The 56856-nt window shown below is 73.6% G+C and carries 52 protein-coding genes and 1 pseudogene (1 of these 53 only partly in view); 34 read left to right on the forward strand and 19 right to left on the reverse strand.

Annotated elements, in window-relative coordinates:
- Nucleotides 1-69 precede the first annotated feature (69 nt).
- Nucleotides 70-1560 carry a serine hydrolase domain-containing protein gene (locus ACFT5B_RS09280; protein WP_386797713.1) on the reverse strand — a complete coding sequence of 497 codons (1491 nt, stop codon included), beginning with the start codon at nt 1558-1560 and terminating at the stop codon, nt 70-72.
- 32 nt (nt 1561-1592) lie between these two features.
- Between ACFT5B_RS09280 and ACFT5B_RS09285 the strand changes: the two genes are divergently transcribed.
- The 9 genes from ACFT5B_RS09285 to ACFT5B_RS09325 all read left to right on the forward strand — a co-directional run bounded on the left by ACFT5B_RS09285 (nt 1593) and on the right by ACFT5B_RS09325 (nt 10000).
- Nucleotides 1593-2345, forward strand: coding sequence for a DUF4129 domain-containing protein (locus ACFT5B_RS09285; protein WP_386797714.1), 753 nt, complete (start codon nt 1593-1595; stop codon nt 2343-2345).
- On the forward strand, nt 2342-2905 hold the full coding sequence (locus ACFT5B_RS09290; protein ID WP_386797715.1) for a hypothetical protein: 564 nt from the start codon (nt 2342-2344) through the stop codon (nt 2903-2905). The genes ACFT5B_RS09285 and ACFT5B_RS09290 overlap by 4 nt, the downstream gene beginning before the upstream one ends.
- On the forward strand, nt 2902-3906 hold the full coding sequence (locus ACFT5B_RS09295; RefSeq protein ID WP_386797716.1) for an AAA family ATPase: 1005 nt from the start codon (nt 2902-2904) through the stop codon (nt 3904-3906). Before ACFT5B_RS09290 ends, ACFT5B_RS09295 begins: the two co-directional genes overlap by 4 nt.
- A 4-nt stretch (nt 3907-3910) precedes the next feature.
- Nucleotides 3911-5260, forward strand: coding sequence for a DUF58 domain-containing protein (locus ACFT5B_RS09300; RefSeq protein WP_386797717.1), 1350 nt, complete (start codon nt 3911-3913; stop codon nt 5258-5260).
- Nucleotides 5257-5814, forward strand: coding sequence for a hypothetical protein (locus ACFT5B_RS09305; RefSeq protein WP_386797718.1), 558 nt, complete (start codon nt 5257-5259; stop codon nt 5812-5814). Before ACFT5B_RS09300 ends, ACFT5B_RS09305 begins: the two co-directional genes overlap by 4 nt.
- Before the next feature lie 92 nt (nt 5815-5906).
- Nucleotides 5907-6974: an iron-siderophore ABC transporter substrate-binding protein gene (locus ACFT5B_RS09310; RefSeq protein ID WP_386797719.1), complete on the forward strand. Its 1068-nt coding sequence runs from the start codon at nt 5907-5909 to the stop codon at nt 6972-6974.
- Between the two features lie 23 nt (nt 6975-6997).
- Nucleotides 6998-8080, forward strand: coding sequence for a FecCD family ABC transporter permease (locus ACFT5B_RS09315; protein WP_386797720.1), 1083 nt, complete (start codon nt 6998-7000; stop codon nt 8078-8080).
- Nucleotides 8077-9138: a FecCD family ABC transporter permease gene (locus ACFT5B_RS09320; RefSeq protein ID WP_386797721.1), complete on the forward strand. Its 1062-nt coding sequence runs from the start codon at nt 8077-8079 to the stop codon at nt 9136-9138. The genes ACFT5B_RS09315 and ACFT5B_RS09320 overlap by 4 nt, the downstream gene beginning before the upstream one ends.
- 7 nt (nt 9139-9145) lie before the next feature.
- Nucleotides 9146-10000 carry an ABC transporter ATP-binding protein gene (locus ACFT5B_RS09325; RefSeq protein WP_386797779.1) on the forward strand — a complete coding sequence of 285 codons (855 nt, stop codon included), beginning with the start codon at nt 9146-9148 and terminating at the stop codon, nt 9998-10000.
- A 35-nt stretch (nt 10001-10035) separates the two neighbouring features.
- Here the strand turns inward: ACFT5B_RS09325 and ACFT5B_RS09330 are convergent, their stop codons facing one another.
- Nucleotides 10036-10209 carry a CsbD family protein gene (locus ACFT5B_RS09330; protein WP_386797722.1) on the reverse strand — a complete coding sequence of 58 codons (174 nt, stop codon included), beginning with the start codon at nt 10207-10209 and terminating at the stop codon, nt 10036-10038.
- Between the two features lie 209 nt (nt 10210-10418).
- Between ACFT5B_RS09330 and ACFT5B_RS09335 the strand changes: the two genes are divergently transcribed.
- Entirely contained in the window at nt 10419-11276 is an 858-nt protein-coding gene (locus ACFT5B_RS09335; RefSeq protein ID WP_386797723.1) for an HAD hydrolase family protein, read from the forward strand.
- A gap of 4 nt (nt 11277-11280) precedes the next feature.
- Here ACFT5B_RS09335 and ACFT5B_RS09340 read toward each other — a convergent pair whose 3' ends face one another.
- Nucleotides 11281-11667, reverse strand: a complete 387-nt coding sequence (locus tag ACFT5B_RS09340) for a VOC family protein (protein WP_386797780.1) — start codon at nt 11665-11667, stop codon at nt 11281-11283.
- Nucleotides 11668-11848: 181 nt separating this feature from the next.
- On the opposite strand from ACFT5B_RS09340, the gene ACFT5B_RS09345 reads away from it, so the two are divergent.
- A complete protein-coding gene (locus tag ACFT5B_RS09345) occupies nt 11849-12889 on the forward strand; it encodes a sigma-70 family RNA polymerase sigma factor (RefSeq protein WP_386797724.1) in 1041 nt (346 codons plus the stop codon).
- A 488-nt stretch (nt 12890-13377) separates the two neighbouring features.
- Here the strand turns inward: ACFT5B_RS09345 and ACFT5B_RS09350 are convergent, their stop codons facing one another.
- Genes ACFT5B_RS09350 through ACFT5B_RS09360 form a run of 3 tightly spaced genes read right to left on the reverse strand, consistent with a single transcriptional unit; the run spans nt 13378 to nt 18181 of the window.
- Nucleotides 13378-14355, reverse strand: a complete 978-nt coding sequence (locus ACFT5B_RS09350) for an NAD-dependent epimerase/dehydratase family protein (protein WP_386797725.1) — start codon at nt 14353-14355, stop codon at nt 13378-13380.
- Nucleotides 14352-17162: an alpha/beta fold hydrolase gene (locus tag ACFT5B_RS09355; protein ID WP_386797726.1), complete on the reverse strand. Its 2811-nt coding sequence runs from the start codon at nt 17160-17162 to the stop codon at nt 14352-14354. The genes ACFT5B_RS09350 and ACFT5B_RS09355 overlap by 4 nt, the downstream gene beginning before the upstream one ends.
- Entirely contained in the window at nt 17159-18181 is a 1023-nt protein-coding gene (locus ACFT5B_RS09360; protein ID WP_386797727.1) for a 3-oxoacyl-ACP synthase III, read from the reverse strand. Before ACFT5B_RS09360 ends, ACFT5B_RS09355 begins: the two co-directional genes overlap by 4 nt.
- A 221-nt stretch (nt 18182-18402) precedes the next feature.
- Here ACFT5B_RS09360 and ACFT5B_RS09365 point away from each other — a divergent pair, with 221 nt between their 5' ends.
- From ACFT5B_RS09365 to ACFT5B_RS09375, 3 genes are read left to right on the forward strand one after another with little or no spacing between them, the layout of a single operon-like run.
- Entirely contained in the window at nt 18403-21750 is a 3348-nt protein-coding gene (locus tag ACFT5B_RS09365) for an SNF2-related protein (RefSeq protein WP_386797728.1), read from the forward strand.
- Between the two features lie 56 nt (nt 21751-21806).
- A complete protein-coding gene (locus tag ACFT5B_RS09370) occupies nt 21807-22067 on the forward strand; it encodes a hypothetical protein (RefSeq protein WP_386797729.1) in 261 nt (86 codons plus the stop codon).
- Nucleotides 22064-22477, forward strand: coding sequence for a type II toxin-antitoxin system VapC family toxin (locus tag ACFT5B_RS09375; protein ID WP_386797730.1), 414 nt, complete (start codon nt 22064-22066; stop codon nt 22475-22477). The genes ACFT5B_RS09370 and ACFT5B_RS09375 overlap by 4 nt, the downstream gene beginning before the upstream one ends.
- Nucleotides 22478-22581: 104 nt before the next feature.
- On the opposite strand, the gene ACFT5B_RS09380 is transcribed toward ACFT5B_RS09375, so the two are convergent.
- Together ACFT5B_RS09380 and ACFT5B_RS09385 are read right to left on the reverse strand one after the other, a co-directional pair.
- A complete protein-coding gene (locus ACFT5B_RS09380; RefSeq protein WP_386797781.1) occupies nt 22582-22884 on the reverse strand; it encodes an ArsR/SmtB family transcription factor in 303 nt (100 codons plus the stop codon).
- A 34-nt stretch (nt 22885-22918) separates the two neighbouring features.
- Nucleotides 22919-23734: pseudogene (locus ACFT5B_RS09385) on the reverse strand (DUF5937 family protein); the annotation flags it as partial.
- Between the two features lie 110 nt (nt 23735-23844).
- Between ACFT5B_RS09385 and ACFT5B_RS09390 the strand changes: the two are divergent.
- Nucleotides 23845-24384, forward strand: coding sequence for a DinB family protein (locus ACFT5B_RS09390; protein WP_386797731.1), 540 nt, complete (start codon nt 23845-23847; stop codon nt 24382-24384).
- Nucleotides 24385-24522: 138 nt separating this feature from the next.
- Here the strand turns inward: ACFT5B_RS09390 and ACFT5B_RS09395 are convergent, their stop codons facing one another.
- Nucleotides 24523-25398: a Ku protein gene (locus ACFT5B_RS09395; RefSeq protein WP_386797732.1), complete on the reverse strand. Its 876-nt coding sequence runs from the start codon at nt 25396-25398 to the stop codon at nt 24523-24525.
- 109 nt (nt 25399-25507) lie between these two features.
- On the opposite strand from ACFT5B_RS09395, the gene ACFT5B_RS09400 reads away from it, so the two are divergent.
- On the forward strand, nt 25508-28165 hold the full coding sequence (locus ACFT5B_RS09400) for an ATP-dependent DNA ligase (protein ID WP_386797733.1): 2658 nt from the start codon (nt 25508-25510) through the stop codon (nt 28163-28165).
- A 2-nt stretch (nt 28166-28167) separates the two neighbouring features.
- Nucleotides 28168-29184: a DNA topoisomerase IB gene (locus tag ACFT5B_RS09405; protein ID WP_386797734.1), complete on the forward strand. Its 1017-nt coding sequence runs from the start codon at nt 28168-28170 to the stop codon at nt 29182-29184.
- A gap of 5 nt (nt 29185-29189) precedes the next feature.
- On the opposite strand, the gene ACFT5B_RS09410 is transcribed toward ACFT5B_RS09405, so the two are convergent.
- The 4 genes from ACFT5B_RS09410 to ACFT5B_RS09425 form a co-directional block, all read right to left on the reverse strand.
- Nucleotides 29190-29891: a helix-turn-helix transcriptional regulator gene (locus tag ACFT5B_RS09410; RefSeq protein WP_386797735.1), complete on the reverse strand. Its 702-nt coding sequence runs from the start codon at nt 29889-29891 to the stop codon at nt 29190-29192.
- On the reverse strand, nt 29888-30307 hold the full coding sequence (locus tag ACFT5B_RS09415) for a hypothetical protein (RefSeq protein WP_386797736.1): 420 nt from the start codon (nt 30305-30307) through the stop codon (nt 29888-29890). Before ACFT5B_RS09415 ends, ACFT5B_RS09410 begins: the two co-directional genes overlap by 4 nt.
- 56 nt (nt 30308-30363) lie before the next feature.
- Nucleotides 30364-31239 (reverse strand): NAD(P)-dependent oxidoreductase, encoded by an 876-nt coding sequence (locus tag ACFT5B_RS09420; protein ID WP_386797737.1) that lies wholly within the window; start codon nt 31237-31239, stop codon nt 30364-30366.
- 97 nt (nt 31240-31336) lie between these two features.
- Entirely contained in the window at nt 31337-32236 is a 900-nt protein-coding gene (locus tag ACFT5B_RS09425; RefSeq protein WP_386797738.1) for an SDR family oxidoreductase, read from the reverse strand.
- An 85-nt stretch (nt 32237-32321) separates the two neighbouring features.
- Here ACFT5B_RS09425 and ACFT5B_RS09430 point away from each other — a divergent pair, with 85 nt between their 5' ends.
- The 3 genes from ACFT5B_RS09430 (at nt 32322) to lpdA (ending at nt 34933) form a co-directional block, all read left to right on the forward strand.
- A complete protein-coding gene (locus tag ACFT5B_RS09430; RefSeq protein ID WP_386797739.1) occupies nt 32322-32897 on the forward strand; it encodes a TetR/AcrR family transcriptional regulator in 576 nt (191 codons plus the stop codon).
- A gap of 93 nt (nt 32898-32990) precedes the next feature.
- Nucleotides 32991-33428 (forward strand): ribonuclease HI, encoded by a 438-nt coding sequence (gene rnhA / locus ACFT5B_RS09435; protein ID WP_386797782.1) that lies wholly within the window; start codon nt 32991-32993, stop codon nt 33426-33428.
- Nucleotides 33429-33520: 92 nt separating this feature from the next.
- Nucleotides 33521-34933: a dihydrolipoyl dehydrogenase gene (gene lpdA / locus ACFT5B_RS09440; RefSeq protein ID WP_386797740.1), complete on the forward strand. Its 1413-nt coding sequence runs from the start codon at nt 33521-33523 to the stop codon at nt 34931-34933.
- 159 nt (nt 34934-35092) lie between these two features.
- Here the strand turns inward: lpdA and ACFT5B_RS09445 are convergent, their stop codons facing one another.
- Complete coding sequence (locus ACFT5B_RS09445; protein ID WP_386797741.1) at nt 35093-35812, reverse strand: hypothetical protein; 720 nt, start codon at nt 35810-35812, stop codon at nt 35093-35095.
- 157 nt (nt 35813-35969) lie between these two features.
- Between ACFT5B_RS09445 and ACFT5B_RS09450 the strand changes: the two genes are divergently transcribed.
- The 5 genes from ACFT5B_RS09450 (at nt 35970) to hpaD (ending at nt 42034) form a co-directional block, all read left to right on the forward strand.
- Nucleotides 35970-37841, forward strand: coding sequence for a sensor histidine kinase (locus tag ACFT5B_RS09450; RefSeq protein ID WP_386797742.1), 1872 nt, complete (start codon nt 35970-35972; stop codon nt 37839-37841).
- On the forward strand, nt 37841-38482 hold the full coding sequence (locus tag ACFT5B_RS09455; protein ID WP_386797743.1) for a response regulator: 642 nt from the start codon (nt 37841-37843) through the stop codon (nt 38480-38482). The genes ACFT5B_RS09450 and ACFT5B_RS09455 overlap by 1 nt, the downstream gene beginning before the upstream one ends.
- A 108-nt stretch (nt 38483-38590) precedes the next feature.
- On the forward strand, nt 38591-39304 hold the full coding sequence (locus ACFT5B_RS09460) for a GntR family transcriptional regulator (protein WP_386797744.1): 714 nt from the start codon (nt 38591-38593) through the stop codon (nt 39302-39304).
- Nucleotides 39301-40851, forward strand: coding sequence for a 5-carboxymethyl-2-hydroxymuconate semialdehyde dehydrogenase (gene hpaE / locus ACFT5B_RS09465; RefSeq protein WP_386797745.1), 1551 nt, complete (start codon nt 39301-39303; stop codon nt 40849-40851). Before ACFT5B_RS09460 ends, hpaE begins: the two co-directional genes overlap by 4 nt.
- Before the next feature lie 28 nt (nt 40852-40879).
- Nucleotides 40880-42034 carry a 3,4-dihydroxyphenylacetate 2,3-dioxygenase gene (gene hpaD, locus ACFT5B_RS09470; RefSeq protein ID WP_386797746.1) on the forward strand — a complete coding sequence of 385 codons (1155 nt, stop codon included), beginning with the start codon at nt 40880-40882 and terminating at the stop codon, nt 42032-42034.
- Between the two features lie 156 nt (nt 42035-42190).
- Here hpaD and ACFT5B_RS09475 read toward each other — a convergent pair whose 3' ends face one another.
- Nucleotides 42191-42949 (reverse strand): ABC transporter permease, encoded by a 759-nt coding sequence (locus ACFT5B_RS09475; RefSeq protein WP_386797747.1) that lies wholly within the window; start codon nt 42947-42949, stop codon nt 42191-42193.
- 59 nt (nt 42950-43008) lie between these two features.
- Nucleotides 43009-44292, reverse strand: a complete 1284-nt coding sequence (locus tag ACFT5B_RS09480; RefSeq protein WP_386797748.1) for a glycoside hydrolase family 3 N-terminal domain-containing protein — start codon at nt 44290-44292, stop codon at nt 43009-43011.
- A 68-nt stretch (nt 44293-44360) separates the two neighbouring features.
- On the opposite strand from ACFT5B_RS09480, the gene ACFT5B_RS09485 reads away from it, so the two are divergent.
- The 4 genes from ACFT5B_RS09485 (at nt 44361) to ACFT5B_RS09500 (ending at nt 49793) form a co-directional block, all read left to right on the forward strand.
- Nucleotides 44361-45008: a GntR family transcriptional regulator gene (locus ACFT5B_RS09485; RefSeq protein WP_386797749.1), complete on the forward strand. Its 648-nt coding sequence runs from the start codon at nt 44361-44363 to the stop codon at nt 45006-45008.
- The gene (locus ACFT5B_RS09490; protein ID WP_386797750.1) at nt 45005-46228 is read left to right on the forward strand and encodes an MFS transporter; all 1224 of its coding nucleotides are present in this window, start codon (nt 45005-45007) and stop codon (nt 46226-46228) included. The genes ACFT5B_RS09485 and ACFT5B_RS09490 overlap by 4 nt, the downstream gene beginning before the upstream one ends.
- A gap of 177 nt (nt 46229-46405) precedes the next feature.
- A complete protein-coding gene (locus ACFT5B_RS09495) occupies nt 46406-48706 on the forward strand; it encodes an ABC transporter ATP-binding protein (protein ID WP_386797751.1) in 2301 nt (766 codons plus the stop codon).
- A gap of 154 nt (nt 48707-48860) precedes the next feature.
- Nucleotides 48861-49793 carry an aldo/keto reductase gene (locus tag ACFT5B_RS09500; protein ID WP_386797752.1) on the forward strand — a complete coding sequence of 311 codons (933 nt, stop codon included), beginning with the start codon at nt 48861-48863 and terminating at the stop codon, nt 49791-49793.
- A gap of 34 nt (nt 49794-49827) precedes the next feature.
- Here ACFT5B_RS09500 and ACFT5B_RS09505 read toward each other — a convergent pair whose 3' ends face one another.
- Entirely contained in the window at nt 49828-50178 is a 351-nt protein-coding gene (locus ACFT5B_RS09505; RefSeq protein WP_386797753.1) for a cupin domain-containing protein, read from the reverse strand.
- Nucleotides 50179-50376: 198 nt separating this feature from the next.
- On the opposite strand from ACFT5B_RS09505, the gene ACFT5B_RS09510 reads away from it, so the two are divergent.
- Together ACFT5B_RS09510 and ACFT5B_RS09515 are read left to right on the forward strand one after the other, a co-directional pair.
- Nucleotides 50377-52116 carry a polymorphic toxin-type HINT domain-containing protein gene (locus ACFT5B_RS09510; RefSeq protein ID WP_386797783.1) on the forward strand — a complete coding sequence of 580 codons (1740 nt, stop codon included), beginning with the start codon at nt 50377-50379 and terminating at the stop codon, nt 52114-52116.
- On the forward strand, nt 52116-52394 hold the full coding sequence (locus tag ACFT5B_RS09515) for a contact-dependent growth inhibition system immunity protein (RefSeq protein ID WP_386797754.1): 279 nt from the start codon (nt 52116-52118) through the stop codon (nt 52392-52394). The genes ACFT5B_RS09510 and ACFT5B_RS09515 overlap by 1 nt, the downstream gene beginning before the upstream one ends.
- Here ACFT5B_RS09515 and ACFT5B_RS09520 read toward each other — a convergent pair.
- Both ACFT5B_RS09520 and mqo read right to left on the reverse strand, forming a co-directional pair.
- Nucleotides 52378-52860 carry a luciferase family protein gene (locus ACFT5B_RS09520; RefSeq protein WP_386797755.1) on the reverse strand — a complete coding sequence of 161 codons (483 nt, stop codon included), beginning with the start codon at nt 52858-52860 and terminating at the stop codon, nt 52378-52380. The two genes, ACFT5B_RS09515 and ACFT5B_RS09520, sit on opposite strands and share 17 nt — an antisense overlap.
- Entirely contained in the window at nt 52857-54335 is a 1479-nt protein-coding gene (gene mqo, locus ACFT5B_RS09525) for a malate dehydrogenase (quinone) (protein WP_386797756.1), read from the reverse strand. Before mqo ends, ACFT5B_RS09520 begins: the two co-directional genes overlap by 4 nt.
- 52 nt (nt 54336-54387) lie before the next feature.
- Here mqo and ACFT5B_RS09530 point away from each other — a divergent pair, with 52 nt between their 5' ends.
- From ACFT5B_RS09530 to ACFT5B_RS09540, 3 genes are all read left to right on the forward strand, one after another.
- Nucleotides 54388-55104 (forward strand): metal-dependent transcriptional regulator, encoded by a 717-nt coding sequence (locus tag ACFT5B_RS09530; protein ID WP_386797757.1) that lies wholly within the window; start codon nt 54388-54390, stop codon nt 55102-55104.
- A 105-nt stretch (nt 55105-55209) separates the two neighbouring features.
- A complete protein-coding gene (locus tag ACFT5B_RS09535; protein ID WP_386797758.1) occupies nt 55210-56433 on the forward strand; it encodes an MFS transporter in 1224 nt (407 codons plus the stop codon).
- A gap of 90 nt (nt 56434-56523) precedes the next feature.
- Nucleotides 56524-56856: the 5' end (the start) of a vitamin K epoxide reductase family protein gene (locus ACFT5B_RS09540; RefSeq protein WP_386797759.1), read on the forward strand. The gene runs 393 nt beyond the window's last position; only the first 333 of its 726 coding nucleotides appear in the window; it begins with the start codon at nt 56524-56526; its stop codon lies beyond the right edge, outside the window.

The following is a 56856-nucleotide window of genomic DNA, read 5'->3' on the forward strand; positions in this document are numbered from 1 at the left end:
GGGGCCGCCGTGGGGCGGCCACCCGCCCGGCCGGGCGCCCCAAATGTGCGCACTCAGCGTCTCGGTGGGTCAGGTGAGCGTGGCCGGCGTGGCGAGGGCGCGCAGCGGCGTCGTCACGAACCGCAGGGGCTCGGTGGCCCAGTGCGCCTCGAACGTCCCGGCCGTGCCGTCCAGGACGAGCTCGAGCCGGTGCGGCGCCTCGAGGAACGCGAGCCGCACGCGGACCCGGCCGTCGGGCTCCACCCCGCCCGACGTCGCGACCGGCACCTCGGTGCCCGCGTCCGTGAGCGTCCAGCCCGCGCTTCCCGGGTCGAACGCCGCCGTGACGTCGCCGCCGCGGTCCACGAGCGTGAGCGCCCAACCCGGGCCGACCCGGACCTCCGCGAGGCTCGGCTGCGCGGCGCAGCTGCCGCCGTCAGGCCCGAACACCCGGCCGGACCAGTCGGCTCCGGACCCCGGCAGCGCGAGGGCGGGGACCGACGCCGCCGCGAGGTGTGCCGCCAGCTCCTCGTCCGCCTCGGGCGAGCCCGGCCCGGCGAACGCCGGGAGCAGGTGCTGCCACGCGAGGTCGAGCGTCTCCTGCATGTCGGGCGTCTGGGCCGTGACCGCGACGACGACGTCGTGCTCGGGCAGCACCACGCAGAACTGGCCGTAGGCGCCGTCGCCCCGGAAGCCGTGACGGGACATCCAGTGCTGGAAGCCGTAGCCCTGCTGCCAATCGGATGCAGGCGGGTCCGCCACCGTGTCCACAGTCTCGCCGGGGCCCCCGAACGGGCGGGGCGTCCCCACCTGCACGGACGTCGCGGCGTCGACCCACTCTGCGGGCAGGAGCTGCCGGTCGCCCCAGCGTCCCCGCTGGAGGAGGAGCTGGCCGAGCCGAGCGACGGCGTCCGTCGGCGCGAAGAGCCCGGTGAACGCGATCTGCCGCCCCGCGGGCCGCTCCTGCCAACCGAGCGGACCGATGCCCAGCGGGTCCAGCAGCCGGGGGCGCAGGTAGTCGAGCAGCGAGCCACCGGTCACGCGCTGCACGATCGCGCCGAGCGTGTAGGTCGCCGGTTGGTTGTACGCGAAGACGCTGCCCGGCTCCTCGTCCGGGGGGATCCGCAGGAACGCGTGGACCGGATCGACGTCCGGGTCGGCGAACGCCTCGTCGAACGTGTCGCGCGTGTGGCCGCTCGCCATCGACGCGACGTGCCGCACGAGCATCCGGCGCGTGCGCGGGTCGACGGTCTCGGGGTCCACCTCGGGGAAGTACGCGAGGACCGGGTCGTCGAGGCGCAGCAGACCCTCGGCGACCGCGAGCCCCGCGGCCGCGGACGTGAAGCTCTTGCTCAGCGAGTACAGCAGGTGCCGGCGGCCGTGGGCGTACGGCGCCCACCAGCCCTGCGCGACGACACGACCGTGGCGCAGGACCATCAGCCCGTGCGGTTCCTGCGTCGGCGACGCCTCGAGCGCGCGGACGAAGCGGAGGATCCCGGCGGCGTCGGTGCCGGTCGCGGAGGGGGCGGTGGAGGGGAGCGCGGACGCCCCGGACGGTCGGACAGCGATGTCGGAGTGCACCGCACGAGCCTACGACCCGCTAGGTTGTGGCGGTGAGCCCGAGCCCGCCCCCGGAGCAGCGGCGCAGCGTGCGCGCCGTGGTCGGCGTCGTCGCGGGGCTGGGCGCGCTCGCCGTCCTCGCGGTCGCGCTCCAGGGACCGCCCGCGGAGGAGGGCGTCCGGTGGTTCCCCCGATGGCACCTCGGCGACGGCGACCTCGAGGCGACCGACCAGGCCGACCCGCCCGCGCGTGAGCTGACCCTGCCAGCGGCGCCGGGACGGTGGCACGTGAGCCCGTGGGTATGGGCAGGTCTGCTCGCGGTCGTGATCGCGGCGATCGCCGTGGCGATCGCGCTCTGGTGGAGGCGTCACCACGACGGCAGCGGGCCCGACGACGAACCGGCAGAGCCACCGGGCGTCCACGACGCCGTCGTCACGGAGTCGGAGACCTTGCCGGAGGAGCCGGACCTCCCCGTGCTGCGGCGCGGGTTCGAGCACGCGTTCCACGTCCTCGACTCCGACCGCGAGCCGCACGACGCGATCGTGACCGCCTGGCTCGGCCTGGAAGAGGCCGCTCAGGACGCGGGCGTCGCGCGCCGCCCGGCCGAGACCGCGTCCGAGCTCACGACCCGGATCCTCGGCCGCATCACGTCCGACGACGCCGCCGCGCACGCGCTCCTCGACCTGTACCTGCGGGTGCGGTACGGCGGCTACGCTGCCACGCCCGACGACGTCGCCACAGCACGGTCGGCGCTCGAGGCCCTGACGCAGGGCTGGGACGGCGCGACCCGGCGGTGGTCGCGATGACCGTGCCCACGACCGATCCCAGCCCGGCACCGCCCGGCCGGCCGGGGCGCGCGGACGTCCGCCGCGTCGTCGGCGGGCCGCCGGAGCGTCGCAGGTTCGCGGTCGTCGTCCTGCCGGTGCTCGCGGTCGTCGTGCCGTGGTACCTGGGCGTCGACCCGTGGCACGCGCTCGCGTTCGGCGCCGTGGCCCTGACGATCGCCGTGCTGTGGCGTGGAGCGCCCGACTGGGACGAGGCCGCCTGGCGACCCGGCTCCCGCCCGCCTGCCAGCGGGGTCCGCGACGACGTGTCGCGGCTCTCGATGGTGGTGGGCCGGGGACACCTGCCGGTGGGACCGGCCGCCGTCCGGCGGCTGCGAGCCGTCGCCGCCGTCCGGCTCGCGCGGCACGGCGTCGACCTCGACGACCCGGCCGACGCGCCGCGCGTCGCCGCCCTCCTCGGCCCGCACGCGCCCGCCGTGCTGCGCGGCGACGTCACCCGGGTGAAGCGACCCGCGTTCGTCGCGTGCGTCGACGGGCTGGAACGACTCGACCGCGCCCCCTCGAACCAGGAGCAGCCATGACCGACGCCGCACCGCCCGCCCTGTACGTCGAGGAGGTCGCCCGCCTGGCCGCGCTCGTCCGCGAACGCGTGGCGACGGTCGTCGTCGGCATGGACGACGCCGTCGGGCTGGCGCTCGGCGCGATCCTCGCGGGCGGGCACGTCCTGTTCGAGGACGTGCCCGGCCTCGGCAAGACCCTGGCCGCGCGGTCGCTCGCGTCGGCGCTCGGCCTCGACTTCCGCCGCCTGCAGTGCACGCCCGACCTGCTGCCGTCCGACATCACCGGCTCGTTCGTGTGGGACCCGGCGCGCGCCGACTTCGACTTCCGCCCGGGCCCCGTGTTCACGGGCCTGTTCCTCGCGGACGAGATCAACCGCACCGCCCCCAAGACGCAGTCCGCGCTGCTCGAGGCGATGGCCGAGGGGCAGGTGACCGTCGAGGGGCGCCGGTTCGAGCTCCCGAGCCCGTTCCACGTCGTCGCGACGTCCAACCCGATCGAGTTCGAGGGCACCTACGCGCTCCCGGAGGCCCAGCTCGACCGGTTCATGGTGCGGCTCGCCGTCGGCTACCCGACCGCGGAGGGCGAGGAGCAGGTCCTCCTCAACCGCGTCGCGCGGCGTACCGAGGTCGCGAACGTCGAGCCCGTCATCGACGCCGCGACCCTCCGGGCGATGCAGGCCGGGGTCGAGACCGTCCACGTCGACGCGGACGTCGCCCGCTACTGCGTGGACCTGGCCGCCGGGACGCGGCGGCACGACTCCGTCCAGGTCGGGGCCTCGCCCCGCGGGTCCCAGGGGCTCCTGCTCGTCGCGCGGTCGCGAGCGGTCATGGCGGGGCGCGGCTTCGTGACGCCCGAGGACGTCAAGGCTGTCGCGGTCCCCGTGCTCGCGCACCGGCTGTCCCTGACGACCCAGGCGTGGGCCACGGGCGTCCAGCCCGTCGCCGTCGTCGAGTCCGTCGTGGGCCGCGTCCCCGTCCCCCCGACCGTCGGGCGCGCACCCGACGCGGCGGCCCGGGCGTGACGCCGTGACCGAGGTCGTCCCCGACCGCGCGTCGGAACAGGCCTCCGAGCGGACCCGCGTCGTGCCGCTGACCGGCGCGGGATCTCTCGCGGCCGGTGTGGTGGCGGTCGTGCTGGCAGCGGCGGGCGTCCTGTTCGCGCGCGCCGACCTCGTGCTGCTCGCCCTGCCGCTCGCCGTCTCCGCCGCGTGGGCGTGGGCCTCCCGGCCCGTCGCTGGGCCCGAGGGTCCCGTCACCGGACTGACCGTCCGCGTCGCGCCCGACGCCGACCGGCGGCTCGTCCGCTACCGGGTGGGGGTGGCGCCGTCGGCGGGGACCGACGCGGTCCACGTGCGCGTGAGCGTCCTGGGCACGACGCCCCACGACCTCGTCGTCACGCCCGCCCGCGCGGCCGACCTCACCGGCGAGGCGCCGATCCTGCACTCCGGCCCGCAGCTCCTGCTCCGGCTCCAGCACCGGCTGCTCGGCCAGGACGTCGCCTGGTTCACCGCGCCCGCGCGCGAGCTCGACGCCTGGCAGGTCGTCACGCCCCAGGCCGTCCCTGTCGCGTCCCTCCCGCTCCCGCGCCGTCTCCAGGGCATGACCGGCACCCACCAGTCCGCCCGCCCCGGCGACGGCGGCGACTTCCGTGACGTCCACCCCTTCGCCCCCGGCGACCGCCTCCGCCGCATCGACTGGCGGGCCACCGCACGACGCTCCCGCCAGGCCGACGAGCTGTTCGTGCGCCGCACGTCGGCGCTCGCGGACGCCACCGTCGTGCTCGTGCTCGACTCCCGCGACGACGTCGGCGAGAACGTCGACGACTGGACCGGTCACACTCCCGACGGGCAGGGCGTGACCTCGCTCGACCTCGCGCGCGAGGCCGCTGCGTCGCTCGCGACCGCGTACGCGGCCGCGGGCGACCGGGTGGGGGTGCAGGACCTCGCCACGCAGGTGCGCGTCGTCCAGCCGGGCGGGGGAGCGCGGCACCGGGACCGCGTCGTCCGCGCGATCACGCTCAGCCGGCCCTCGGGCAGCCGGTTCACGCGCCTGCGCGCGCCGGTCGTGCCTGCGGGGGCGCTCGTCTACGTCTTCTCGACCTTCCTCGACGACGAGGCGCCCCGGATGGCGACCCTGTGGCGCGCGGGCGGTCACCGCGTCGTCGCGGTCGACGTCCTGCCGGCGCCCCGCACCGCGGGGCTGCAGGCGCACGAGCGCATCGCGTTCCGGCTCGTCGCGCTCGAGCGCGAGGAGCGGATGCGGACGTTGCAGGCGTCGGGCGTCGAGCTGCTGCGCTGGGAGGAACGGCACGGGCGCACGGGGGAGCGCGCCGCCGCGCTGCGCACGCTCGCCCGCGCCGGCAGGAGCCCGCGGTGAGCGCCGGCGCGCGCGCTGTCGACGGCGAGCCCGAGCGGCCCCGCATCGTCCCACCCGACATCGGCGCCGCGTTCCCGGGCTGGTGGGCGCGTGCCGGCGTGCTGCTCGTGGGCGTCGGGCTCGCCGCCGCGACCGTGCAGGGGTTTTGGCTGGTCGCCGCGATCGCCCTCGCCGGCGTCGCGGCGATCTCGCCGCACACCCTCGTCGCCTGGGCCCTGGCGCTCTACTTCGGTGCGGTCGCGCTCGTGCTGCCGCACGACGGGTGGACCTGGCGGTTCGCGCTCCTGCTGCTCGGGCTCCACCTCCTGCACGTGCTCGCGTCGTTCTCGCTCGCCCTGCCGCCCGGCGGGAGGGTGGCGCTCGGCGTCGTCGCCGCACCGCTGCGGCGGCTGCTCGTCGTGCAGGTGCCCGTCCAGGCGTTCGCGGTCCTCGTGCTCGCCACCCTCGCGCCCGGCGGCGACGGTCCGCACCTGCGGCCGGTCGCCGTCGTCGCCGGCGGCGCGCTCGTCGTCGGGGTGGTGCTGCTCGTGTGGCGTTGGCGCACGCCGCGCTAAGGGTAGGCTTACCTCCGTCGCGACGATGCGGCCGGCCCCGTGAGATCGTCCCGAGGAGCACCACCTCTATGTCTGCCCAGTCCGTCCTGGCTGTGTCTTCAGCGCCCCGGCGCGCGCGCCGGCGGTTCGCCGTCGTCGCGGCCGGTCTCGTCGCGGGCGCGCTCGCGCTCGCCGGGTGCTCGTCGTCCGACGACGGCGGCTCGCCCGGCCCGACGGGCGGCTCCGCGTCCTCCGCGGGCGCGACCGACTCCTTCCCCGTCACGGTGCAGTCGGCGCTCGGCACGGCCACCATCAAGTCCGAGCCCCAGCGCGTCGTGACCTGGGGCTGGTCGTCGCAGGACGCCGTCCTCGCGCTCGGCGTCGTACCCGTCGCGATGCCCAAGAACACGTACGGCGGCAACGCGGACGGCGTCTTCCCGTGGGACGCCGACGCGATCAAGGCGCTCGGCGGCACCACGCCCCAGCTCCTCTCGGGCGGCGACACCGGCCAGGTGCCGTTCGAGGAGATCGTCAAGGCCAAGCCGGACGTGATCCTCGCGCCGTACTCCGGCCTCACCCAGGACGACTTCGACAAGCTGAGCAAGATCGCGCCCGTCGTCGCCTACCCGGACAAGCCGTGGGCCACGAGCTGGCAGGACCAGACCACGATCATCGGCAAGGCCCTCGGGCGTTCGGCCCAGGCCGGCGAGCTCGTCGGCTCGACCAACGAGGCCATCGCCGCGCTCGGCGCGAAGTACCCCGTCCTGAAGGGCAAGACGTTCGTCTACGCGGCCGCGAACGAGGCCGACAAGCTCAGCGTCTACCGCGCCACCGACCCGCGCGTCCAGCTCCTCACCCAGCTCGGCATGGTCGTCAGCCCGAGCGTCGAGGCGCTCGACACCAAGCCCGACGACAGCTACTTCTTCCAGGTGAGCTACGAGAACCTGTCGAAGATCGACACGGACGTCCTCGTCGCGTACTTCGGCGACCAGAAGGCGGCGGACGCGTTCGTCAAGGACCCGCTGGTCGCGGCGATGCCGTCGGTGAAGTCCGGCGCGTTCGCACCCATCGTCGGCGAGTCGTTCGTCATGGCGTCCAGCGCGCCCACCGTGCTGTCCATCCCGTGGATGCTCAACCAGTACGTCCCCAAGCTCGCGGCCGCCGCCGAGAAGGTCAAGTAGCCGTCGCGTAGTAGCGTCGCGCTGTGCCCGCCGTCCCGTCCACGACCGTCCCCTCGGGCTCCGCGCCCGGCGGGGCGCCGTCGTCGACCTCCGCGACGCTGGGGAGGAAGCGACGGCGGCTCGTGCTCGGCCTCGTGGTCTGCGCGGTCGTCCTGCTCGCAGCGGCGCTCCTCAGCCTCATGGTCGGCTCGAACGCGCTGTCGCCGTCCGCGGTGCTCGGCGCGCTGCACCACTACGACCCGCACGACGAGGCGTCCCTCATCGTCGTGGACAAGCGCCTGCCCCGGACGCTCGTCGGCGTCCTCGCGGGGCTCGCGCTCGGCCTCGCCGGGACCGTCATGCAGGGCCTCACGCGCAACCCGCTCGCCGACCCCGGCCTGCTCGGCGTGAACGCGGGCGCCTCGCTCGCCGTCGTGCTCGCGATCGCGGTCGCGGGGGTCTCGAGCACCGCCGCGTACGTGCCGTTCGCGTTCGTCGGCGCCGCGGTCGCGTCCGTCGTCGTGTACACCGTGGGGTCGCTCGGGCGGGAGGGGGCGACGCCGGTCAAGCTGGCGCTCGCCGGCGCCGCCGTGAGCGCCGCGCTGACGTCGCTCGTGACCGCCGTGGTGCTGACCAGCAACGAGGCGCTCGACCAGCTCCGGTTCTGGCAGGTGGGGGCGCTCGCGGGCCGCGGGTTCGACGTCGTCCGGGAGGTGCTGCCCCCCATCGCGGTCGGGGCGGTGGTCGCGCTGGCGCTGGGGCGCTCGCTCAACGGGCTCGCGCTCGGCGACGACGTCGCCCGCGCGCTGGGGCAGCGGGTCGGGCTCGTGCGGGCCGCCAGCGCGGTCGCGGTGGTGCTGCTGTGCGGCGCCGCGACCGCCGCCGCCGGGCCGATCGCGTTCGTCGGCCTCATCGTCCCGCACGCCGCGCGGCGCCTCGTCGGCCACGACTACCGGTGGATCCTCGCGTTCTCCGCGCTCCTCGCCCCGACCCTCCTGCTGCTGTGCGACGTCATCGGCCGTGTCGTCGCGTACCCGGGCGAGCTCGAGGTCGGCATCGTCACCGCCGTCGTCGGCGCGCCCCTGTTCATCGCGCTCGTGCGGCGCGGCGGGGCGGCGGGCCTGTGAGCGCGGCCCCCGCGACCACCGCGGCTCCGGCGGCCCCGGTCCCGACGGCGCACGTGCGCCGGGCTCGGCGGTCCCGCCAGGTGCGCGTCGGCGTCGTGCTCGGCGTGCTGGTCCTCGTGGCGTGCGGGATCTCGCTGTGCCTCGGCGAGGCCGCGGTCGCGCCCGTCGACGTCCTGCGTGCGCTCGTCGGGCGGGCGGACGTCCTGACGCACTTCGTGATCTTCGACCTGCGCCTCCCGCGGCTCGAGACCGCCGTGCTGGTCGGCGCGTGCCTCGGGGTGTCGGGCGGCCTGCTCCAGTCCGTGGTCCGGAACCCGCTCGCCAGCCCCGACGTCGTCGGCATCACCGAGGCGGCGAGCGCGGCCGGGGTGATCGGGATCGTGTGGTTCTCGCTCAGCGGCGTCGCGCTGTCCGGGCTGGTGCTCGTGGGCGCGCTCGCCGCCGCGCTCCTCGTGTACGCGCTGGCATGGCGGTCCGGGCTGTCCGGCTACCGGTTCGTGCTCGTCGGGATCGGGGTCGCGGCCGTGGCGTCGGCCGCCGTCTCGTACGTGCTCACGCGCAGCGCCGTCACCGACGTGCGCGAGGCGATGGTCTGGCTCACCGGGAGCCTCAACGGCGCCGGGGGAGACCGGCTCTCGGTCCTGGCCGTCGCCTCGCTCGTCCTGCTCCCGCTCGCCTGGCTCCAGGGCCCGCGGCTCGCGCAGCTCGAGCTCGGCGACGACACCGCCGCCGCGCTCGGGGTCGGCGTCGAGCGGACCCGTGGGCTCGCCGTCCTGACCTCGGTGGCGCTCGCGGCGGTCGCGGTCGCGGCGGCGGGGCCCGTGACGTTCGTCGCGCTCGTCTCGGCGCCCATCGCCCGGCGTCTCGTCGCCAGCGGCGCCCCCGCGCTCGTCTGCTCCGCGCTCGTCGGGGCGCTCGTCGTCGTCGTCTCCGACGGCGTCGCACAGTTCGCCGTCCCCGGGACGACCTACCCGGTGGGTGTGGTCACCGGCATCGTGGGCGCCCCCTACCTGCTCTGGCTGCTGACCCGGACCAACCGCGCCGGGCGAGGAGGCTGACGTGACCCTGCCCGACCGTCCCGAGCGCCGAGCGCCCGCCACGGCCTCGCACACCCTCGCGGCCGAGGACCTCACCCTCGGCTACGAGGGGCGCGTCGTCGTGCGCGACCTCGGGCTCGCCGTGCCGCCGGGGCAGGTGACGGCGATCGTCGGGCCCAACGCGTGCGGCAAGTCGACGCTGCTGCGCGGCCTCGCGCGCCTGCTCAGCCCCGCCTCGGGCCGCGTCCTGCTCGACGGCGAGGACGTGCGCGCGCTCGGCACCCGCCGCGTCGCGCAGGTGCTCGGGCTGCTCCCGCAGAGCCCGGTCGCCCCCGAGGGCATCACCGTCGCGGACCTCGTGGGCCGCGGACGCTACCCGCACCAGGGCTGGTTGCGGCGGTGGACGTCCGCCGACGACCTCGCCGTCGCCGAGGCGATGGAGGCGACCGGCGTCGCCGACCTCGCGCCCCGGCCGCTCTCGGAGCTGTCGGGCGGCCAGCGGCAACGTGTGTGGATCGCGATGGCGCTCGCCCAGCGCACCGACCTGCTGCTCCTCGACGAGCCCACGACGTTCCTCGACATCGCCCACCAGATGGAGGTCCTCGACCTCCTCGCCGAGCTCAACGCGGACCGCGGCACGACCGTCGTCATGGTCCTGCACGACCTCAACCAGGCCGTCCGGTACGCCGACCACCTCGTCGCGATGCGCGACGGGGAGATCGTGGCCGCGGGCGCACCCGGCGACGTCGTCACCGCGGACCTCGTCGAGCGAGTGTTCGGTCTGCGCAGCGTCGTCGTGGACGACCCCGTCACGGGCGACCCGATGGTCGTGCCCGTGGGGCGGCACCGGGCCCCCGGAGACGACGACGGCCCGCGCCCCTGACGGAGCGCGGGCCGCGGTCGCGGGTACGGCCGGTGTCAGTGGTCGAACGCGTCCTTGACCTTCTCGCCGGCGTCCTTGATGTCGGCCTTCGCCTGGTCGGACTTGCCCTCGGCCTCCTTCTGACGGTCGCCCGTCACCTTGCCGGTGGCCTCCTTGGCCTTGCCCTTGAGGTCCTCGGCCTGGTTCTTCATCTTGTCATCGAGTCCCATGAGCGTCCTTCCGTCGGCTGCGGCGGTCGTCCCGCCCTGACCTCTCCGACGCTAGGGCCGGTCCGGGAGCTACGCAGGAGGAGCGGTGGCGCTGGGGGTGCGGACGCGTTTTGACTGCCGTGCGGCGGGCCCGGAGGATGATCGGGGCGCCGGCGCGGCGCCGCCCACCGATGGTCCTTCCTCTCACGCCTGGAGCGACGAGCATGCCGATGTCCGCCGAGGTCCCGCGCGCACCCGAGCGCCGGGTGGTCTTCCTGGACGTCGACGGCACCTACCTGACGCACACGGGCGTCGCGCCCGACAGCGCGCGCCACGCCGTCGCGGAGGCGCGGGCCGCCGGGCACCTCGTGCTCCTGTGCACCGGGCGCTCGCCGACGGAGCTCTCGGAGCTCGACGACGGCTCGTTCGACGGCGTCGTCGCCGGCGCGGGCGCGTACGCGGCGCTCGCGGACGGGACCGTGCTGCGGCACGAGACGATCCCTCTCGACGCCCTGGGCCGCTTGCTCGACCTGCTCGACGGCGCGGGGGCCGCCTACCTGCTGGAGACCAACGGCGGCCTGTACGGCACGCCGCACGGTCCCGCGACCTTCGAGCGGCTGTTGCGCAGCGAGGAGCCCGACGTCGAGCTCGGGCCCGCGCTCACCCAGCTCGTCGCGCGCGTCCGCACCGGTGTCGGCATCCGCCGCGACGACGTCAACAAGGTCATGCTGCTCGACTCGCCCCTCCCGCTCGACGAGGTCCGCGCCGAGGTCGGGGACGTGCTCCGCGTGCTGCCGTCGTCGACGGCGCGGCTGGGGGAGCGCAGCGCCGAGATCCAGGGGCCGGGCGTGCACAAGGGCGTCGGGGTGGAGGCCGTGCTCTCGCACCTGGGCGTGCCGCGCGCCGCCTCGGTCGGCCTGGGCGACGGCGTCAACGACGTCGAGATGCTCCGCTACGTCGGGGTGGGCGTCGCGATGGGCGGCGCGCACCCCGACGCGATCGCCGCGGCGGACTGGACGACGGGACGGCCCGAGGACGGCGGGCTCGCGGCGGCCTTCGAACGGCTGGGCCTGACGAAGCCCATGTGACCGGTCAGGCGGCCAGGTCCATGTGGAGGACCTCCCAGGCATGGCCGTCGACGTCCGTGAACGACCGCCCGTACATCGCCCCCTCCTCCTGGGCCGGCCGGTACTCGGCGCCCCCCGCGGCGACGGCCCTGAGGACGAGATCGTCGACCTCCTCGCGCGTGGCCGCCGACAGGCAGTTGACGACCTGCGTCGAGCGCTGCGGGTCGCCCACGGGCGCCGGGGCGAACTGCGAGAAGAACGCGGGGACGAGCAGCATGACGCAGATCGTGTCGGAGACCACGACGCACGCCGCGTTCTCGTCGCTGAACCGCTGGTCGAGCCGGAAGCCGAGGCCCGTGTAGAAGCGGGTGGCCGCACCGAGGTCGGAGACGGGAAGGTTGACGAAGATCATGCGGTCCACGGGTCCTCCGGGGTTCGGGGTTCGGCACCGGCGTGCGTGGTGCGGCGGGGGCGCGTGCGCGCTCCTGGTCGGACCGACCGTCCCGCGGGACGGAACTCATCGCTCCGCGGCGAATCTGTTGCTCGGCTCGACCGTCGTCGACCGTGTCGGCGCTGCCGCGTACCGTCGAAGGATGACGACGACGCCAGCACGGCCCGCAGCGACCGCGATCGACGACGCCGCGTTCGAGGAGCTCGTCGCGCCGCTGCGACGCGAGATCTTCGCCCACTGCTACCGCATGACGGGGTCGGTCCAGGACGCGGAGGACCTCGTCCAGGAGACCTACCTGCGGGCGTGGCGCGCGATGCACAGCTTTGAGCACCGCTCCTCGCTGCGGACCTGGCTGTACCGGATCGCGACCAACACGTGCCTGACCCACCTCGAGTCCCGCAAGCGGCGGCCTCTGCCGACGGGGCTCGGCCAGCCAGCGGCGGACCCGGCCCGCGAGCCCCAGGCCGACCACGACCGCACGTGGCTCGAGCCGCTGCCCGACGCCCTCGTCTGGGGCACCGAGCCGTCGGACCCGGCCACCGAGACGGTGACCCGCGACACGGTGCGGCTCGCCTTCATCACCGCGCTGCAGCACCTCACGGCGCAGCAGCGTGCCGTCCTCCTCCTGCGCGAGGTGCTGCAGTGCAGCGCCGCGGAGACGGCCGAGGCGCTCGGGCTCACGGTCGCGGGCGTGAACTCCACGCTGCAGCGGGCACGCGCCCAGGTCGCGCGCCTCCAGGAGGCCGCGGACGCCGAGGACGGGGTGGGCGTGGATGCGCCGGACCTCGACGACCCGCGCACGCGCGAGCGCCTCGCGGCGTACGTGAGCGCGTTCGAGAGCTACGACATCCCGGCGATCGTGCGGCTGCTGGCGGACGACGTGGTGTGGGAGATGCCGCCGTTCCCCGAGTGGTACCGCGGGCCAGCGCAGATCGGCCAGCTCATCGGCACCTGGTGCCCGGCGAGCCGCGCCGGCGACATGCGGCTGGTCCCGGCCGGCACCGCGAACGGGCTGCCGGTCTACGGGCTCTACATGCGCGACGACGACGGGGTCCACCGGGCCTTCCACGTCCAGCAGGTCGAGGTCGCCGACGACGGCGTCACGCACGTCGTGGCGTACTTCGACACCGCGCTGTTCGCGGCGTTCGGGCTCCCGGAGGTCTGGTCGGAGCAGCGTCGCTGAACCTCCGCGTGCTGCCGTCCCCCGACGGTGACGTGGGGTTCGCCGAGGGTGACGTGGGGTTCGCCGAGGGTGACGTGGGGTTCGCCGAGGGTGACGTTGTTCGGTCGGGTCCGCGGGTGGGCACGGCCATTCGCTGTCGAGATGCCTCGCCCAGGTTGAGTGCCGACCATGCGAACGGCCACGTCTGCTCGTGCCGAGCATGCTGCTGTGCGCATGCTCGGCGTCGTGAGGGTGGGCACGCGCATGGTCGGCGCGGGAGGCGGTGGCCGATCGCATGCTCGGGGTTCGTGGTACTCGTCGAACTGCCGGAATTCCTGACCGTAAACGGGAAACGCAACGCCATCCTGCGGCGAACGTCACCGTCGGCGAACCGAGCGTCACCGTCGGCGGACCGAGCGTCACCGTCGGCGGACCGAGCGTCACCGTCGGCGGACCGAGCGTCACCCTCGGCGAACCCAGCGTCACCCTCGGCGAACCCAGCGTCGCCGTCAGCGGTAGGAGGCCGCCAGGCGCGCGAAGCCCTCGTCGAGCGTGACGCCCGGGGTCCAGCGCAGGTCCGCCCGCGTGCGGCGCTGGTCGAACCAGTGCGCGGTGGAGAGCTGCTCGGCGAGGAACCGCGTCATGGGCGGCTCGTCGGCGCCGGGTCGCACGGCCCAGACGCGCTCCACCAGGCCACCGGCGGCCCGGGCGAGCCCGGGCGGGACGGACCAGGCGGGCGGCCGCACGCCCGCGGCCCGGCAGATCCCCGCCAGCAGCTCGGCGACCGTGCGCGGCTCGCCGTTGGTGACGACGTACGCGTTTCCGTGCACGTCGGGCGCGCGCTCGAGCGCGGCGACGATCGCCGACGCGGCGTTGTCGACGTAGGTGCTGTCGATGAGCGCCTGCCCGGCGCCGAGCAGGGGGAGACGGCCGGCGCGGGCCCGCGCGACGACCCGCTCGGTGAGCTGCGCGTCGCCGGGTCCCCATACGAGGTGGGGCCGCACGACGACGAGCGGCATCGCGTCCGAGTCGGCAGCGAGCGCGAGCCGCTCGCCGAGCGCCTTGGTGCGCGCGTACTCGCCGCGCGCCCGCGCGGGGTCGGCGGGCTCGGCGTCGTCCCCGACGATCGAGCTGCCCGCGTGAGCGACCGACGGGGACGAGACGTGCACGAACCGCGTCACGCCGGCGTCGCGCGCGGCGTCCAGCAGGTCGCGGGTCCCCGCGACGTTGACGCGTTCGAAGTCGGCGGGGTCGCCCGCGAGCGAGACCTTCGCGGCGAGGTGCACGACGACCTCCGTGCCGTCGAGCGCGCCCCGCACTGCCGCCGGGTCGGTGATCGAACCGAGCGCGTCCTCGGTGCCCTCCACCCCGGACGGACGACGCTGGAAGGTCCGGACCGCGTACCCGGTGTCCTGCAGGTCGCGGACGACGGCCCGTCCGAGGAACCCGGACGCGCCGGTGACGAGGGCGGTCCCGCGCCCGGTCACGGCGCCACCATCCGTCCGCCGGACAGGACCCGCTCGGCCCAGGCGGCGAGCGCGCCGCGGTCGACCTTGGAGTTGTGCCGGATGTCGGTGGGGAGCGTCGGCACCACCAGCACGGCGGCGACCGGGCTGCCGACGGCCGTGCGCACCCGTGACGCGAGGTCGGCGTCGGCGAGGCGGGCGCGCGCGAGCGGGCCGCGGCGGCGCAGGCGGGGTGCCGGGGCCTCGGGCTCGACGACGACGACGACCTGCTGGGTGCCGCGCGGACCGACGCCCACGACGCCCGAGCGCCGGACGCCGTCGAGCGCGTCGACCCGCTGCTCGGGTCCGACGGGGGTGACGACGCCGTCGGCGGTCACGACCACGTGCGACAGCCGCCCCTCGATCCAGAGGCGGCCGGTGTCGTCGAGGTGCCCGACGTCGCCCGTCCGGTGCCAGCGCTCGCCGAGCCCGCGGGCCGCGGGGGTGTCGGCGTCGGTAGCGCGGACGGCGGCCCGGTCGGTGAGCCACAGCCGGTCGTAGTGGTCCTTGAGGTGCGGCGCCGAGACGACGACCTCGCCCGTGACGCCGCGGGCGTCGGCGGGCTCGCCGGTGGCGGCGCCGACGTCGTCGAGCGCGCTGATGCGGACGGTCACGGACTCGACCGGCTCGCCCACGAGGACGCCGCCGGGGCCCGCGGCGGGCGAGCCGCCCCGCTCGCCGTCGATCTGCTCGAGGGTCACGTCCGTCATGAGCAGCCCCTCGGTCATGCCGTAGGGCGTGTGCGCGGAGGCGTGCGGCATGAGGCGCTGCGCCGCAGCGAGGAGCGACGGCGCGACGGGCGCGCCCGCCGAGAGGAACAGGCGGACCCCGTCGAGGGCTTCATGGTCGGCGGGCGTGAGCTGGTCCTGCGTCGCGACGACGTTCGCGAGCGCGGCGGGAGACAGGAAGACGACGGTCGCGTCGACCTCGGCGGCCGCCGCGGCGACGGCGCGCGCGGTGAGGGTCCGCGGCGCGGAGACGTCCATGTCGGGGGTCACGGAGCGGGAACCCAGCGCGGGCCCGAGCAGCGCGAACGGCGCGAAGCCGGCGACGAGCCCGGTCCCCGGGCCGACGTCGTACCGGCGTCCGAGGGTCCGGACGACGGCCTCGAGCTGCGCGTGCGTGTACACGACGCCCTTGGCGGGCCCGGTGGAGCCGGACGTGAAGAGGACGGCCGCCTCGTCGTCCGGGGCGGGCGCGGGCGGCAGCGCGTCGCCGTCGTCGAGCGCGCGGCGCCCGGTCGCGGCGAGGTCGGCGAGGCTCGCCTCGACGTGGAGCGCCCGCGCCACGGCGGGGGACAGGTCCGTCACGGACACGCGACGTCCGGGCCAGCCGAGCGCGCGTGCGGCGACGAGCCCGGGCACGGCCCCGACGACGACGTCCGCCTGCGCCCCGCGCACGGCCCGGGTCATCCCGGCGACTCCGAGCCCGGCGTCCGCCACGACGACGACGGCACCGATGCGCACGCACGCGTACAGCACCGCGGTCAGATCGGCGCTGGGGGGCACCAGCAGCGACACCCGGTCCCCGGCCCCCACGCCGAACTGCCCGAGCCCCGCGGCGATTTCCTCGACCCGCTTGCTCAGCAGCCGCCACGACACGGACCGGGGCCCCCCGTCAGCGCCAGCGGTCATCTCGACGAGCGCGACCTCGGGATCCTCGCGCCTCTCCTGAAGCTGCCCCCACAACGGCGAACGCTCCACAGAGCCCGCGGGTCGGTCGGAGGGTGACCCGGACGTCGGCGAGGAGACAGCAGCGGTGGCGGCTGGGGATGACGCGGCGTCATCCCCCGCCCCCACCGCCCCGGACCCCAGGACGAACAAGTCCAGCCACCCGAGGAGCGGCGTCACATAGTCCACGTCCTCCGCGACGAGATGCCCCGCTCCTTCGTAGCGGTGCACCTGCGCCCCCGGCAGCCGGCGGGCGAGGTCGTCGAGGTAGCGGTCGCGGAAGACGGGGTCGCGCGGCCCCCACTGGAGGAGCGCGGGGACGTCGCCCGCGGCGCCGAGGTCGCGGACGCCGTCGGCGATGCGTTCGAGCTCGGCGTGCGAGGGGTGCGCGGGGTCGAGGGGGATGTCGGCGACGAAGCCGCCGATGCCGCCGCGTCGCTCGGCGGTGCGGTACGGGGCGCGGTAGACGTCCTTGACGTCGCGCGGGAGGGCGGGGTGCCCGAGCGCGAGCGTGGTCTCGAGGAAGGCGGGCGTGGTGACGGTCCCGCGCCCGAGGACACCGGACGTGAGCGCGAGGCGCAGCGGCGCGGGCACGGGGGCGTCGTCGGGCTGGTGGATCGCGGTGTTGAGGAGCGTGATCCCGGCGAGCTGGTCGGGGTGGTCGACGGCCCAGCCGAGCGAGACGACGCCGCCCCAGTCGTGCCCGAGGGTGACGACGGGCCCGTCGAGGCCGAGCGCGTCGGTGAGGTTCCCGAGGTCGCGGACGCGCTGCGGGAGCGTGCGGGCGGCGCCGGTGCGCTCGGACCAGCCCATGTCGAGCTGGTCGACGGCGACGACCCGCCAGCCCGCGTCGGCGGCGGGGACGAGGAGGCGCCGCCACAGGTACGACCAGGTGGGGTTGCCGTGGACGGCGAGGACGGTCCCGCGCGGCTCGGTGCCGCGGGCGGCGAGCTCCGGGGCGTTGTCGAGCACGTGCCAGGTGCGGGTGTCGCCGCCCGAGTCGGGCGCGGTGACGAGGCGTGACCACGACGGGTCGAGGCCGGGCAGACCGGCGGGCGGGAGGCTGGCGGGCGCGGTGGACGCGGCCGCCGCGGGCAGCCGCCGGGCCGGGGCGGTCACCAGGCGAGCTCGAGCATCGCCGTGTTGATGCCCGAACCCACTCCCATGAGGAGCACCCGGTCGCCGGGGCGCAGCGTCTTCTGCTCCCGGTCGAGCGTGATGGGGATGGACGCGGGGCCGATGTTGCCGAGCGTGGGGAACGTCGCGGGGACGCGGGTCGGGTCGAGCCCGACGGACTTCACGAACGAGTCGGAGTGGACCTTGGAGACCTGGTGCGTGATGTACCGGTCCATGTCCTTCCAGCTCCAGTCGGGCAGCGCGTCGCGCCAGGCGGCCTGGACGAGCTCGAGCCCGTTCTTGAGGAGCGCCTTGGCGTCGGTGAACATGCCTTCGACGCTCCCGACGCACAGGTCGTGGAACTGGGTGGCGGCCCGCGTGATGCCGCCGACGAGCCGGTGGCCCTTGGGGTGCGCGTCCGCGGGGCCGAGGACGGCCGCGGCGGCGCCGGAGCCGAGCGTGAGGCTCGCGAACTCCGCCATGAAGTCCTTGCGCTTGACGCCCTCGCCGAGGAGTCGGTTGATCGTCGTGACCTGGACGTCGTCCGCGTCCTCGCCGTCGATGATGAGCGCGTACTTGATCTGGCCGGAGTCGATCATCGTGCCCGCGAGGCTCATGGCGTTGACGAACCCGAGGCAGGCGTTCGCGATGTCGAAGTTGATCGCCGACGACGGCAGCCCGAGCCCGTGGTGCAGGCGCACCGCGACGGACGGCTCGAGGTGCGGGCGCGTGACGGACGTGTTGATGAGGAGCCCGATCTCGCTGGGGTCGACGCCGGCCTCGGCGAGCGCGCGGCGCCCGGCGTCGATGGCCGCGGTGTCGAAGGCCTCACCGGGGCCCCAGTTGCGACGTTCGAACACGCCGGCGACGCGCTGCAGGAGGCCTCGCGGGAGCCGCAGGCGCTTGAGCGCGGGGGCGAGGCGGTCGTCGAGCTCCTCCGAGGTGGTGACTCGCGACGCCATGGTGCTGGCGACCGAGAGGAGGGCGACGTTGCGGTGCGTGGTCGTGGCGTTGCCGTCCAACGAGTCTCCCTGAAAGACGTGGGGGTGGGGCCGTGGGGGGTCACGTGCGCGATCGACCGGCCGGCGATGGTTCACGACCGGGTAACCGGTCAAGACTACGCCCGCGTAGGTTCGCGAGCCGTGCAGGATCCAGCGGGGCGGGGTGGAGATCGGGCGTCGCCGACATTTCACCCCGCGCCATGGCACCGGGGGCCGTCAGGGCGTGGTGGTTGGATGGTCCGGTGTTCAGCTCCGCAGACGTCGCCGCGCTCGTCGGCGCGCCCGCGATGGGCCGCGCGGAGGACTACGTGGAGCGCGGCCGGGTCGTGAGCGTGGCCCGCAACGCGGACGGCTCGCGGATCGTCGGGCACGTCCAGGGCACGGCCGGCACCCCGTACGTCGCGGTCGTCGAGATGTCGCCGTCGGGCAAGGTGCCCCGCGAAGGTCGCTGCTCGTGCCCGGTCGGGCTGAACTGCAAGCACGTCGCCGCGACGCTTCTCGCGTACCGGGCGCAGCACGTCGGCGGGGTCCCGGCCCCCGCGCCGCGTCCGGAGGGCCCGGAGCTGCCCGAGTGGGAGCGTGCGCTCGCGCCGCTCCTGGGAGGGGACGACGACGCCGTCCCGCCCCGGGACGGTGGCGGCGCGCGCGGCTTCGACACGTGGGGCAGGCCCGCTCAGCCGGTCGCGCTCCAGGCCGACCTCGTGGACGGCGGCACGTCCCGCGACGGACGGGTGCGCTTCGGTGCGCCACGCCTCGGGCTGCGGCCCGTCGTCCTCGGCACCCGGGACCGCTGGGTCCGCACGGGCGTGTCGTGGCGTGAGCTGCGGTACGTCCGCGAACCGTCCGACGAGCGCCACCTGCCCGTGCTGCGCGCGCTGTCGGGCCTGGCATCGGCCGCGCGGACCACGGGCTTCGCGTTCGACGACCCCACCTGGATCCACCCCGACGAGCTGCCCGCGTCGGCGTTCTGGGCGCTGTGGGCGGACGCGCGGCGGGTCGGCCTGCCGATCGTCGCGGCGGACCGCGCGCAGACGCCGGTGCGCGACGGCCGGGCGCGGTCGGTGCTCCACGTCGAGCGGGTCGGCGAAGGGCTCGCGGTCGACGGCCGGCTCGAGGTCGAGTTCCCCGACGACGTGCCGACCCTGCTCGACCCCGGGGCGCGTGAGGTGCTGCCGCTCGGGTCGCCCGCGGGCGGCGTCGTCGTCGTGCCGACGGAGGGGCCGCCCTCGAGCGGCTCCGCGCAGGGCAACGGGGTCGCGCCGCTCGTGCTCGCGCGCCTCGCGAAGCCGCTCGACGAGACGGGGCTCGACCTCGTCGCGCGCCGCGACCCGCTCGTCGTCCCCGCCGCCGACGAGCCGCGGTTCCTGCGGCGCGCGCTCCCGGCGCTCGCGGCCCTGTTCGACGACGTCGAGCTGGGCGAGGACGTCCACCTGCCCGACCCGCCGCGCCCCGTCCTCGCGCTCCACGTGACCCGGCTCGCCGACCACGGCGCGCGCGTGACGTGGCAGTGGCGGTACGTCGGCCCCGACGCCTCGGACGTCGAGGCCACGTTCCCGGTGGGCCGGACGGCGCCGCGCGGGCTGTCGTCGTCGACCCGCGACGCCGACGAGGAGGAGGCGGTCCTCGCGCGCCTCGAACCCGCGCTCGGCGTCCCCGTGCACGACGACGAGCTGTCCGGCTGGGCGACCGCCGCCTTCTTCACGGACGACCTGCCGCGGCTCGAGGAGCTGGCTGCCGAGGACGACGGGTTCGTCGTCGAGGTCACCGTCCACCCCGACGCGCCCGCGGACCTCGACTACCGGGTCGGCGTCGTGGTCGACGTGAGCGTCGAGGTCACGCCCACCGGCGGCCACGACTGGTTCGACCTCGGCGTCGTCGTCCACGTCGACGGCAGGACGATCCCGTTCCAGACCGTGTTCACCGCGCTCGCCCAGGGTCGCGACAAGGTGCTCCTGCCCGACGGGCTGCGGTTCACCCTCGACCGCCGGTTCGACCGGCTCCGCGACGTCCTCGACGAGGCCGGCGCCCTCGGCGACACCCTCAAGCCGTCGGTCCCCGTCAGCCGGTACCAGGTCGACCTGTTCGACGAGCTCGACCGGATGGGCCTCGTCGACGCCCAGTCCGCCGCGTGGCGCAGTGCGCTCGGGGCGCTCGCGGCTGGGGCGAAGCCCGCACCGGTCGACGTGCCCGCCGGGGTGGACGCGGAGCTGCGGCCGTACCAGCACGAGGGGTTCGCGTGGCTCGCGTTCCTCGCCGAGCACGGCCTCGGCGGGGTGCTCGCCGACGACATGGGGCTCGGCAAGACGCTCCAGACCCTCGCGGCCGTCCAGCGGATGCGGGACCGCGCCGCGGGGCCCCCGGTGCTCGTCGTGGCGCCGACGAGCGTCGTCGGGAACTGGGTCGCGGAGGCGCGGCGGTTCACGCCCGGCCTCACCGTGGCGACCGTCGAGGAGACGACGAAGAAGCGCCGCACCAAGCTCGCCGAGGTGACGGCCGGCGCGGACGTCGTCGTGACGTCGTACGCCTTGTTCCGCCTCGACGCGGACGAGTACCAGTCGCTCGACTGGGCGATGCTCGTGCTCGACGAGGCCCAGTTCGTGAAGAACCGGCAGTCCGTGGCGTACCGGTGCGCGCGCACGCTGCGGGCGCCCGTGAAGCTCGCGCTCACCGGGACGCCGCTCGAGAACAACCTCATGGAGCTGTGGTCGATCCTGTCGATCACGAGCCCTGGCCTCTTCCCCGACCCGCGGCGGTTCGCCGACTACTACGCGGGGCCGATCGAGCGCGAGGGCCACCAGTCCCGGCTGGACCTGCTGCGGCGACGCGTCGCGCCGTTCCTGCTGCGCCGCACCAAGGAGGAGGTCGCCAAGGAGCTGCCGGCCCGCCAGGAGCTCGTCACGGAGGTGACCCTCAACCCGCGGCACCGCCGCGTCTACGACCAGTACCTCCAGCGCGAGCGCAAGAACGTGCTCGGGCTCGTCGACGAGCTCGACTCCAACCGGTTCAAGGTCTTCCGGTCGCTCAGCGTGCTGCGCCAGGCCAGCCTCGACGTGTCGCTCGTCGACGAGAAGCAGGCGGACGTGCCGTCGTCGAAGCTCGACGTGCTGTTCGAGATGCTCGAGGACGTGCTCGCCGAGGGGCACAACGTGCTCATCTTCAGCCAGTTCACCCGGTTCCTGCGGCGCGTGCGCGACTGGCTCGACGACGCCGGCACCGGCTACGCGTACCTCGACGGGCGCACGCGGAAGCGCTCCGAGCAGATCGAGAGGTTCACGTCGGGCCAGGTGCCGCTGTTCCTCGTGAGCCTCAAGGCCGGCGGGTTCGGCCTCAACCTCACCGCCGCCGACTACTGCATCCTGCTCGACCCCTGGTGGAACCCCGCCGCCGAGGCCCAGGCCGTCGACCGCGCCCACCGCATCGGCCAGACCAAGCAGGTCATGGTCTACCGGCTCGTCGCCACCGACACCATCGAGGACAAGGTCATGGCCCTCAAGGCCGCGAAGTCGCAGCTCTTCGCGAGCGTCCTCGACGGCGGCACGTCCGCTGCGTCCGGTATCACCGCCGACGACGTCCGCGCGCTCCTGTCGTGACGAGGCGCGCCGGGGGCTAGGTGTCGCACCGTACGTCGCGGTGTTACACTTTGGCCATGCCCACCACGCGTCCTCGCCACGCGATCACCGAGACCGAGGCCGTCTCTCACGCGCTCGACGTCGCCCGCCGCCGCTGGCCCGGTGAACGGCCGTCGAGCCTTCTGACGCATCTGATCCTGGCGGGTGCCGACGCCGTGCAGGAGGGCCAGGACGACACGGCGGCGGAGCGAGGCGAGGCCGTCAAGAGGCTGACTAGCCTGGCGGCGTACTACCCGGACGGTTACCTCGACGACGTCCGTGAAGGCTGGTCGGAGTGATCGTCGTCGATGCCAACGTGGTCATCGCCGCGAGCGCGCCAACCCATCCGCACCATGCGGCGGCGCAGCGCATCGTCGCCGAGCACGGTGGCGACGGGATGGTCCTGCATCCGCTGACGATGGCTGAGGTCCTCGTCGGTCCGGCTCGTGCGGGGGTCGAGGTCCGAGCCCGGCGCCTGCTCGAGGAAGCGGGCTTCTCCGTCGCAGCCGGTGGAGGTCCGGAACCCGAGGTGCTCGCACGTGTCCGAGCGGCCGCGTCGCTCAAGATGCCGGACGCGTGCGTCCTTGCCACCGCCGAGCAGCTGGCCGCGCCGCTCGCCACCTTCGACCAACGGTTGGCCCGGGAAGCTCGAGTGCGACAGGTCGCCGTCCTCGGGCTCGCCACACCGTCGGCGTCGGAGGGCTCATGACCGCACGCGCGTAGTCACACGGCGAACTGACGCAGATCGTCGTGCAGGGCCCGCCGAAGCGACAATCTGCGTCAGGTCGGTGCGGTACGCCGGCGTCGCGGCGCTCAGCGCAGGAGCGCCGCCACGAGGTCCTGGCCGACACGGGCGGTCGCGGCGAGGTCGAGCTCGTGGAGGACCTGTCGCCCGCGCCGCACGCTGGTGACGAGACCGGCGTCGCGGAGGACGCCGACGTGCCGCGACACCTCGGACGCGCTGACGCCCCAGGCCGCCGCGAGGTCGGCGGTGGTGCGCGGTGCACGGACCAGGCTGCGGGCGAGGCGCAGCCGCAGCGGGTTGTCGAGCGCGTGGAACCGCTGCTGGACGGTCTCGACGGAGACGGTCGCGGCCGGGGCACCGTCGCCCCCGATCGGGTACTGGACGACGGGCCGCCACCCCGGGCGCGTGCACGACCAGGAGGTGCGGGTGCCCGAAGACGGTCGGCAGGAAGGTCATGCCGCGCTCGTCGGCCGTGGTCAGCTCGTCCCGCAGCTTGTCGACGCGCAGGCGTGACGCGTCGTCGTCGACCGTGATCGCCGCCGACGTCGTGGCCACGGCCGCGCCCGGGCCCGAGACGGTGAGCACGTCCCGCTTGCGCCGGGCGTCCGCGACGAGCGCGGGCCGGACCTGCGCCCACGCGTCCGCGAAGAAGGCGGCGTCGCAGTCCTCCAGCAGACGGCGGACCGACGACCGGACGGCCGCGGGGTCCTGGAGCACGAGGTCGACGAACGCCGCCTGCCGTTCGCCACGCGTCGCCGCACGGGTGCGCGCGAGCGCCCGTGACTCGGGGTCGACGAGCGGCGACCCCAGGCCCCGGTGGACCGGGACGACGCCGCAGCTGGTCGTGAGGAGCGCGGCCGAGACCCAGGTCTCGTCGTCCAGCGCGTCCACGGCGTCGAGCTCGGCGGCCAGCGTGTCCTGGGGCTCGGAGGGCAGCAGGCTGTCGGCACGGGAGGTCCGCCACAGGTAGTCGGCGTCGATCAGCCGGTCGAGCAGCTCCGGGTCGACGCGCGCCGAGACCCCGGTCACCCAGCCGTTCTGGGCCGGGTGGTGCGCCGGCTCTACGAGCAGGTGCACGGCGGAGGCCAGCTCGGCGAGCGGCGAGGGCGCGAACACATAGCCCGACGACGGCACACGGCTCACGTCGATCGTCACGGTCATGTCGCTCATCATGCACGCCGCGGGAGCGCATACACGCGACCATTGACGAGAATTGTCCATCGTGCGCCCGCGCGGTCAGCGCGCGTTCGATCCGGCGGTCTCATCTCGCGGATTTCACGTCGTATTGTTTCTCGCTGGACGGGCCTTGACCGGCCCGCGAGACTTGACCCGTGCTGTCCGACTCTCTCTCGGTGGTCCGCTGGCAGTTCTCGATGACGTGGGCGCTGGCCGACTTCCACCTCTCTCGACTTACTGATGCGGTATGCCTCTGGCTCCCGGCCGAATCGAGCTGGACGGTTCACCTGAAAGACGACGGTCGTTGGTTGGCCGATTGGGCCGAGCCCGAACCCGAGAGCCCGGCAGCACCATCCATCGCTTGGCTCACGTGGCATGTGATGTGGTGGTGGTCCGGCGCTTTGCAGGCGGCGAAGGGGCAGCCGAGATTGGCCCCGACGGACGTGACATGGGCGGGTTCAGCCGACGCAGCCGTGAGAAACCTCCGAAACTTGGCTGCACAATGGGACGAGCTTCTCGATCGGCTTAGCACCGCTGAGCTCGAACAACCGGTCGCGTTCCCTTGGCCCGAGCCCCGTCCGTTGATCTACACGATGGCTTGGGTCAACTCGGAACTCATGAAGAACGTCGCCGAAATCGGTGAGCTGGTCAACGTGTATGGGACCTTGGTTTCGCCGTCACCGGGCCGGGGCTGAGCCGACCGCGCTCCTCTCCGCAGAAGAGGACTACCGCCGCGACAGCATCGAACTGGCGGGAACGGTGGCCTCGCGGCGCGATGCGCAACCGATTCCCGCAGGTCGGCGCGACCGACACCTCGGCCGAGATGATGGCGGTTAGGAGGTCTTGCGCTTGCGGGCCGGTTTCTCCGCCGACGACGCGGACGCCTTCTTGCGCCCGCCCGCGGACTTCTTCTCGCCGTCGTCGCCGGAACCGCGCTTCTTCGCGACGGAGCGCCGCAACGCCTCCATGAGGTCGAGGACCTCGCCGCCGCCCTCCTCGCCCTCGGCCTCCGGGCGCTCTGACGCGACGGCGTCCCCGCGCTCGAGCTTGGCCTCGATCAGCTCGCGGAGCTGCACCTGGTACTCGTCGACGTACTCGCTCGGGTCGAAGTCGCCCTCGAGGCTCGCGACCACGACCTTCGCCAGGTCGAGCTCCTTCTTCGTCACGCTGCCGGGGCTCTCCAGGGCGGGGAAGCTCGCCTCGCGGACCTCGTCGTCCCACAGCAGCCCCTGCAGGACGAGCGTGTCCCCGTGCACGCGCAGCGCGCCGAGCCGGGTCCGCTGCCGCAGCGCGAACTTCACGATCGCGGTCCGGTCCGTCGACTCGAGCGCCTCGCGCAGCAGCACGTACGCCTTCGCGGACTTGTCGCTCGGCTCCAGGAAGTACGGCGACCCGAACCGGATCGGGTCCACCTGGTCGGCCGGCACGAACTCGACGACCTCGATCTCGCGGCTCCGTTCCGCCGGGAGGGTCTTGAGGTCCTCGTCCGTCAGCACGACCGTGTGCACGCCGTCGTCGTAGGCACGCGCGATGTGCTCGTACGGGATCTTCTTGCCGTCCTTCTCGCAGTGCCGCTCGTACCGGATCCGGCCGCCGTCCTCGTCGTGCACCTGGTGCATGGGCACGTCATGGGACTCGGTCGCGCTGTACAGCTTGACCGGCACGTTCACGAGGCCGAACGTCACCGCGCCCGACCAGATCGCCCGCATGCGCCCAGTCTCGCCCGACCTGCGACGTCGCGCACCCGGGCGGGCGAGCGACGTCGTCCTGCCGGACGATGGCAGCGAGGGACGAGACCCCCGGCAGAGCGGAGGATGCATGCTGACCACGCCCGGCGAGCAGACCGAGGTCGTGACCGTCGACGGTCACGACATCCGGCTGTCCAACCTCGACAAGGTGCTCTACCCGGCGACCGGAACCACCAAGCGCGACGTCATCGAGTACTACGCGGCCGTGGCCGCGACGATGCTGCCGCACGTCCGGGACCGTCCCGTCACCCGCAAACGCTGGCCCAACGGCGTCGAGGAGCAGCCGTTCTTCCAGAAGGACCTCGGCGCCGGCACCCCCGACTGGGTCCAGCGCCGGACCATCGAGCACAAGCACTCGACCAACACGTACCCGCTCGCGAACGACGCGGCGACGCTCGTCTGGCTCGCGCAGATCGCGTCGCTCGAGGTGCACGTCCCCCAGTGGGCCTTCGGGCCGCGCGGAGCCGTGCACGACCCCGACCGGCTCGTCCTCGACCTCGACCCCGGCGAAGGCGCCGGGCTGCCCGAGTGCGTGGAGGTGGCCCACCTCGCCAAGGAGATCCTCGACGAGATGGGCCTCGACACCGTGCCCGTCACGTCCGGGTCCAAGGGCATCCACCTGTACGCGGCGCTCGACGGCCGCCAGACCAGCGCCCAGGTCACCGACGTCGCCCACGAGCTCGCCCGGGCGCTCGAGGCCGACCACCCCGACCTCGTCGTCTCCGACATGAAGAAGGCGCTGCGCGGCGGGAAGGTCCTCGTCGACTGGTCGCAGAACAACGGCAACAAGACCACCGTCGCGCCCTACTCGCTGCGCGGCCGCAGCCACCCCTGGGTCGCCGCGCCCCGCACCTGGCGCGAGCTCGCCCGGTCGTCCGCCGCAGACCTCCGCCAGCTCGACCACACCGAGGTCCTCGCGCGGATCAAGCGCCGCCGCGACCCCATGACCACGCTCACACCCGGGCGCGTCGACGCCGCCGCGCTGCCCGAGGTGAGCGACGGCGACGACGACCACGACACGGCCCCCGCCCGTGACAGCCTCACCGCCTACCGGTCCAAGCGCGACGCGTCCCGCACCCCCGAACCCGTCCCCGCCGACGCCCCGCGCCCCGGCGACGAAGGCCGCAGCTTCGTCATCCAGGAGCACCACGCCAGCCGCCTCCACTGGGACTTCCGGCTCGAACGCGACGGCGTCCTCGTCTCCTGGGCCCTGCCCAAGGGCGAACCCACCGACCCCGGTACCAACCACCTCGCCGTCCAGACCGAGGACCACCCCCTCGAGTACGGGACCTTCGCCGGCACCATCGCCAAGGGCGAGTACGGCGGCGGCACCGTCACCATCTGGGACTCCGGCACCTACGGGCTCGAGAAGTGGCGGGACGACGAAGTCATCGTCGTGCTCCACGGCGAGCAGCACGGGGACCGGCGGCTCGCGCTCATCAGGACGCGCGAGGCCGAAGGCGAGGGCGCGCACGGTGCGCCGAAGTCCCAGTGGTTGATCCACCGGACGAAGTCGCAGGACGGTGTCGGGTCGGGCGCGGAGGGTAGTCCTGGGTCGGGTTCGGCGACCGAGGGGGATGGTGCGCGGCGTCTACCATCCGGCCGCTCGTCCCTCGCGGCCTCCCGCCAGACCCAGCCACGACGCCGCGCACCATCCCCCTCGGACGCCTCTGCGGACCGGTCGCCTTCTGCGCGCGACGACGGCGCTTCCGCTGCTTCGTCCGGTTCCGGGGCGCAGGGGCCGACCTACACCGCGATGCTGGCCGCGCTCGGGACGCGCGGGGACGTCGTCGGGAGTGGGGACGACGAGGGGGAGTGGGCCTACGAGATGAAGTGGGACGGCATCCGGACCATCGCTCGGGTCGAGCAGGAGGACGGGCTCGGGCGCGCGCGGGTGTCGATGACCAGCCGGAACGGGAAGGACCAGGGGCCCGGGTACCCCGACGTCGTCGAGGGGCTCGGGCGAGCCGTGGCCGGGGAGGCCGTCGTCGACGGCGAGATCGTCGCGCTGGACGGGCGAGGGCGGCCCAGCTTCGGGCTGCTGCAGCGGCGCATGAACCTCGCCGACCCCCGCGAGATCGAGGCCGCCGCCAAGGAGGTCCCCGCGCAGCTCTTCCTCTTCGACGTCCTGGAACAGGACGGCGAGCCGCTCGTCGACCTGCCGTACAGCGAACGGCGGGAACGGCTCGAGGCGCTCGTCACCGAGAACGACGTCGTCAAGGTGCCGCCCGCGTTCGAGGGCGACTTCGACGGCGCGTGGCAGACGAGCGCCGAGCTCGGGCTCGAGGGCGTCGTCGCCAAACGCGTCGGCTCGACGTACGCCCTCGGACGCCGGGGCCGGGCCTGGATCAAGGTCAAGCACGCCCGCACCCAGGAGGTCGTCGTCGGCGGGTGGCGGCCCGGGAACGGCAACCGCGCCGGGCTGGTCGGCTCGCTCCTCGTCGGCGTGCCCGACGGCGAAGGCTCGCTCCGCTACGTCGGGCGCGTCGGCACCGGGTTCAGCGACAAGGCGCTCCGCGACGCCACCGAACGCCTGGCGAAGCTCGCCCGGAAGACGACGTCCCTCACCGACGTCCCCCGAGCCGACGCGAGCGACGCGCACTGGGTGAGCCCCCGACTCGTCGGCGAGGTCGAGTTCGCCGAGTGGACCGGGGACCAGCGGCTCCGGCAGCCGAGGTGGCGGGGCTGGCGCCCCGACAAGGACCCCACCGACGTCCGGAAGGAGTGAGCGTGCGGCTGCGACGCGCCAACCTCTCCGGGCCCGGGTACCACCGTGTGCGCGCCGGGTCCGGCTTCAGCTACCGGGACCCCGGCGGAGACCTCGTCGACGCCGACGAGCGCCGCGCCCTGGAGGCGCTCGCTATCCCGCCCGCCTGGACGGACGTGTGGATCGCTCCGCACCCGAACGCCCACGTGCTCGCGACGGGCATCGACGCCGCCGGGCGACGCCAGTACCTCTACCACCCGCAGTGGCGCGCCCGGCAGGACCGCACCAAGTTCGACCGCATGCTCGCGCTCGCCGAAGCGCTGCCCGGCGCCCGCGGCTGGGTCACGCGCGACCTCGAGGGCGACGCGCCCACGCGCCGTCGGGCGCTCGCGGCGGCGTTCCGGCTGCTCGACGTCGCCCACCTCCGCGTGGGCAACGAGCGGTACGCGTCGCGCCACGGGAGCCGGGGGATCGCGACGCTGCGGGTCCGCGACGCGACGGTCGAGGACGACCACGTGCTGCTGCGCTTCCCCGGCAAGTCCGGCCAGCTGTGGGAGTCCGAGCTGGTCGACCTGCGCCTTGCCCGTGTCCTCGGCGAGCGCGCCGGCGACGACCCGGACGCGCGCCTCCTCGGCTTCTCCCGCGACGACGACGAGGACGCGGAGCCCGGCCGCATCCTGGTGCCGGTCGACGTCGGAGGGACCGAGGTCTGGGTGCCGCTCGACCCGACGGCCATCAACGAGGACGTCAGGGCCCGGACCGGCGGCGAGTTCTCCTCGAAGGACTTCCGGACCCTCCACGGGACCGTCGCGGCCGCCGTGTCCCTCGCGGAGCACGGACCGGAGCGGACGGCGACCGCCCGCAAGCGCGCCGTCGCGCAGGCAATGCGTGATGCGGCCGCCGCGCTCGGCAACACGCCGGCGATCGCGCGGGCGAGCTACGTCGACCCGCGCGTCGTCGACCTGTACGACCAGGGCACGACGATCGACCCGGACCGGATCGCCTCGGCCGAGGGGGAGCTGCGCCGCCTGCTGGGGTGAGGCGGCTACGCCCGCCCGACGACGCGCGGACGCCACCGCGCGAGATCGCTCTCGAGCCCGCGCGCGCGGTCCGCGGACAGGACCTCGTCGGTGCGCTCGACCCGGACGACCCGGTCGGTGCGGAAGCCCCGGACGGCGTCCCGTGTGCGGCACCAGCCCACCAGGTACCACGCGCCGTCGGCCTCGAGGAGGGCCAGCGGCTCGACGGTGCGCTGCGTCGTCGTACCGGCGCCGTCGCGGTACTCGAGGCGGAGCACGCGTCGTTCCGCGACGGCGCGCGCGACCCCGTCGACGCCGCTCGCTCGGTCGGTGGGCGCGCGCCCGACCGACCGGACGTCCGGGGCGAGGCGTCGCAGGGTCTCACGGGTCGAGGCGGGCAACCCCGCACCGACCTTGTCGCGTGCCCGCCGCGCCGCGGCGGCGAACGGCGACCCGTCGAGGAGGTCGAGCGCGACCGCGCACGCGAACGCCTCCTCGGGCGTCAGGTGCAGCGGCGGGAGCGAGTACTCGGGGACGACGGCGTACCCACCCGCGCGGCCCGGGACGGCGTAGAGCGGGACGTCGGCCGCCTGGAGCGCCGCGACGTCCCGCTCGACCGTGCGGGTCGAGACCTCGAGCTCACGCGCCAGGCGCGAGACGGAGATCGGCTTCGGTGCCCGCGCGCGCAGGTGGTCGACGAGCGCGTGGTGGCGTTCGGACCGTCTCACGCGCCGATGCTCGCACGGGGCCACCCACGCTCTCCCGTGACGGAGCGTACGGAGCGGATGCGGCCGTCGCCGTCGAAGCTGAACGTGTCGATGCCGCCGCGGTGGAGGTCGGGGGAGCCGGCGTTCCACACGACGACGGCGAAGCCCGCGCCCGCGCGCACCTCGACCTCGCTGTAGACGAGGCCCGGACGGGTCGAACGGAAGTCACGGATGAGGGCGGCGATCTCCGTGGGACCCCGCAGGGCGTCCGCGCGCGCCCCCACGGTCAGGCCCCCGAAGGTCACGCGGGCGTCGGGCGAGAGGATCGTGTCGGCGATCTCGTAGGCGCCGTTCCACAGGCGGGTCCAGCCGTGGATCGACGCGGGAACGTCGGCGGTGGTGTCGACGGGGACGGGGTACTCGGTGGTGAGGTCCATACCGGCGACCCTGCCCGCGCCGGGCGACAGCAGTGTGTCGGTGTTTCCGGGACTGCTCAGTCGCCGTTGCCCAGAGGGACGGTGGTGAACGCGTCGTAGACGGCCGCCACGTCCTCCTTGCCGTGCCCGTCGAGCGACGTGACGCCCAGGACCCGGTCGAGCGCGTCGAGCAGCGTGACCGTGGTCCCCGTCGCGCGAGCGGTGTGGATCATGAGCCCGACGTCCTTGCGCAGGGCGTCGACCGTGAAGGTCGGGGCGAGGTCCTCGGCGAGCATGTGGTCGGCCTTGAGGTGCGCGTACTGGCAGTCGGTCGCGGTCCCGCTGATCGCGTCGAGGAACAGCTGCGGGTCGAGGCCCTGCGCGGCCGCGAGCGCGAGCGACTGCGCTGCGCCCGCCGTGATGGTCGCGAGCCAGGCGTTGCACGCGAGCTTGAGCGCGCTCGCGCAGCCGACCGTGTCGCCCGCGTGGAGCGTCTTCGCGGACATCGCCTCGAGCACGGGCCTGGCGCGGTCGACGAGCGCCGGGTCGCCTGCGGTGAGGATCGTGAGCTCGCCGCGCGCCGCGGGGCCGCGGGTCCCGAGCATCTGCGCCTCGACCAGGGGGACGCCCAGCTCGGCAGCGCGGGACGCGACCTCCTGGGTGCCGTCGACGCCGATCGTGGTGGCCTGCGCCCAGACCGTGCCGTCGGTGAGTGCGGGGCCCGCGTCGTCGAGCACGTCGAGGACGGCGTCCGCGTCGAACACGATCGACAGGACGACGTCCGCGCCGGCCACCGCGTCGGCGGCGGTGGCGGCGACCCGGACGCCGTCGTCGGCGAGCGGCGCGGCCTTGGCGGGGGTGCGGTTCCAGGCCGTGACCTGGTGCCCCGCTCGGACGAGGGTCCCCGCGACGGCGGAGCCCATGATCCCGGTACCGAGGATGGTGACGTTCATGCCTCTTGCCTACCACGCAGGCGCCCGCGCGGCCGGGCGAGGTGCGTCGTCACGGGCCGGTTCGCCCGGACGGCGGCACCCCGCCCGACGGGGGCCGTCAGGCCCGAGGGAGGTAGCCGCCCGCGGCGATGTCCTCGAGGAGCGTCGGGCCGGTCGGCGTCCAGCCGTAGCGCGCGCGGGTCAGAGCGCTCGACGCGGGCGCGTCGAGGGCGACGAAGCGGCTGATCCAGCCGAAGTGCTCGGCCGCCTCCTCGGGCGCGACCGACCGGGCCGGGACGTCGAGGCTCCGGCCGATGGCCTCCGCGATGTCGAGCATGGCCACGCCCTCCTCCGCGACCGCGTGCACGACGCCGCCCGCCGGCGCCTGCTCGAGCGCGAGCGCGACGAGGCGTGCGGCGTCCGACCGGTGGACGGCGGGCCAGCGGTTCGCGCCGTCGCCCACGTACGCGGCCGCTCCGCGCTCGCGGGCGACCCGGGTCAGCTCGGCGACGAAGCCGTGGTCGCCGATGCCGTGGACGCTGGCCGCGAAGCGCAGCGAGACGGTCCGCACGCCCTGCTCGGCGTACTCGAGCCCGAGAGCCTCGCTGCCGCCGCGGGGCGCGTCCGGGCCGACGTGCTGCGACGCGTCGTCCTCCGTCGCGAGGCGGCCCGGCGCGAGGCCCGCGACGCCGGCCGCGAAGAGGAAGGGGCGGTCCGAGCCGGCGAGGGTGTCGCCGATCGTCCCGACGACGGAACGCTCGACGCGGCCCGACTCCGCGAACCGGTCGAAGTCGTGGACGAAGCCGAGGTGGACGACGCCGTCGGAGTCGGCGGCGGCGTCCTTGATGATCCCGAGGTCGTCGAGCGTGCCACGCAGGGGGGTGGCGCCGCGCGCGGCGAGCGCCTCGGCGGAGGCGTCGGACCGGGCGAGCCCGACGACGTCGTGGCCGGCGGCCAGGAGCTCTCCGGTGACGGCGGAGCCGATCCAGCCGGTCGCTCCGGTGACGAAGATGCGCATGGGTGGTCCTTCCGAGTGATGTCAGGATGTGACATCACTCAACGTAGCACTGATGACAGGCTCTGACATCACCTAGGATGGCGTCATGGCCCGATGGCAGCCCGACGCCCGCGAACGACTCCGTGCCGCCGCGCTCGACCTCTTCGACGAGCGCGGCTTCGACCAGACGTCCGTCGCGCAGATCGCGCAGCGTGCCGAGCTCACCGAGCGCACCTTCTACCGTCACTACGCCGACAAGCGCGAGGTGCTGTTCCAGGGCCAGGAGCAGCTCAACGACACGCTCGCCGCCGGCGTCGCAGCGGCCACCGAGCTCGGACCGCTCGCGGTGGCCGACGAGGTCCTCGCGCGCGCCGCGACCTTCTTCGACGACGAGCGCCGACCGTTCTCGCGACGCCGGCAGCGCGTCATCGACGCGAACCCGGAGCTCGTCGAGCGCGAACGCGCCAAGATGGCCCATCTCACCGACGCCCTCGCCGCCGGCCTCCGAGCGCGCGGGGTCCCGGACGTGCGCGCCGCGGTGGCCGCCGGGACGATCGTCTCCGCCTTCCAGGTCACGTTCGAGCTCTGGGTCGCGCCGGGGGAGACGCGAGGCTTCACCGAGCTCGGCCGCGCCGTCGTCGGCGAGCTCCGGGCGGCGCTCGCTGCCGACGCCGCCCTCTAGGGTGGGGCCGTGCCCGAAGAGACCGTCCTCGTCACCCCGCCCGACCCGTCCGCCGTCCCGCCCACGGAGCGCGGCGAGCTGACCGTCGTCGAGATGTGGACCGACGGCGCGTGCAAGGGCAACCCCGGCCCCGGTGGCTGGGGCGTGCTCATGCGGTCGAAGGGGCGCGAGAAGGAGCTCTTCGGCGGCGACCCGACGACGACGAACAACCGCATGGAGCTCACCGCCGTGATCGAGGGCCTGCGCACGCTGACGCGGCCGTGCGACGTCACGCTCCACGTCGACTCGTCGTACGTCATGAACGGCATGAAGTCGTGGATCGTCGGCTGGAAGCGCAACGGCTGGCGTACCAAGGACAAGAAGCCCGTCAAGAACGTCGAGCTGTGGCAGGCGCTCGACGCCGAGGTCGCACGGCACCAGGTGACGTGGGTCTGGGTCAAGGGGCACGCGGGCGACCCCGGAAACGAGCGCGCCGACCAGCTCGCCAACAAGGGCGTCGACCTCGTCCGGGACGGCGCGAAGCGCGCCTGACCCGAGGCCCGCGCGGCCGGAGCGACCGGTGTCCGCGAGATCACGTCCGGGCAGTTGGAGACCACGCCCTCGCGTGGCCTAGGCTCGGACCCGTGGCTGAACACTTCGACGTCGTCGTTCTCGGTGCTGGACCTGGTGGGTACGTCGCGGCTGTCCGCGCGGCGCAGCTCGGCCTGCGCACCGCCGTGGTGGAGGAGAAGTACTGGGGAGGTGTGTGCCTCAACGTGGGCTGCATCCCGTCCAAGGCGCTCCTGCGCAACGCCGAGATCGCGCACATGCTGAACCACGAGAAGGCCCTCTTCGGCATCTCGGGCGAGACCACCATCGACTTCGGTGCGGCGTTCGACCGCAGCCGCGAGGTCGCCGAGGGTCGCGTCAAGGGCGTCCACTTCCTCATGCGGAAGAACAAGATCACCGAGTACGACGGCCGCGGCTCCTTCGTCGACGCGAACACGCTCGACGTGACCAAGTCCGACGGCTCGTCCGAGCGGATCACGTTCGCCAACGCGATCATCGCGACCGGCTCGACCGTGCGCCTCCTCCCGGGCGTCGAGCTGTCCGAGAACGTCGTCACGTACGAGAAGCAGATCCTCACGCGCGAGCTGCCCAAGTCCATCGTCATCGTCGGCGCGGGCGCCATCGGCATGGAGTTCGGCTACGTGCTCCGCAACTACGGCGTCGAGGTCACGATCGTCGAGTTCCTCGACCGTGCGCTGCCGAACGAGGACGAAGAGGTCTCCAAGGAGATCACCAAGCAGTACAAGAAGCTCGGCATCGACATCCTGGCGTCGACCAAGGTCGAGACCGTCGTCGACGGCGGCTCCCAGGTCACCGTCACGTACACGGGCAAGGACGGCAAGCCCGGCCAGCTCGTCGCCGACAAGGTCCTCATGTCGGTCGGCTTCGCGCCGAACGTCACCGGCTACGGGCTCGAGAACACGGGCGTCGAGCTCACAGAGCGCGGCGCCATCGCGATCGACGACTCGATGCGCACCAACGTCCCCAGCATCTACGCGATCGGCGACGTCACCGCGAAGCTCCAGCTCGCGCACGTGGCCGAGGCCCAGGGCGTCGTCGCGGCCGAGACCATCGGCGGCGCCGAGACCCTCCCGCTCGGCGACTACCGCATGATGCCGCGCGCGACGTTCTGCCAGCCGCAGGTCGCGAGCTTCGGCCTCACCGAGGCGCAGGCCCGCGCCGAGGCCGAGGCGAACGGCCGCGAGATCACCGTCGCCAAGTTCCCCTTCATGGCGAACGGCAAGGCCCACGGCCTCGGCGACCCGGTCGGGTTCGTCAAGCTCATCGCCGACTCCGAGTACGGCGAGCTGCTCGGCGGCCACCTCATCGGCCCCGACGTGTCCGAGCTGCTCCCCGAGCTCACGCTCGCGCAGAAGTGGGACCTCACCGCCAACGAGCTCGCGCGCAACGTGCACACGCACCCGACGCTGTCCGAGGCGCTTCAGGAGGCGTTCCACGGTCTCGTGGGGCACATGATCAACATCTGACGCACTCACCGCGCCCGACGACGGCGGCCGACTCCCGGAGCGGGGAGCCGGCCGCCGCCGTCGTCGGGATGCCCTGCGAACCGGCCCGCGGGCTCGTCGTACGGCGGTCAGACGGGTGCCGTCCGGGGCGACGGTCCAGATCGGCCCGTCGGCAGACCTTCACTCGGCCCGTGCACGATCGTCCAGCTCCTCTCCGTGCCGTGTCCGCGACCTCGTGGTGACCTCGGTGAGCACGCGCCCGTTCCGGCCGTCCGCTCGCGGCCGGCCTCGTGCGATCACGACCGACGCCGTCGCCAGCCAGACCGGCAGCAGCACGTAGTTCACCAGTCCGCCCGGCGGGATCCCGGCGGTGCCCAGGGCGCTCAGCAGCCCGAGCACGAGCGTGATGATCGCGAACCAGCGCGGCAGCGCGGCGTTGCTGAGACCCCCGAGCCCGGTGGCGACGAGCGTGGTGGCGAGCCCGATCCCCATCCCCGCGAAGCCGAAGTAGCCGGCGAAGCTGAGGACGTGCAGGGCCTGGTCGTCGTGGGCGTCTGCGGCGCCGTTGATCATCGCCCAGCTCCAGAGCACCATCTGCGACAGACCGGCCGCGGCGAGCAGCAGCCCTCCGTAGGAGATCGCCGAGTACGTCGCCTCGCGCGCCTCGGCCGAGCGCAGCCGGCCCCGGAGCGCGGCAGCGAAGAACACAAGCATGATGCCCATGAGGACGAGGCAGCCGACGGCCGCGTAGTTGACGAACAGGTGGTCCTCGATCGTCGCCGTGGTCGCCGTGCCCGGTGAGCCGGCGTCCATCTGGAAGAGAAGCGTCTGACCGATCCACGCTGCCCCGGCGACCGCCCCCGTCCAGGGCAGGAACCTCTCGAACGTGCTCCCTCTCATCGTCCTGCTCCTTGCTTGCGTGACGTCGGCGACCCTCGCCGACCTCATGACCGTCGCTCGGACTCCGACCCGGTGGCACGGTGCCGGCGTCCCGAGCGAACCGGGAAGTGTTCCCGGGACTCCTGACGGGCACCGCGCGGAGCGCGACACTGGGTACATGTCCCACGCAGCCGTGGCTGTGGCGGCGCTGGTGCCCCTGGCGCTCGGCGTCCTGGTCGTCGCGAGCGGCAAGCAGCGACGGATCGGCTGGCTGCTCGTGGCGCACGGGGTGTCGGTCGGGCTGCTGCTGGGCGGTGCGGGGGCTGGTGGCACGACCACGGCGGGGCTGGTGGCCGACCAACTCCTGGCCGGTGCCTGGATCTTCCTGTTCCTCTGGCTGGTCCTGATCGCGTACCTGCTGCCGGACGGCCGGCCGCCGTCGGTCCGGTGGGCGCGCTGGGTCCGGACCGGTCTGGCGGGAGCCGTGCTGTTCCTGGTCGGCGCAGCGGGCGACAGGCAGGGTTTCGCCGACGAGCACGACGGGGCTGCGCCACCGCTGCGGTGGCTCCCGCCGCCCGCGTCGGACGTGCTGGCCGTGGTCGGCCTCGTGCTGGTCGTGCTCTTGCTCTTCGGCTCGGTGCCCGCGGTGCGGGGCCGCCTCCGGCGCGCGCACGGCGAGACCCGGCTCCAGCTGCTCTGGCTCGTGTGGGGGTCCCTCGCGGTGCCGGTCGGCCTGCTCGCGCTCTGGAGCAACTACTTCGTCCTCGGGCGCCGTGAGTGGCTGACCACGGCCACCTTGACCGCGGTGAGCGTCGCGCTCCCGCTCGCGATGGCGATCGCGATCCTGCGGCACACGCTCTTCGACATCCGGCTGGTGCTGAGCAGGACGCTGGTCTACGGAGCGTTGGTGGTCGGCGTCGTCGGTAGCTACGCGTTGCTGCTCTACGCCGCCCAGCAGATCACTGGCCACCCGACCGCGGGGGGTCTGCTCGCCGTCGCCTTCGTGGCGGTGGCGGTCCGTCCCGCGTACTCGTGGCTGCTGCTGCGCATCGACCGGTGGGTGTACGGCTTCCGGGCACAGCCCGACCGTGCGCTCCGGCTGCTCGCCGAGCGTGCAGAGGCGGCCCCGCCCGACGCCCTCGGGGTCGCGGTCACAGCGGCCGTGGCGGAGGCCCTACGGGTGGAGCGCGTGTCCGTCCAGGACGTCGCGGGCACGACGGACGGAGACGCCGTCCGGGTGCCGCTCGTGCACCGCGGCGAGCACCTGGCCGACCTCGTCGTCGTGGTCCCGCCCGGGCGTCGGCTGTCGCCGGGCGATCACGCCCTGCTGCACGACCTGGCCCGCTACGCGGCGGTGCTCGTGCACTCCCAGCGGCAGGCCGAGGAGCTGCGGGAGTCCCGGTCACGGATCGTCGCGGGTCGCGAGGAGGAGCGTCGTCGGTTGCGCCGCGACCTGCACGACGGCGTCGGTCCGGTCCTGGCCGCGGTGGTGCTCACGCTCGGGGCGGCTCGTCGCCGGTCCGACGCCGAGGAGCGCGACGCGCTGCTGGTCGGTGCGCGGGACGACGTGCGCGAGGCGATCAGCGAGGTGCGGCGCCTCGTCGACGATCTCAGGCCGCCCGCGATCGACGAGGTGGGTCTGCTGGCCGCGATCCGCCAGCGCGCCGACGCGCTCTCGGCCGACGTCGCGATCGAGGTCAGCGGGCCCGACGTCGTACCGCCGCTTCCCGCCGCGGTCGAGGTGGCCGCCTTCCGGATCGCCTCCGAGGCGATGGCGAACGTGGTGCGGCACTCGGCCGCGACGCGATGCCGCGTGGACGTCCGGGTCGACGGGGCGTTCGAGCTGACCGTCGCCGACAACGGTCCCGGCAGTCCGCGTTCCGCCGGCGACGGGGTCGGCTGGAGCTCGATGCGCGAGCGGGCGGCCGAGCTCGGTGGGACCTGCACCATCGTCAGCCCCGCGGACGGCGGCGTGGTCGTCCGCGCTCGGCTCCCGCTCGAGCGCCGAGACCCGGCCAGCGGTGCCGATGAGCGAATGGGGTCGCCCTGATGATCCGGGTGCTTCTGGCCGAGGACCACCCGGCCTTCCGGCGGGGCCTGGAGCTCATGCTGGGCGACGCCGAGGACGTCGAGGTCGTCGGGCTCGCGGAGACGGGTCCGGGCGCGGTCCAGCTGGCGCGAGACCTCAGGCCGGACGTCGTCCTGATGGACCTCCGAATGCCCGACCTCGACGGAATCGAAGCCACGCGGCGGGTGGTGCGTGGCACACCCGGGATCGCCGTCGTGGTCCTCACGATGTTCGAGGACGACGACTCCGTCTTCGCCGCGATGCGCGCAGGAGCCCACGGGTACCTGCTCAAGGGAGCCGACCAGGACGAGATCGTCCGAGCCGTCCGCGGCGCTGCGGACGGCGAAGCGATCTTCGGCCGTGAGGTGGCGCAGCGCGTGGTCTCGCACTTCGTCCGGGACGAGGAGGCGTCCGCCATCCCCTTTCCGTCGCTGACCGAGCGCGAGCGCCAGGTGCTGGCGCTGGTCGCGGCGGGGGAGGGCAACGCGGCGATCGCGCACGAGCTGATGATCAGCCTCAAGACGGTGCGCAACCATGTCTCGAACGTCTTCACCAAGCTGCAGGTCTCGAGCCGGGCGGCCGCGATCGTCAAGGCGCGCGACGCCGGTCTCGGCCGCGGCTGAGACCGGCCGATGGTCGCCGCACGCCGGGCGCCCCGCGCGACCCGGAGCCTTGATCGCGGATCGGATACGATCTGAGATCACACGAGGTCGACACGAGCGAGGGAGCTCATGGTCACGCCGAACGCCGCGCCACCGGGGGCGCCCAGCAAGTCGCAGGTCGCGTACGACTGGATCCGCGACCGGATCGTCGGGCAGGAGTACGGGCCCGGGTACCGGCTCGTGTTCAGCACGCTCGCGAGCGACCTCGGGATGAGCGTCGTCCCGGTCCGGGAGGCGCTGCGCCGCCTCGAGGCGGAGGGCCTCGTGACGCACGAGCGCAACGTCGGGGCGCGGGTCTCCCTGGTCGACGAGAGCGCGTACAGCGAGGTCATGCAGACGCTCGGCGTCGTCGAAGGGGCGGCCACCGCGCTGTCGGCGCCGCTCCTGACCCCGGCCGACCTCGACGCCGCCCGCGCCGTCAACGACCGGATGACGCTGCTGGCCGACGACCTCGACCCGCGTACGTTCACGTCGCTCAACCAGGAGTTCCACTCGGCGCTCTACCGCGCGTGCCCCAACGCCTACCTGCTCGAGGAGGTCCACCGCGGGTGGGCGCGGCTGTCGGGGCTGCGGACGTCGACGTTCGCGTTCGTGCCGGGCCGCGCCGCCGAGTCGGTCCGCGAGCACGCGCAGATCCTCGACCTCGTGGCGCACGGCGCGGACCCGCTCGAGATCGAGCTCGCCGCCCGCCGTCACCGGTGGGCGACCCTGGACGCCTACCTCACCCTCCGGCGCCCCGACCGGGCGCCGCAACGGAACCCGGCATCGAAGGAGACGCCATGACCCAGCTGACCGACGCCACGAGCGACCCCGGCTCGGACCCGACGACCGACCCCGCCACGGGGCGTGTCCCCGACGACCTGCCCGACCGGATCCGGCACTACGTCGACGGCGCGTTCGTCGACTCCGTCGACGGCGGGACCTTCGACGTCCTCGACCCCGTCACGAACGAGACCTACGTCCAGGCCGCAGCGGGCCAGAAGGCCGACGTGGACCACGCCGTCGCGGCTGCGCGTCGGGCGTTCGACGACGGCCCGTGGCCGCGGATGCTGCCGCGCGAGCGGTCCCGCGTGCTGCACCGGATCGCCGACCTCGTCGAGTCGCGCGACGCCCGCCTCGCCGAGCTCGAGAGCTTCGACTCGGGCCTGCCGATCACGCAGGCGCTCGGCCAGGCCAGGCGCGCGGCGGAGAACTTCCGCTTCTTCGCGGATCTCGTCGTGGCGCAGGCGGACGACACGTTCAAGGTCCCGGGTCGCCAGATCAACTACGTCAACCGCAAGCCCATCGGCGTGGCCGGGCTCATCACGCCCTGGAACACGCCGTTCATGCTCGAGTCGTGGAAGCTCGCCCCGGCCCTGGCGACGGGCAACACCGTCGTCCTCAAGCCGGCCGAGTTCACGCCGCTGTCCGCGTCCTTGTGGGCGGGCATCTTCGAGGAGGCCGGGCTGCCGCGCGGCGTGTTCAACCTCGTCAACGGGCTGGGGGAGGAGGCCGGCGACGCGCTCGTCAAGCACCCCGACGTGCCGCTGATCTCATTCACCGGCGAGTCGCGGACCGGGCAGACGATCTTCGCGAACGCCGCCCCGCACCTCAAGGGCCTGTCCATGGAGCTGGGCGGCAAGTCGCCCGCCGTCGTGTTCGCCGACGCCGACCTCGACGCCGCCGTCGACGCGACGATCTTCGGGGTCTTCTCGCTCAACGGCGAACGCTGCACCGCGGGCAGCCGCATCCTCGTGCAGCGCGACGTCTACGAGGAGTTCGTCGAGCGGTACGCCGCGCAGGCGCAGCGGGTGCGGGTCGGCTACCCGCACGACCCCGCCACCGAGGTCGGCTCGCTCGTCCACCCCGAGCACTTCGCCAAGGTCATGTCGTACGTCGAGCTCGGCAAGACGGAGGGACGCCTCGTGGCGGGCGGCGGTCGTCCGGAGGGCTTCGAGACCGGCAACTTCGTCGCCCCGACGGTCTTCGCGGACGTCCCCCCGACCGCCCGGATCTTCCAGGAGGAGATCTTCGGGCCCGTCGTCGCGATCACCCCGTTCGACACCGACGACGACGCCGTCGCCCTCGCCAACGACACCGTGTACGGGCTCGCGGCGTACGTGTGGACGAACGACCTCAAGCGCGCGCACAACGTCGCCGGCGCGATCGACGCCGGCATGGTGTGGCTGAACTCGAACAACGTGCGCGACCTGCGCACCCCGTTCGGCGGCGTCAAGGCCTCGGGCCTCGGTCACGAGGGCGGGTACCGGTCGATCGACTTCTACACGCACCAGCAGGCCGTGCACATCACGCTCGGCAAGGTCCACAACCCGACCTTCGGCACGAACTGACCGCGGTCTCACGCAAGGACGCATGAACATGACCCACAGCGACAAGACGCTCACCTCCTCCGGGTTCTACGTCTCCCCGGAGGCCCCGATCCGGTGCGACGACCCCGTGCCGACGCCGCAGGCCGCGCCGCCCGACATCCTGCGGTGCGCCTCGATGGAGCTCGTCGTCACGGACCTCGCGGCGTCGCGCGCGTTCTACGTCGACGTGCTCGGCCTCACGGTGACGGAGGAGGACGAGGACGTCATCTACCTGCGGTCCCTCGAGGAGTTCATCCACCACAACCTCGTGCTCCGGCGCGGACCCGTCGCGGCGGTCGCGGCCTTCTCGTACCGCGTGCGTGCACCCGAGGACCTCGACCGCGCGGTCGCGTTCTTCACCGAGCTCGGCTGCCGCGTCGAGCGTCGAGCCGAGGGCTGGGTCAAGGGCGTCGGAGACACGGTCCGCGTCACGGACCCCCTCGGGTTCCCGTACGAGTTCTTCCACGACACCCAGCACGTGGAGCGGCTCGCGTGGCGCTACGACCTCTACACCCCGGGCGCGCTCGTCCGCCTCGACCACTTCAACCAGGTGACGCCCGACGTCCCGCGCGCCGTCGGCTACCTGCAGGCGCTCGGCTTCCGCGTGACCGAGGACATCCAGGACGAGGACGGCACCGTCTACGCCGCCTGGATGCGCCGCAAGCCGACCGTGCACGACACGGCGCTCACCGGTGGCGACGGTCCGCGCATGCACCACGTCGCGTTCTCGACGCACGAGAAGCACAACATCCTGGCGATCTGCGACAAGCTCGGCGCGCTGCGACGGTCCGACTGCATCGAGCGCGGTCCCGGTCGCCACGGCGTCTCGAACGCGTTCTACCTGTACCTGCGCGACCCCGACGGGCACCGCGTCGAGATCTACACGCAGGACTACTACACGGGCGACCCCGACAACCCCGTCGTGACCTGGGACGTGCACGACAACCAGCGCCGTGACTGGTGGGGCAACCCCGTCGTCCCGTCCTGGTACACCGACGCGTCGCTCGTCCTCGACCTCGACGGCGACCCGCAGCCCGTCGTCGCGCGGACGGACGCGAGCGAGCTCGCCGCCACCATCGGCGCCGACGGGTTCTCCTACACGCGCGCCGGCGAGGAGCTCCCGGACTGGAAGAAGGGCGAGTACAAGCTCGGCCACCAGCTCTGACGGCGACGGGCGTCCCGGTCCTGTCCTCGACTCATTGCCGTGAGGTAGCGCCTTTCGCCCGAGGTAGCACGGACTCCGCGCTACCTCGGGCGAAAGGCGCTGCCTCGCGGCCATGCGCCGTCCTGATCGTCGCCGAGTGTGGCCGTGGGCCCGAGCTCAGGTCCAACGGCTCGCGCGGAGGTCCTCGGGCAGCAGACGGCCCCGGCGCACGAGCTCGTAGGCGACCCCGACGGTGACGGTCTGCGCGGCGAGCAGCCCCACGAGCACGAGCACCTGCGCCGCACCCGCCTGCACGGGGGTGCCTCCGCCGAGCAGCACCCCGACGAACGCCCCCGGCAGCGTCACCAGGCCGACGGTCCGGGTCTGGTCGAGCCCGGGCACGAGCGCCTCGGGCACCACGTGCTGTGCGACGACGTCGACGGCGTCGTTCGGAACGAGCCCGAGGGCCAGTGCCGCCTCGTAGCTGGGGTGCTGGTCGCGCAGCGCCGCGAACACGCGCCGCCCGGCGAGCGAGTGGGCGTTCATCGTGCCGCCGATGACGATGCCCGCGAACGGCACGAGCGACGGCCCGTTGAACGGCACCGCGCGGCTCGCGAAGATGATCGTGAGGGTCGGCACGAGCCCGCAGGCCATCGCCGCCGCTGCCCACGGCCAGGCCCGGGGCGCGCCGATCCGCCGGGACGTCGTCACGCACGCGACCCCGAACATCACGAGGGTGAACAGCAGCGACCACGCGAGCGACCGCAGGACGAACGCGATGACGAGCGAGACGACGGCCAGCTGGACGACCGCCCGCGCCGCGGCCGTGACGACGGACGGTCCGGTGCGCAGTCGGCCGAGCGTCGACGCGAGGACCGCGACGCCGACGAGCGCGACCAGCGCGATGAAGACCGCAGGTCCGGGGGTGGCCGCCACGGCCCGAGCCTAGAGCGGGCGTGCTCCGGACGGGCCGGGGCGCGCCCGTCGGCCGTCCGTCAGCCCGCCAGGTGCTTCTTGGCCGTCACGACGCGCGTCGCGGCGGCGTCGACCTGCTTCGCGAACGCCGGGTCGGCCTTGGCCTTCGCGACGACGGCGGCGGTCATGGCGGGGATCTGGTCGGGGACGCCGGCCAGCACGATGTCGTTGCCGGCCGCGATCGCCTTGACCGCGCGCTGTCCGGGCGACCACGCGGAGACCTGCTTGGCGCTCGAGACGTCGTCGGTGATGACGACGCCGTCGAAGCCCAGCTTGTCGCGCAGGAGCCCCGTGACGACGGCGTGCGAGAACGCGCCCGGGTTGTCGGGGTCGATCCGCGTGTAGATCGCGGTCGACGTCATGACCGCCTCGGTCCCCGCGGTGATCCCGGCCTTGAACGGTGCGAGGTACGGGTCGTCCGCCGTCGTCTCGGTGTCCTTGACGCCCGACGTGAAGTCGGTGTTCCCCTGCACGCGCCCGAGCCCGGGGAAGTGCTTGACCGTGGTCGCGACGTCGGCGTCGTGCATGCCCTGGAGGAACGCGACGCCGTGCGACGCCACCGTCGCCGGGGTGTACCCGAACTGGCGGTGCCAGTAGCCGACGGGCTTGTTCGCCTCGTTGTCGGCGGGGCTCGGCACCGTGTCCATGACGGGCGACAGGTTGAGGTTGACGCCCGCCTTCGCGAGCTCGGACCCCCACGTGTGCGCCTCGCCGCGCAAGGTCGCGGGCGCCCACGTGCCCTGGGCGAGCGCCGTCGGCATGGTCGAGAAGCCCGGGCCGCGCAGCACCTGGATGTTGCCGCCCTCCTGGTCGACGCCCACGAACAGCGGCAGGCCATGCGTGGCCGACGACGTCGCGTGGCGCTGGAGCGCGTCCGCGATGGCCTTGGTCTTGGTCACGCCGAGCTGGGAGCGGCCCACGAGGATCACGTTCCCGACGTGGTAGCGGGTGATCGCGGTGTCCGTGGCGGGGACCGGCCCCGTGGCCGCGGCGCCGACCATGAACAGCTGGCCGACCTTCTGGTCGAGGCTCATGCCCGCGAGCGGGTCGGCGGCGGGCGTGGTCGGCGTCGTCGTCGGGGGCTTGGTGGCCGGCGGTGCCGTGGGGGTCGGGGTCTCGGTCCGGGTCGGCGTGGGGGTGGGCGAGGGGGCGGTCGTGGTCGTCGGCGCCGTGTCGGCCCGGGACGTCGTCGCGGACGACGGCGTCGGCGAGCCGCTCCCGCACGCCGCGAGGGCGAGCAGGGCGAGCGCGCTCGTCGCACCGAGGGCAGTGGTGCGGAGGGCACGGAGGTGTCGAGCGGTCATCGCTCCATCCTGCCTCGCCCGACATGAGCGGACCATGAGGGATGCAACTTGCATCTATGATGGTCGTCGTGCCCGACACCCGCAGCCGCCAGTCCGCCGCCACTCGTGCGTACGCGCACACGAAGTCCGCGATCCTCGGCGGCCGGCTCGCCGGCGGCTCGCTCGTCAGCGAGGGCGAGGTCGCGACCGAGCTCGGCGTGAGCCGCACGCCCGTCCGCGAGGCGTTCCTGCGGCTCGAAGCCGAAGGATGGATGCGGCTGTTCCCGAAGAAGGGTGCGCTCGTCGTCCCGATCGCCCCGGGCGAGCAGCACGCTGTGCTCGACGCCCGGCTGCTCGTCGAGGAGCACGCGGCCGCGCACGTCGTCCAGGATCCTGCCCGTGCGGTGCGGGTCGCGGAGGAGATGCGAGCCGTGCTCGCGCGCCAGCGCACGGCGTGGGCCGCCGGCGAGGACGGGGACTTCGCCCGGCTCGACGCCGAGCTCCACCAGGTCCTCGTCGGGCAGGGCGGCAACGATCTGCTCGCCACCTTCTACCTCACGCTCCAGGAGCGTCAGGAGCGCATGACCCGCAGCTCGCTGCGCGTCATGCCCGCCGTCGGCACCGAGATCCTCGAGGAGCACGCCGTACTCGCGGACGACCTCGAGCACGGCGACCTCGACGCGTTCGGCACGCACCTGCGCGCGCACTTCGCGACGGCGTTCGGCGAGCGCCCGTGAGCCAGGCGGACGCGGACGAGCCGGGGAATCGGACGCGGGCGGCGTCGTCGGCGTGGCGGCTCGTCGCTCCCGCGATGTTCGCCGTCGCCTGGGCCGGTAACGAGTTCACGCCGCTGCTCGTGCTGTACAAGCGGCTCAACGGCTACGGCACGGGCACCGTCGACGTGCTCCTCGGTGCTTACGTGCTCGGGATCGTGCCCGCGCTGCTGCTCGGCGGCCCGCTGTCGGACCGGTACGGCCGTCGCCCTCTGTTCCTGCCCGCGCCGTTCCTCGCGATGGCCGGGTCGCTCGTGCTGGCCCTCGGGCACGCGCAGGTCGGGCTCCTGTTCGCCGGGCGAGTCCTGTGCGGGGTCGCGCTCGGGCTCACCATGGCGGTCGGAACGAGCTGGGTCGTCGAGCTGTCGCGGCGCGAGCCGGGCACCGACCCGGGGGCCGGCGCGCGGCGCGCGTCGCTGAGCCTCACGGCCGGCTTCGCCCTCGGCGCGGGCGTCGCCGCGGCGCTCGCCCAGTGGGGGCCGTGGCCGCGACAGGCGCCGTTCCTCGTCAACGTCGCTCTCACGGCGGGCCCGGCCTTCCTGGCGCTGCGGGCACCCGAGACGCGCGCGGCGGTGCGGACCTCGGCGCGCCTGCTCGACGACCTCCGTGTGCCGTCGGCCCTGCACCGCCGGTTCGTGCGCGTCGTCGTGCCGATGGGGCCGTGGGTGTTCGGCTGCGCGGCGAGCGCGTACGCCGTCGTTCCCACGGTGACGACGGCGCTCGCCACCGGCTGGGACGTCGCCTACTCCGGGCTGCTGTGCCTCGTGGGGCTCGGGTGCGGGGTCGTCGTGCAGGCGCTCGCCCGACCGCTCGTGGCGCGGGGGAGCGGCAGGGCCATCGGGATCGGCCTCGTGCTCGTCGCGGCGGGGATGGTGCTCGCGGCCTGGACCGTCGCGCGGCCGCACCTCGCGCTCGCCGTCGCGACCGCCGTCGTGCTCGGGTGCGCGTACGGGCTCCTGCTGGTGGCCGGGCTCACCGAGGTCCAGCGGATCGCCGGCCCCGACGACCTCGCGGGCCTCACCGCCGTCTACTACACGCTGACCTACGTGGGGTTCTTCATCCCGGTCGTGCTCGCGGTGCTGGCGGTGCACGTCTCGTACGCGGCGCTGTTCGCCGCCGGGGTCGTCGTGGCGGGCGTGTGCCTCGCCGTCGTCGCGACGGGGCGCACGCGGCCGACGCGCTGACCCACCCGGTGACTGACCACCTCGGGTGACCGACCGGCGAAAGGCCGGGTCGAAACGATGTGAGAGGTGTAAGAATGGCAACCATCCCTCTCACGCCCGGGCGGCGCGCCGACGCGCACCCCTGTGGCCGTCGTCTGCGGATCACGCCCCGAGCACCCGGAAGGTGACCCACCCCTGATGCCCTCCAGAGCTGCCGCCCACCCGGACGGTCCACGCCCGACAGCAGCCCCCGACGACACCACCCAGCGCCCCACCGACGACCAGGCCCGCGCGGCCGAGGGCGCGTCCCTGTCCACCGTCGCGTCGATGCGGCGGCTCGTCCCCTTCATCCGTCCCGTCCTGCCCCGCATCGTCGCGGGCGTGGTCTGCGCCCTCGGCGCCAGCCTCGCGGCGCTCGCGGTGCCGCGCGTCCTCGAGTGGCTGGTCAACGGGCCGCTCACGGAGGGCCTCGCGACCCACGACGAGGCCGGCCTCTGGTGGGGCGTCGCGCTCGTCCTGATCCTCGGCGTCGCGGAGGCCGGGCTCATCGCGGCCCGCCGCGCCCTCATCCTCATCCCGGGCACGAACATCGAGGCCCGGCTGCGCACCGAGCTGTTCACGCACCTGCAGGACCTCCCGGTCTCGTTCCACGACCGGTGGCCCGGCGGCCAGCTCCTGTCGCGCTCCATGTCCGACCTCGGCCTGCTGCGCCGCTGGATCGCGTTCGGCATGCTCACGCTCGTCGTGTCGAGCGTGACGATCGTCGTCGGCATCGGGATCCTCGTCGCGACCGGGGGCGTCCTCGGTCTCATCTACCTCGCGGGCGCCATCCCGATGGCCGTCATGGCGTTCACCTTCTCGCGCCGGTTCCGCGCCGTGTCCCGCAAGTCGCAGGACCAGGCCGGCGACCTCGCGACCGCCGTCGAGGAGTCGGTGCACGGCATCCGCGTGCTCAAGGCCTTCGGCCGCGGGCGCGACGCGCTGCACTCGTTCGCCCGCCAGGCCGACGAGCTGCGCGTCTCGCAGGGGATCCTGCTCGACCTGCGCCGGCGCGTCTTCCGGCAGACCCAGCGCCTCAGCCTCGAGTTCCACGAGTCGTACACGTCGGGTCGGATCATCTCCCGCCAGACGTCCGACCTCGAGTCGCTGCGCGACCTGCTCGACTCCGGGCTCACGAGCATCGTCTCGGGCGTGCTCATGATGCTCGTGACCGGGGTGTCGCTGTTCCTGCTCGACTGGCGCACCGGGCTCGTGCTCGCGGCGTCGCTGATCCCGGCGCTCGCGCTCACCCGCTGGTTCCAGACGCGCTCGCAGGTGTACTACCGCGAGCAGCGGACGGCGTCGGCGCGCGTCATCGTGAACTTCGTCGAGACCATGACGGGGATCCGCGCGGTCCAGGCGTTCCGCCGCGAGCGCGCGAACGACGTCACCTACGGTGCCCTCGCCGAGGACTACCGCGCCGCGAACGCGCGCGCCATGGGCCTCAACGGCATCTACTCGCCGGGGCTCGTCCTGATCGGGAACGTGACCGTCGCGGTCGCTCTGCTCGTCGGCGGGCTGCGCGTGTTCCACGGCGACCTCGACGTCGGCGTGCTCGTCGCGGTGCTGCTCTACGTGAAGCGGTTCTTCGGCCCGATCCAGGAGATCGGCATGTTCTACAACTCGTTCCAGTCCGCGTCCGCGGCCCTCGAGAAGATCTCGGGGCTGCTGGCCGAGGAGCCGACCGTCGTCGAGCCCGCCAAGCCCGTCCCGCTCGAGCACGCGCGCGGGCACGTGCAGCTCCGCGGCGTCGAGTTCGCGTACGTCGAGGGGCGGCCCGTGCTGCCGCGTCTTGACCTCGACGTCCCCGCCGGCCAGACCATCGCGCTCGTCGGCGCGACGGGCGCCGGCAAGTCCACGCTCGCCAAGCTGCTGGCCCGCTTCTACGACGTCACCGCGGGCTCGCTCGAGCTCGACGGCGTCGACATCCGCGACCTGGCCGGCAAGGACCTGCGCCGCGCAGTCGTCATGGTCACGCAGGAGGCGTACCTGTTCAGCGGGTCCGTGCGCGACAACATCGCCATGGGCAAGCCGGGCGCGAGCCTCGAGGAGGTGCGGGCCGCGGCGCGCGCCGTCGGGGCCCACGAGTTCATCGAGCAGCTCCCGTACGGCTACGACACGGACGTCAACAAGCGCGGCGGCCGCGTGTCCGCCGGCCAGCGGCAGCTCCTGTCGTTCGCGCGGGCGTTCCTCGCGGACCCGGCGGTGCTGATCCTCGACGAGGCGACGAGCTCGCTCGACATCCCGGGGGAGCGGCTCGTCCAGCGGGGCCTCCAGACCCTGCTCGCGGACCGGACGGCGCTGATCATCGCGCACCGGCTCTCGACGGTCGCGATCGCCGACCGGGTGCTCGTCATGGAGCACGGGGTCGTCGTCGAGGACGGGTCGCCCGCCGAGCTCATCGGCGGCGAGGGTCGCTTCGCGGCGTTGCACGCCGCGTGGCGGGACTCGCTGGTCTAGGAGCCGCCTCGCCGGCCACACCGGGGGCGCCGAGACACCGACATGCGGCCGAGATACCGAGGCAGGACCGGTATCTCGGCCGCATCGCGGTATCTCGGCTCGCGTGACTATCGATGCCGTCGCCGGTCGCCGCCCGGCGCGAGAGGATCGAGCCGTGACCCGCATCGGACTGGGGCTCGCCGCGCTCGGCCGCCCCGCGTACATCACGCTGGGGCGCACCGACGACCTCGGCGCGCGCGATGCCGGGGCGCGCAGCGTCGAAGCGCTCGAGGCGCGCACCCACGCCATGCTCGACGCGGCGTGGGACGCGGGCGTGCGCTACGTCGACGCCGCACGCTCCTACGGGTACGCCGAGCGCTTTCTCGGGTCGTGGCTCGCCGCACGGCCCGGCCGCCGCGAGGAACTCACGATCGGGTCCAAGTGGGGCTACGCGTACGTGGGCGCGTGGGACGTCGACGCGCCCGTGCACGAGGCGAAGGAACATAGCCTCGCCCGCTTCGAGGCACAGTGGCCCGAGACGCTCGACGCGCTCGGCACCCGGCCCGACGTGTACCTCGTCCACTCCGTCACGCCCGACAGCCCGGTGCTCGGGGACGGTGCCCTGCTCGACGCGCTCGGGGCGCTCGCGGCCACCGGCGTGCGCGTCGGCATCTCGACGAGCGGTCCCGCGCAGGGCGACGTGCTCGACGCCGCCCGGACCCTACGCGGGACGCCGTTCAGCGCGGTCCAGGCCACCTGGAACCTGCTCGAACCGTCCGCGGGCGCGGCGCTCGCGCGGGCGCACGAGGACGGGTGGTTCGTCGTCGTCAAGGAGGCGCTCGCCAACGGCCGGCTCACGGCGCGCGGCGACGTCCCTGGAGTCGGGGCGCTCGCCGCCGACGACGGGCAGTCCGTCGACGCGTTCGCCGTCGGTGCCGCCGCGGCGCAGCCGTGGGCGGACGTCGTGCTCTCCGGGGCGGTGACCGTCGAGCAGCTGACGTCGAACCTGACGGCGCGGGGGCCGCGCGTCGACGGGCGAGCGATCGCGGTTCTGGCCGAGGATCCGGCGACCTACTGGGCCGAGCGGGCGGCGCTGCCCTGGGGCTGAGCGCCGTCCTCGGCCGCGTTGCCACGGCCGGGCGTCACAGTGGACGGAGCTCCGGCTCGACACCCTCGCCCACGGGGAAGTGGGCGACGAACGTCACGCCCTCCGGTCCGGCGTCGAACCGGTCGATGACCGTCTCGCCGGGCTCGTAGAACACGTCGCCCGCCTCGAGGACGGTCTCGGGGCCGCCGTCGACCGCCATCGTCGCTGAGCCTGACTCGATCACCCCGACGACCGGGCCGTTGTGCACGTGCCGGCCGCCCGCGACATCCGGTCCCATGGTGATGCGGCGGGTCTGGATGCGGGCGACCGCGAGGGGCACGTCGAGCTGGACGTCCTGGACGACGGCGCGGACGACGGGAGGCTGCGTCCCGGAGGAGTCGGTCATGGAGTGACCGTAGCCGATGGCGCTCTGACCTGCGGCGTCGTCGCGCTGTGGAAAACCTCCACGCAGTCTCCGCTGCTCCCGTAGGTTCCCGACGACGGCGCGAGAGTCGCGTCGGCGCTGGGTGGGGGTGGGACCGTGTCGCGTCCGGGGGACTGGTCGCCGGTGGGGTTGGACGTGGATCCGACGCCGGGGGATCCGGTGCTGGTGCTGTCGGGTGGGCGTGAGCTCTTGGACGTCGCGGAGTCGATCGCGGGCGCTGGTGCGGCGATGGCCCGGTTGGATGTTGCGGGTGCTGTGTCGTCCGCGGTGGATGCGTTGATGGACCGCATGGACGACACGGTCTCCGAGATCCGGAAGGCGCACGCGAGGTATCAGGCTGCTGGGGAGGCGTTGGTCGGGTACGCCTCTACCTTGGAGCACGTCCAGTCCGACACCCTGGCCGCGTTGGGGCGTGCCCGTGCGGCCGAGACGGACTCGGCGGACGCCTCGCGGCGGCGGGGCTACTTCCAGGACCTCGCCGACGGTGAGTCGGACGAGCAGGCGAAGAACGTCTACCGCCGCAAAGCCGAGGTGGCCGAGGGCAACGTCGCGGCTGCCGGGTCGGTGGTGGCGCGGGCCCGTGCTGACGTCGAGTCGGCGGTCCATACCCGGGACCGGGCGGCGGACAGTGCTGCGGATCAGATCAACGAGATCACCTCCCACGATGATCTGAACGACTCGTGGTGGGACGACTGGGGTTCCAAGCTCGTCGCCGCGATCGCCGACATCGCCGACTTGGTGTCCACGATCGCGGGGATCTTGGCGGTCGTGGTCGCGTTCATCCCCGTCGTCGGGACCGCCCTCGCCGGTGTCCTCATCGTCGTGGCCGCGGTGGCGGCGATCGTGTCGGCTTTGGCCAACATCGCGTTGGCTGCGACCGGTGAGAGGTCGTGGGGTGAGGCCGGGATCGCGATCGCCGGCGCCGCGTTGTCGGTGATCGGGCTCGGCGCCGCGGCGAAGGCGGCGACCGGGATCTCCAAGGCGGCGTTCAAGGCCGGCGCCCTCGAGGGCGTCGCTGGTCTCAGGGGCATCGGCTCGGGCGGGCTGAAGGGCGGGCTCACGGGGTTCGGGAAGAAGGCGTGGTGCAGGGTCGGGTTCGGGACTTGCTTCACCGCCGGCACCCTGGTCGCCACCCCGGACGGGGACCGCCCGATCGAGAGGTTGCGGGCCGGGGACAAGGTCTACACCTACGACCAGGTCACCGGCGCCCAGCTCCTGGAGACCGTCGAGGAGACGTTCGTCCGAACCACGACCCGCCTGTTCCACCTCACCGTGGGCTCCGAGGTCATCTCCACGACGGCCGAGCACCCGTTCATGGTCACCGGGATGGGCTGGGTCCAAGCCCAAGACCTGCGCCCCGGGGACCTGCTCACCACCCCCGACGGGTCCATCGTCCTCGACGCCATCGAGACGGAAACGGTGGACGAGACCGACGCGGTCACGGTCTACAACATCCACGTCCACACCCACCACACTTACTACGTCGTGGCGGGTGACCACCCGGTGCTCGTCCACAACATGGCGGGCCATGAAGTCGTACTCGCTGAGCATGAGGCGGCGGGCGGCCACGTGATCGCACGCCACGTCGCTAAGAGCGATGCCTACTTGGTCGCGAGGGGAAGGAAGCTTGCGTCGACGTTCACCGATGTGGAGACTGCTGAACGCGTGACGGCTGCGAACCTTCGCTCCAACGCCAAGAAGATCGGGAACTGGCTTGCGACGACGGACTCGCGACTGACGATTCGCAACACGATGAGCCCGGCAGACGGAGCGGTCTACGTTCGCGCGTGGGGTCGAATCGTTCGTCCACAAGCGGTCGTCACGCATCTCGTGCGTGACTCGCGGATGCCGAACGGCTATCAGGTCAGGACTTCATTTCCGACGATCGAGAGGTACTGATGCGGCGTCTCCGTTATCTCGCCCAGAACTATTTCCATCAGGATTGGGACCTCGATGCCCCGACGCCGGTGGGTGTCCTCGAGGTCTTCCGAAAGGAGGAGACGCCGGGGAGCGTCGCCGAACTCCGTACCGAGATCCAGGCAATCTTGGGGACTGATCCGAGCGAGTCCGTCCTGAGGGATACGTGGAATCGGGCCGGCGCCGACTGGGACCCGGAGGTCACGAAGTGGGGGACGTACCGTGAGTGGTTCGACGCCATGCTCACGACCGTGAGCTGAAGCCGTCCCCTCGGGCGAAGGCGAGGCTCTCTTCGATCACGGAGACGACGTCGTCCAGCTCAGCCGCGTCGCGTGGGCCGTACACCATGAACTCGGTGTCGAACTCGGCGTACTGGTGCGGCTCGGCCCACCCGAGCTCGACAAGCTCGGCGCCGCGCTGCGCGGGCAGCGTCAGGTGCACGCTGGTGTCCTCGACGCCGTGCAGGTGCACGGGTTCGAGACGCTGACCGGGCGCGAGCGACGTCTCGGGTGCACGTTCCTCCCGCTGGTCCACGAAGAAGACCGCGCGCGACGAAGCGGGCGAGACCTGCGAGTGCCCCTCGACGACGCCGTCGAGAGCGAACACACGCGCCACCAGCTCGCCCCACAGGGCGGGGGTGGCGCGCTGGTCGAGCTGGCGGTGCGGGCCGTCGTCGGACGTGCGGGGCCGCGCACCCGGGCGCGGGCGAGCCAGCACCGAGGTCATGCCTGGGCGGAGACCGGCTCCTCGCCGACCTGCGGCTCGGCGGCGACGGCGGCGTTCCCGAGGGGCTTCGCGAGCTGCGGGACGATCTCGCCGAGGCGCGGCTCCCACGCGGCGGCGCGGTCGCCGAAGCACTGCCGGAGCAGCTTGACCATGATCGGCGCGGCGGTCGAGGCGCCGGGGGAGGCGCCGAGAAGGCCGGCGATCGATCCGTCCGCGGCGGCGACGAGCTCGGTGCCCATCTGCAGGACGCCGTGGCCGTTCTCGTCCTTCTTCATCACCTGGACGCGCTGGCCGGCGGTGATGAGCTCCCAGTCGCTGGGCTTCGCCGTCGGCATGAAGGTGAGGAGCTGCTCGAACTTCTTGTCGCGCGACGCGGCGAGCTGACCGACGAGGTACTGGACGAGGTCGAAGTTGTCCTTCGCGACGCCGAGCATCGGTCCGATGTTCCCCGGCCGGACGGACCCGGGCAGGTCGAACCAGGAGCCCTTCTTCAGGAACTTGGGGCTGAACCCGGCGTACGGACCGAACATGAGGTACGACTTGCCGTCGACGACGCGCGTGTCGAGGTGCGGGACGGACATCGGGGGCGCGCCGACGTCGGCCTTGCCGTAGACCTTCGCGCGGTGGGCGGCGACGATCTCGGGGTTGGACGTGCGCAGGAACTCGCCGGAGATGGGGAAGCCGCCGAAGCCCTTGATCTCCGGGATGCCGGACTTCTGGAGGAGGTGCAGCGCGCCGCCGCCGGCGCCGACGAAGACGAACTTCGCGTCGACGTGGTGCGTGCGGACCTTCGCGTTCCAGCTGCGGTCCTTCATGGTGAGGTGCCAGCGGTCGCCGTTGCGGGTGATGTTGGTGACCTCGTGCTGGACCTCGACGTCGGCGCCGTTGTCCTGCAGGAAGGCCACCAGGTGCCGGGTCAGTGCGCCGAAGTCGACGTCGGTGCCCCAGTCGGCGCGGGTCGCGGCGATCGGCTCGGACGCGTCGCGGCCCTCGGTGAGCTTCGGTGCCCACGAGCCGATGACCTCGGGGTCGGTGCTGAACTCCATGCCCGCGAAGCGGTGGTTGGTGCGCAGCGCTTCGACCCGGCGGCGCAGGTAGTCGACGTTCTTCTCGCCGCGCACGAACGTCATGTGCGGGGTGTTCGACAGGAACGTCGACAGGGGCGGGATGAGCCCGGCGTCGGCCAGGTGGCTCCAGAACTGGTGCGAGAGCTCGAACTGCTCGTTGATCGAGATCGCCTTGGCGATGTCGATGGTGCCGTCCGCCTTCTCGGGCGTGTAGTTGAGCTCGCACAGCGCCGCATGCCCGGTGCCCGCGTTGTTCCACGGGTTCGAGGACTCCTGCGCGACGTCGTCGAGGCGCTCGTAGAGCGCGATCGACCAGGACGGTTCGAGGAGCTTGAGGAACGCCCCGAGGGTGGCGGACATGATCCCGCCACCGACGAGCGCGACGTCGACGCTGGTTACTCGAGGCACCTGGCGATTGTAGGCCCGGCCCTCCGGGGGTCCCGCTCGCTAGGGTGGCGATGTGAGCGAGTCGACAACGGACCTGACGTCCGTGGCCCAGGACTACCTCAAGGTGATCTGGACGGCGCAGGAGTGGAGCGCGGACCCGGTCACCACCAAGCTCGTCGCGGACCGCATGGGCGTGGGCGCGTCGACGGTCTCGGAGACGGTGCGGCGACTCGGCTCGCAGGGGCTCGTCGAGCACGCGCGCTACGGGTCCATCGAGCTGACGCCCGAGGGCCGGCGGCACGCGCTCGCGATGGTCCGCCGTCACCGCCTCATCGAGACCTTCCTCGTGGAGACGCTCGGGTACGGGTGGGACGAGGTGCACGACGAGGCGGAGGTCCTCGAGCACGCGGTCTCCGACGGCCTCGTGGCGCGGATCGACGCCCTGCTCGGACACCCGGAGCGGGACCCGCACGGCGACCCGATCCCGCGCGTCGACGGCACCGTCCCGCGGCCGGGCGCGGTGAGCCTCGCCGAGCTCGCGGCGGGGGACCACGGCCGCGTCGCGCGCATCTCCGACGCCGACCCGGACGTCCTGCGCTACCTCGACGAGCTGGGGATCCGGCTCGACACCGAGCTGCGCGTCGTCGGACGGCGCACCTACGCCGGCGTCCTCGAGGTCACCCTGCCGGAGACCGGACCGAGCGCCGCCCCGCCGATCCTGCAGCTCGGGCTCCCGGCCGCGGAGGCCATCTGGGTGCTGCCCGTCGAGCGCGCCGACGCCGAGCGGTAGACCCGGTAGGCTCAGACCACCGCACCACTTCTCGTTCCGGTCGCCGCCGACCTCCCCTCGAATCGTTTCGACCTTGGTCGACCCGAGCCCTGCCCGGAGGCAGCGATGACCGCCACCCCCACACCGCACCCCGCCATCCGCCCGGACGCGTCACGCCGCGCCACTCTCGCGCTCCTCGCGCTCGCGGTCGGCGGCTTCACGATCGGCACCACCGAGTTCGCGTCGATGGGCCTCGTGCCCGACATCGCGTCCGACCTCGACGTCTCCATCCCCGCGACCGGGCACGTCATCACCGCCTACGCGCTCGGCGTCGTCGTCGGGGCGCCGCTCCTCACCGCGCTCGCCGCCCGACTGCCTCGCAAGGCCCTGCTGATCTGGCTCATGGCCGGGTACACCGTCGCGAACCTCGCCTCCGCGTTCGCCCCCGGGCTCGACGGGCTCCTCGTCGCGCGGTTCGTCGCGGGCCTCCCGCACGGCGCGTTCTTCGGGGTCGGCGCGGTCGTCGGGACGGCCGTCGTCGGGCCTGAGCGCCGCGGCCGCGCCGTGGCGACGATGATGACCGGCCTCACGATCGCCAACGTCGTCGGCGTGCCGCTCTCGACGTTCGTCGGGCAGCAGCTCGGGTGGCGGCTCGCGTTCGTCGTGGTCGGCGGGCTCGGCGCGCTGACCCTCCTCGGGCTCGCGCGCTTCGTCCCGCACGTCGACGCGGTGCCCGGCGCGAGCGTGCGCGGGGAGCTGGGCGCGCTGCGCAGCGGCCGGCTCTGGGTCACGGTCGTCGCCGCCGCGGTCGGGTTCGGCGGCCTGTTCGCCGTCTACACCTACATCGCCCCGACCGTGACGACCGTGACCGGGCTCTCCGACGACCTCGTCCCGGTCGTGCTCGCGGTCTTCGGCGTCGGGATGACGGTGGGCACGCTCATCGGCGGACGGCTCGTGGACCGCAGCGTCCTGCGGACGATGGTCGCCGCGTTCGCCGCGACCGCGGTCGCCCTCGCCGTCCTGGCGCTCGTACTGCAGTGGCCCGTCGGGGCGTTCGTCGGGCTGTTCCTCCTCGCGGCCACGTCGCAGGTGCTCGGCGTCGCGATGCAGACCCGGCTCATGGACCTCTCGCCGACCGCGCCCTCGCTCGGCGCGGCCCTCGCGCACTCGGCGCTCAACGTGGGCAACGCCGACGGCGCGTTCGTGGGCGGCCTCGTCATCGCGGCCGGGTGGGGCTATCGCGCCCCGGCGTGGGCGGGCGTCCTGCTGACGATCGCCGGCCTGGCGATCATCCTGGCGGCCGGGCGCTCGCGGGCCGAGCGCGCGGGGACGCCGCGCCTGCGGCGATGACGCCGCACGACGCGCGGTCGGGTGCCCCACGCCCCGAGACACCTCCCAGACTCAGCCGGTAGCGTGTGCGGCGACCTCCGTACGCGAGGCGTGACCAGCACCGACGCCCCGTGGGACGGGACGTCGCCCAGCGAGGGAGCAGCGGTGAGCCAGGCCCCGAACGTCAGTGCCGAGCCCGATGACGTGGACGTCGACGACGACCTCGACGACTACTCGCGACCGCTGATCCCGCACCCCCTCAAGGACCGCACGCTCGGCTGGATCCTGACGATCTTCGGCGGCATCGCCTTCCTGGCCGCGGGCACGCTGACGATCGACGACTGGAAGCTCGCGGAGAACCCGGACTACACGCCGTCGTGCTCGATCAACGTCTTCGTGACGTGCAGCGCGGCGATGCAGTCGTGGCAGGGCAAGCTCTACGGC

The organism is Luteimicrobium sp. NPDC057192, from assembly GCF_042670205.1.
GTDB lineage: Bacteria > Actinomycetota > Actinomycetes > Actinomycetales > Cellulomonadaceae > Luteimicrobium.

Coding starts and splice junctions, on each gene's coding strand:
- ACFT5B_RS09290 (WP_386797715.1), top strand. CDS start 2,342: ATGACCGTGCCCACGACCGATCCCAGCCCGGCACCGCCCGGCCGGCCG.
- ACFT5B_RS09295 (WP_386797716.1), top strand. CDS start 2,902: ATGACCGACGCCGCACCGCCCGCCCTGTACGTCGAGGAGGTCGCCCGC.
- ACFT5B_RS09330 (WP_386797722.1), bottom strand. CDS start 10,209: ATGGGACTCGATGACAAGATGAAGAACCAGGCCGAGGACCTCAAGGGC.
- ACFT5B_RS09335 (WP_386797723.1), top strand. CDS start 10,419: ATGTCCGCCGAGGTCCCGCGCGCACCCGAGCGCCGGGTGGTCTTCCTG.
- ACFT5B_RS09340 (WP_386797780.1), bottom strand. CDS start 11,667: ATGATCTTCGTCAACCTTCCCGTCTCCGACCTCGGTGCGGCCACCCGC.
- ACFT5B_RS09345 (WP_386797724.1), top strand. CDS start 11,849: ATGACGACGACGCCAGCACGGCCCGCAGCGACCGCGATCGACGACGCC.
- ACFT5B_RS09370 (WP_386797729.1), top strand. CDS start 21,807: ATGCCCACCACGCGTCCTCGCCACGCGATCACCGAGACCGAGGCCGTC.
- ACFT5B_RS09395 (WP_386797732.1), bottom strand. CDS start 25,398: ATGCGGGCGATCTGGTCGGGCGCGGTGACGTTCGGCCTCGTGAACGTG.
- ACFT5B_RS09400 (WP_386797733.1), top strand. CDS start 25,508: ATGCTGACCACGCCCGGCGAGCAGACCGAGGTCGTGACCGTCGACGGT.
- ACFT5B_RS09415 (WP_386797736.1), bottom strand. CDS start 30,307: ATGGACCTCACCACCGAGTACCCCGTCCCCGTCGACACCACCGCCGAC.
- ACFT5B_RS09420 (WP_386797737.1), bottom strand. CDS start 31,239: ATGAACGTCACCATCCTCGGTACCGGGATCATGGGCTCCGCCGTCGCG.
- ACFT5B_RS09425 (WP_386797738.1), bottom strand. CDS start 32,236: ATGCGCATCTTCGTCACCGGAGCGACCGGCTGGATCGGCTCCGCCGTC.
- ACFT5B_RS09430 (WP_386797739.1), top strand. CDS start 32,322: ATGGCCCGATGGCAGCCCGACGCCCGCGAACGACTCCGTGCCGCCGCG.
- rnhA (WP_386797782.1), top strand. CDS start 32,991: ATGTGGACCGACGGCGCGTGCAAGGGCAACCCCGGCCCCGGTGGCTGG.
- ACFT5B_RS09445 (WP_386797741.1), bottom strand. CDS start 35,812: ATGAGAGGGAGCACGTTCGAGAGGTTCCTGCCCTGGACGGGGGCGGTC.
- ACFT5B_RS09450 (WP_386797742.1), top strand. CDS start 35,970: ATGTCCCACGCAGCCGTGGCTGTGGCGGCGCTGGTGCCCCTGGCGCTC.
- ACFT5B_RS09455 (WP_386797743.1), top strand. CDS start 37,841: ATGATCCGGGTGCTTCTGGCCGAGGACCACCCGGCCTTCCGGCGGGGC.
- ACFT5B_RS09460 (WP_386797744.1), top strand. CDS start 38,591: ATGGTCACGCCGAACGCCGCGCCACCGGGGGCGCCCAGCAAGTCGCAG.
- hpaE (WP_386797745.1), top strand. CDS start 39,301: ATGACCCAGCTGACCGACGCCACGAGCGACCCCGGCTCGGACCCGACG.
- hpaD (WP_386797746.1), top strand. CDS start 40,880: ATGACCCACAGCGACAAGACGCTCACCTCCTCCGGGTTCTACGTCTCC.
- ACFT5B_RS09480 (WP_386797748.1), bottom strand. CDS start 44,292: ATGACCGCTCGACACCTCCGTGCCCTCCGCACCACTGCCCTCGGTGCG.
- ACFT5B_RS09495 (WP_386797751.1), top strand. CDS start 46,406: ATGCCCTCCAGAGCTGCCGCCCACCCGGACGGTCCACGCCCGACAGCA.
- ACFT5B_RS09505 (WP_386797753.1), bottom strand. CDS start 50,178: ATGACCGACTCCTCCGGGACGCAGCCTCCCGTCGTCCGCGCCGTCGTC.
- ACFT5B_RS09515 (WP_386797754.1), top strand. CDS start 52,116: ATGCGGCGTCTCCGTTATCTCGCCCAGAACTATTTCCATCAGGATTGG.
- ACFT5B_RS09520 (WP_386797755.1), bottom strand. CDS start 52,860: ATGACCTCGGTGCTGGCTCGCCCGCGCCCGGGTGCGCGGCCCCGCACG.
- ACFT5B_RS09535 (WP_386797758.1), top strand. CDS start 55,210: ATGACCGCCACCCCCACACCGCACCCCGCCATCCGCCCGGACGCGTCA.